Here is a 53,830-nt window from a genome sequence, read left to right as displayed (position 1 = left end):
CGTCGATCCGCGCGGCGTGGCGCGCGCGGCCTGGGCGCAGGTGAGCGGCGGCCCGATGCAGGGCGGCTCCACCATCACCCAGCAATTGGCCAAGTTCACCTTCCTGACGCCCGAGCGCAGCATGACCCGCAAGGCGCGCGAGGCGCTGATCGCCTTCTGGCTGGAAGCCTGGCTGAGCAAGGACGAGATTCTCGAACGGTACCTCTCCAACGCCTATTTCGGCGACAACATGTACGGCCTGCGCGCGGCCAGCCTGCATTACTTCTATCGCCAGCCGGAAAATCTGCGTCCCGAACAGGCGGCCATGCTGGCAGGCCTGCTGCAGGCGCCCAGCCGCCTTGCGCCGACGCGTAACCCGGACCTGGCCGCGCAGCGATACCAGCTGGTGAAGAACGCCATGGTCGCCGCCGGCTATATCTCGCAGGAGCGGGCCGATGCCATGCGCGTGCCGACGCTGGACGTGCGCACCCGCAACGACTTGCCCACCGGCACCTATTTTGCCGACTGGGCGCTGCCGGCCGCACGCGCGCAGAGCGAAGTCGGCTATTCGCGGCAGACCATCACGACCACGCTCGACAGCCGGCTGCAGAATGCTGCCCGCCGGGTGATCGAGCGCGCGCCCCTGGGTGACGCGCAGGTCGCGCTGGTGGCCATGCGCACCAATGGCGAAGTCGTCGCCATGATCGGTGGCAAGGACTATTCGGAAAGCCCCTTCAACCGTGCCACGCAGGCGCGCCGCCAGCCCGGCTCCACCTTCAAGCTGTTCGTCTACCTCGCCGCGCTGCGCAACGGCTGGAGCCCGGACGACGTGATCGACAATACCGAGTTCACCGAAGGCTCCTACCAGCCGAGCAATGCCAGCGGACGCTATTCGGACACTATCACGCTGCGCGATGCCTTCGCCCAGTCGAGCAATGTTGCCGCCGTGCGGCTGCTCAACGAGATCGGCTCCGAAGCGGTTATCGAGACCGCGCGCGAACTGGGCGTGACTTCGGAACTGCCCGAAGGCGATCCCAGCATGGCCTTGGGCACCTCTACCATGACCCTACTGGAACTGACCGCCGCCTATGCCGGGGTGGCCGCCAACAGCTTCCCGGTGGAACCGCATGCCTTCGCCCGCGAGGAAGAGGGCTGGTTCGACTGGCTGTGGAACGGGCAGGGCAGTCTCAACGGTTCCGACCACGAGGAAATGCAGCAGATGCTGCGCGCTGCGATCAATTCCGGCACCGGCCGCGCGGCGACGCTTTCCATCGCCAACTACGGCAAGACCGGCACCACGCAGGACAACCGCGATGCCTTGTTCGTCGGCTACGCGGGCGATCTGGTGGTGGGCGTGTGGATCGGCAACGACGACAATTCACCGCTCAACGGCATTTCCGGCGGTGGCCTGCCCGCGCGCATCTGGCGCGACTTCATGCAGGCTGCCCTGGGCGCCTCCGCTGCCCCGCCGCGCCCGACTCCCAGCCCCGACCCCAGCGGTCCGGTGCAGCCGATGGACGTGCCGGATCTGGAGGACATTCCGCTGGGCGAGGGCCGCCGCCTGATCATCCGCGATGGCGAGGCGACCTTCGTCACCGATATCGAGGGCGTGCCGGTGGAATTCGGCGTCCGCGACGGCGAGTTGTCGATGGAGGTCGACGAACAGGCCGTGCAGCAGCGGATCGAACAGGAAGTGCAGCGGCAGGCCCAGCAGGGTCAGTCTGGGCCGTAAAGCTCACGCGTTGGGCGTCACCAGGTATTTTTCACCGGTCGCCATCTGGGCATAGTCCATCATGGCATCCCTGGTGAGCATTTCCTCGAGACCGACCTTGGCCTTGTAGCTGCTGGCGAAGGTGGTGGTCAGCCCGCTCACCACCCGCTGGCGCATGCCGATCAGCGTCGGCATGTCGCAGCTGGCGAGGAAGGGCATCAATAGCCAGCCGGTGACGGTCCAGCCGAAGCCGTAGCTTGGCGTCAGGATCGTGGGCGAGAGGTCGAGCCGGCCGTAGATGTACATCTTCTTCGGCTGGTCGGAGCCATAGCGGCTGTACTCGGTCAGCTTGGCCGCGGCGACGCGCTCCATCGAGCGCAGGCAGCTGTCGGTGGTGGTGCCGCCGCCAATCGGATCGAAGCCGAGGAAAGCCTGCGTCTCGGCAATTGCCTGCACCAGCTGCTGCTCGAAATCCTTGTCGGAGGAATTGACCACGTGGCTCGCGCCCTGGCCCTTGAGCAGCTCGGCTTGCGAGTCCTTGCGGACGATGTTGACCAGCCCCAGGCCGTCTTCCTGGCAGATGCGGTTGAGCATCTGGCCGAGGTTGGAGGCGGCTGCCGCATGGATGATCGCCTCGTTCCCTTCGCGCTTGGCGGTTTCGACGAAACCCAGCGCGGTCATCGGGTTGACGAAGGAACTTGCGCCTTGTTCGCAGCTGTGTTCGCCCAGCGGGATGCACATCATGGCATCGGCCAGGGCATATTCGCTGTAGGCATTGCCCGGCACACAAGCGACGCGCTGGCCGACCAGCGCCTGCGCCATCTCGCCTGCGCCTGCCGCGATGACCGTGCCCGCGCCTTCGTTGCCGACCGTCTGCGGCTTGCCGTGCCGTCCGGCCTGCGCGGCGACCATTGGCGGCGCCACATTGGCGACCACCTTTCCCGGCGAATACTCCGCATTGTCGAGGTCCACGCCGGTTGTCATCAGGATCAGGTCGGACGGATTGATCGGCGCTGCTTCCATCTTCACCAGCACCTGGTTCCCAGCGGGCGCGGGGAAATCCTTCTCCTGCAGTTCCAGCACAAGCTTGCCGTCGGCAGTCAGTGTCGAGACGAGTTGGCGTCCGGTGGTGGTCATCCGTGTTCTCTCCCTATTCCTCGTCTTCGTAACGCGCTCCGACGAAATACAAACCCTCTGGCGGGGCATTCAGGCCCAGCGCGGCACGATCCTTTGCCGCCAGCGCCTCCGCCACCTGACCTACCTGCCATTGCCCCTGTCCGACCAGCGCCAGCGTGCCGACCATGGAGCGGACCTGGTGATGCAGGAAGCTTCGCGCCGCCGCGCGGACGATCACCGCGTCGCCTTCGCGGCTGACATCGAGCCGGTCGAGCGTCTTGACCGGGCTGGCGGCCTGGCAATGGGCGGAGCGGAAGGTGGTGAAGTCGTGCTGCCCCACCAGCGCCTGTGCCGCTTCGTGCATGGCGTCGTGATCCAGCGGACGGGCGATATGCCAGGCGCGACCCTTTTCCAGCGTCAGCGGCGCGCGGCGATTGCGGATGCGGTATTCGTAGCTGCGCCCGATGCAGGAGAAGCGCGCGTGCCAGTCGTCGGGCTTTTCCTCGCAGGCGATGATGGCCACCGGATCGGGCCGCAGGTGCGCGTTGAGCGCCTCCATCAGGCGGAACGGCGTGATGTCCTTCGCGATGTCCAGGTGGCTGCGCATGGCGAGAGCGTGGACCCCGCTGTCGGTACGCCCGGCACTGTGCAGCGTCACCTCTTCTCCCGTAACGGCGTGGGCGGCGTCCTCGATCGCCTGCTGCACGCTGGGGCCGTTGTCCTGCCGTTGCAGGCCGAAGAACGGGCCGCCGTCGAATTCGATGGTGAGGGCGAAACGGGTCATGCTGCCTTGCTGCCCACCTTCACTTCGTTGCCGCGCAGGAATTCATCGAGTGCCATCGCCGGCTTGCCCGCGCGTTGCAGCTTCACCGGGCGCAGGGCGCCTTCGCCGCACGCGATGGTCAGCCGGTCGTCCAGCACGGTGCCGGGCGCGCCGCTGGCGTCGACAATCTCGGCGCGCAGCAGCTTGATCCGCTCGCCGTCGAGTTCGAACCAGCTGCCGGGGAAGGGGGAGAAGGCGCGCACCTCGCGCTCCAGCACGGCGGCGGGCTTGGCGAAATCGAGCTTCGCCTCCGCCTTGGCGATCTTGGGAGCGTAGGTGGCGAGCGCCTCGTCCTGCGGCTGGGCCTGCAGCGTCTCGATCTGCGCCAGCGCCTCTACCATCAGCGATGCCCCGAGTTCGGCCAGCTCGTCATGCAATTCGCCGGTGGTCTTGTCGGCAATCGGCGTCGCGGCCTTCAGCAGCATCGGCCCGGTGTCGAGACCAAGCTCCATGCGCATGATGGTCACGCCGGTCTGCTCGTCGCCCGCCTGGATCGCCCGGTGGATCGGCGCCGCCCCGCGCCAGCGCGGCAGCAGCGAGCCGTGGACGTTGAGGCAGCCGCGCTTCGGCGCGTCGAGCACCGCTTGCGGCAGCAGCAGGCCATAGGCGGCGACGATCGCGGCATCGGCCTCCAGCGCGGCGAAGGCCTGCTGTTCCTCGTCACCTTTCAGGCTGACGGGATGGCGAACCGCGATTCCCAATTCCTCGGCGCGGGCATGGACGGGAGAGGGACGCTCCTTCTTCCCGCGCCCCGCGCGGCTGGGCGGCTGACTGTACACTGCCACCACGTCGTGACCCGCATCCACCAGCGCATTCAGCGTCGGTACCGCGAAATCCGGGGTTCCCATGAAAATGAGGCGCATCGCCAGCCTTCCTATTCCTCGCGCGCGGCCCTATCTGGCGGAACATGGCATCGCAAGAGATCGAGAACCTCGCCGCTGCATTGGCTCGCCTGCCGGGCCTTGGGCCGCGTTCCGCACGGCGGGCGGTGCTGTGGCTGGTGAAGCACCGCGAAACGGCGCTGAAGCAGGTTCTGGACGCCCTGGGTGCCGTTCAGGACAAGCTGGTCGAATGCGAGACCTGCGGCAATGTCGACACGCAGAACCCGTGCTCGGTCTGCGCCGATCCGCGCCGCGATGCCAAGTCCATCTGCGTGGTGGAAGACGTGGCGGATCTCTGGGCGCTCGACCGCGCGCGGCTGTTCACCGGCAAGTACCACGTGCTGGGCGGCCGGCTCTCGGCGCTCGACGGCGTGCGGCCCGAGGATCTTGCCATCGACAGCCTGCTGGGCCGCGTCGAGCAGGGCGGGGTGGACGAGGTCGTGCTCGCCATGAACGCCACGCTGGAAGGGCAGACCACCGCGCACTACATCGCTGAGCGGCTGGAGGATCACCCGGTCCGCATCACCCAGCTGGCCCACGGCCTGCCGGTGGGCGGCGAGCTGGACTACCTCGACGAGGGAACGCTGGCACAGGCATTGAGGGCACGGCGGCCGCTCGCCTGACATTGAAACCGGGCCGCAGAAAGACTAAATTACCGCAATGGCTATTCGTGAAATCCTGGAAGCGCCGGATCCCCGGCTCAAAGTCGTGTCCTCGCCTGTCGAGAAGTTCGACGACGACCTGAAGACCCTCGTCGATGACATGTTCGAGACGATGTACGCCGCGCATGGCATCGGCCTTGCCGCCATCCAGGTGGGCGAACCGCTGCGCCTGCTGGTGATCGACCTGCAGGAGGAAGACCCCGACGCGGAGCCGGTCGAATGCGACCATGACGGCACCAAGCACACGCACCAGCCGGTCATCAACGACCCGCGGGTGTTCGTGAACCCGGAAATCCTCGACCCGTCGGAAGAGACCAAGAGCTTCCAGGAAGGCTGCCTCTCGGTGCCGGACATCTTCGCCGATGTCGAACGCCCGGCCCAGTGCCGCGTGCGCTGGCAGGACCTGGAGGGCAATACCCACGAGGAAGAGATGACCGGCATGCTGGCCGTGTGCATCCAGCACGAGATGGACCACCTCAACGGCATCCTCTTCATCGACCACCTCAGCCGCCTGAAGCGCAACATGGCGCTGAAGAAGCTGCAGAAGGCGCGCGCCGCCTAATCTCGCAGGATCGTGAAAAGAAAAAGGGCCGCCCGATCTTGGATCGGGCGGCCCTTCGCATTTGGGCGAGCGCTTGGATGGAGGGGGAGCGCTCGTCCGGGGGTTCGGTTAGAACAGGCCTTCGATCTGGCCGTTTTCGTCGAGGTGGATGGCCTCGGCGCTCGGTACCTTGGGCAGGCCCGGCATGGTCATGATGTCGCCCGCGATGGCGACCACGAAGCCGGCACCGGCCGAGAGGCGAACCTCGCGGATGGCCACTTCATGGTTCTCCGGTGCGCCCAGCTTGGTCGGGTCGGTGGAGAAGCTGTACTGCGTCTTCGCCATGCAGACCGGGAAGCTGCCGTAGCCCATCTCTTCCCACTGCTTCAGCTGCTTCGCGGTACCGCCGTCGAAGTGCACTTCGGAGGCACGGTAGATCTCGGTGCAGATCCTGCGGATCTTGTCTTCCAGGCTCATGTCGCTGGGATAGAGCTGGTCGAAATCGGGGGCGCCGGCATCGGCCTTGGCCGCCACGATCTGGGCCAGTTCCTCTGCACCCGCGCCGCCTTCGGCCCAGTGCTTGCAGATCACGGCGTCGGCGCCGAATTCCTTGGCCATTTCCTGGATCACCGCGATTTCCTCGTCGGTGTCGAGGTAGAAGTGGTTGATGGCGATCGTCGGGGTGATGCCGAACTTCTTCACGTTCTCGATGTGGCGCTTCAGGTTCACCGAACCTGCGCGCACGGCGTCGGCATTGGGCTCGCCCAGGTTCTGCTTGGAGACGCCGCCGTTCATCTTTAGCGCGCGCACGGTGGCGACCAGCACCACGGCATCGGGCTTCAGGCCGGCGAGGCGGCACTTGATGTCGAGGAACTTTTCCGCGCCGAGGTCGGCCCCGAAGCCGGCTTCGGTCACGACGTAGTCGGCCATGCGCAGGGCGGTCTTGGTGGCGATCACCGAGTTACAGCCGTGGGCGATGTTGGCGAAGGGGCCGCCGTGCAGGAAGGCCGGACGGTTTTCCAGCGTCTGCACCAGGTTGGGCAGGATGGCGTCCTTCAGCAGCACGGTCATGGCGCTGTCGGCCTTCACGTCGCGGCAATAGACCGGCTCGCGCTTGCGGGTGTAGCCGATGATGATGTCGCCGAGGCGCTTCTGCAGGTCTTCCAGGTCGCTGGCGAGGCACAGGATGGCCATGATTTCCGAGGCCACGGTGATGTCGAAGCCGGTTTCGCGCGGGAAGCCGTTGGCAACGCCGCCCAGCGGGCCGACGATCTGGCGCAGCGCGCGGTCGTTCATGTCGATCACGCGCTTCCAGGTGACGCGGCGCACGTCGATGTCCAGCGGGTTGCCCCAGTAGATCGAGTTGTCGATCATCGCGCTCAGCAGGTTGTGCGCGCTGGTGATGGCGTGGAAGTCACCGGTGAAGTGCAGGTTGATCTCGTCCATCGGCATGACCTGCGACTTGCCGCCGCCGGCGCCGCCACCCTTCATGCCGAAGCACGGTCCCAGCGACGGTTCGCGCAGGCACAGCATGGTCTTCTTGCCGATGCGGTGCAGCGCGTCCGACAGACCGACCGAGGTTGTGGTCTTGCCTTCACCCGCCGGGGTGGGGTTGATCGCGGTGACGAGGATCAGCTTGCCGTTTTCGGCCTGCGGCAGGGCGGAAGTGTCGACCTTCGCCTTGTACTTGCCGTAGGGGATGAGCGCGTCATCGGGCACGCCGGCATTCTTGGCGACCTCGGTGATCGGAATAAGCGTGGCTTGGCGGGCGATTTCGATATCGGTCGGCATGACGTGATCCTCTCTGTGTCGCTGGGGCGATTTCTATTCCGCCCCTTATTTCACAATCGCGAAAATTTCGCAATTCTGAATTTGTAAGCATCGCATACGATTTTTCGGGTCGAGTCCACAAGGGCTTTTTGCTTGCGGTGGTGGACTGCCTGCGGCTGGCGCTTGTCGAACCATGGCACAGGCGTTAAGTTCACTTTTCGTTCTTCTACGTGCTTTTGAGGACCTTATGGACCCGATCATCCTTCTCGTCGGCCTGGTGGTGGCGATTCTCGCTGCCGCGCTCGGCTGGTTTGTCGGCACGCGGCCGGTTGCCGGACTGCAGGCAGAGCTGGCCGCGCGCGATGCCGAGCTGGAGAAGGGGCGAGCGAGCCTGGCCGAAATCGAGGGCAAGTTCGCCCAGGCGACGAAGGAGCTTGGCGACTCGCGCATCGAGATCGCCACGCTGCGCGCCAATGCGGAGAACTTCGACAAGCAGATCGAAGCGATGAAGGAAGCGCGCGAGGAACTGCTCACCCAGTTCAAGGCGACCGGAGCCGAGGTGCTGACCAAGGCGCAGGAGAAGTTCATCGCCGATGCGGCGGAGCGGCTGGGCCATGCGGAAAAGGCCAGCAAGGAAGCCGTGGCCAACCTGCTCAAGCCGGTCAGCGAGCGGTTGCAGAAATACGAGGACCAGGTCGGGGCGCTGGAACGGCAGCGCACCGATGCCTTCGCCAAGCTGCACCAGCAGATCGAGACCATGCGGCTGGGGCAGGAAGAGGTGCGGCGCGAGGCCCAGCGGCTGGGCAATTCGCTCACCAATGCGCCCAAGGCGCGGGGCCGCTGGGGCGAACGGGCACTGCAGAACCTGCTCGAGCAATGCGGGCTGGCCGAACACACCGATTTCCACCTCGAACACTCGCTCGAGACCGAAGAGGGGCGGCTGCGGCCCGACGCCATCGTCAACGTGCCGGGGCAGAAGAAGCTGGTGATCGACTCCAAGGTCTCGCTCAATGCCTACCAGGCCGCGTTCGAGGCGGAGGACGAGGAAGAGCGCAAGCGCCACCTGTCGCTGCACGCGAAATCCATGCGTGGCCACGTGCAGACGCTGGGCGCCAAGAGCTACCAGAGCCAGTTCGAGGAAGCGCCTGACTACGTGGTGATGTTCGTGCCCGGTGAGCATTTCGTTGCCGCCGCGCTGGAGGCCGATCCGGAGCTGTGGGACTTCGCCTTCGACAACAAGGTGCTGCTGGCAACGCCGACCAACCTCGTCGCCATCGCGCGGACGGTGGCACAGGTCTGGCGGCAGGACGCGCTGGCGCAGGAAGCGCAGGAAATCGGCCGGATGGGTGCCGAACTCTACGATCGCCTGCGCGTCGCCTCCGAGCACCTCAAGCGCATGGGTGGCGGCCTCGAAAGCGCGGTGAACAACTACAACAAGTTCGTCGGCAGCTTCGAGCGCAATGTCCTCTCGTCCGGTCGCCGCCTGGCGGAGAAGGGTATCGAGATCGGCAAGAAGGAGATCGAGCAGGTCGACCAGATCGAGAAGAGCCCGACCTACGGACTGTCCGATCTGGCGGAGCCGGCCGAGGCCCTGCTGATCGGGAATGACGAGAGCGAGGAGGCCTCGTAGTCCCGACGGTCGTCTTTGGATTGGCTGACGGCTGCCGCGCTGAGCGCATGGCCGTGATGTGGCCTGCCCGGCTGATCGCCGCTATCGTTGGAGACCAATGTCCCGGCTCTTGTCGCCAAGGAGAACAGCGGTGAGGTGGCTCGTCCTACTCTTGTACAGCGTCGTCGGGATCGTCAGCGTCGCGATGGGCTCGCTCTATATCCTCACTCCCCGCTTCATGCCCTATCATGCGGTGGCGATCGGCAGGGACTGGACCGTGCTGTCCGGCGAGGAGCAGGTGCTCTATCTGGCATTGCTCGACGTGGCCGGGGCCGGATGGGTAGCCTTGGGCGTGGCCGTGCTCTGGCTGGTCATGGTCCCGATAAGGCGCGGCGAACAGTGGGCACGGTTCATGGTGCCTTGCCTGCTGCTGATCTTCTATCTGCCAACGCTGCTGGCGACCATCTCCGTGCTCGACAACACTCCGGCATCTCCGCCGTGGTGGGGGAACGTGATCGCGCTTGCCGTGACCGTGATCGCCTTCGTCGTGGACCGGCCGTTCAGGCGCGCAGGCTGACGTCGCCGGGAGCTGGAGAAGGGCGGATAACCACTAACGCTCGAGTGTATCGAGCACCTCGTAGGCCAGCACCGCCGCCGCCACCGCCGCATTGAGGCTGTCCGCGCGCCCGCGCATGGGCATGGTTACGCGCAGGTCGCAGGCGGCCTCGTAGTCCTCGGGCAGGCCTTGCGATTCGTTACCCACCATCACGAAGCACGGCGCGGCATAGGGCGCGCCGCGATAGGGCACGGCATCGCGCAAGCTGGCAGCGACCAGCTGGCCTTCGCCTTGTCGGAGCCAGCCGATGAACTCGTCCCACGATGCCCGCGCCACGGACTGCGTGAACACCGCGCCCATGCTGGCGCGCACGGCTTCCACGCTGAACGGGTCGGCGCAATCGTCGATCAGGATCAGGCCGCCAGCGCCCACCGCATCGCCGGTGCGCAGCATGGTGCCGAGGTTGCCCGGATCGCGCAGCGCCTGCGCCACCAGCCAGATCTTCGCCGCGCTGCGGTCAAGGCTGGCCAGCGAGGTATCGAACTCGTCGAACACGCCGGCCACGGCCTGCGGATTGTCCTTGCCGGTGATCTTGCCGAGAATGTCGGGCGTGGTAACGATGATGTCGCCGCCCGCGGCATCCACGGCCGTTTCCAGCGCATCGATCAGCGGGTGCGGATCGCGTGCCGATGCCATCACCAGTGTCTTCGGCACATGGCCGCATTCGAGGGCGTCGGTCAGCAGGCGGAGGCCCTCGGCCAGGAACACGCCCTCGCGCTTGCGGTGCTTCTTGTCGCGCAGGCTCCGCAGGTATTTGACCGTGGGATTGGAAAAGCCGGTGATCTCGCGCCTGGACTCGCGCGGGTTGGGGGAAGGCATCAGTCTTCGCCGAACTTGCCTTCGACCAGCGCCACGAGCTCGCCAAGCTTGTCGTCGGCGGCCGGCCCGGCCACGCGCAGGGTTACGGTATCGCCCATCGCCGCGCCCAGCATCATCAACCCGAGGATGGAGCCGCCGGCGGCTTCCTGCCCGTCCTTGGCGACGCTGACCGTGTGACCGTCCATCTCCGCGACGGCAGCCACGAACTTGGCGCTGGCACGGGCGTGCAGGCCGCGCTTGTTGGGAATGACGACGTCCTTGCTCGCTTCACGCATGCAGCCGATCCCTCAGGCGTCCTGACCAAGGAATTCGGAAGCGAGCGTGATGTAGTTGCGCCCGGCCTCGCGCGCGGCCTGCGCGGCCTTCAGCAGCGACAGCTCCTTGCGCGCACCGGCGAGGCGAATCAGCATCGGCAAGTTGATCCCGGCGATCACTTCCGTGCGTCCGGGCTCCAGCAGCGAAATGGCAAGGTTCGACGGCGTGCCGCCGAACAGGTCCGTCAGCAGGATCGCGCCGGAGCCGGTATCCACCTTTTCGATCGCGTCGGCGATTTCCTGGCGACGCATTTCCATGTCGTCGCTCGGCCCGATGCAGATCGTGGCAATGGCATCCTGGTGCCCCACCACGTGTTCCATGGCGGATACGAATTCCTCGGCCAGCTGGCCGTGGGTGACGAGAATCAGTCCAATCATCGGGAAATGGGGGTCTTCTTGCTCTCGAAGCGTGTCTTGGGGGATGCGTTTGCGGTCACGGATGCTGTGTCCCTTCCACCAGGTCTTCCGCCCGCGATCCTAGGTTGCGGTGCAATACGGTGGGCGAAAAGCCACCTTCGCGCAAGGCCTGCGCGATTCTCTCGGCCGTGTAAACAGATCGATGCCTGCCGCCGGTGCAGCCGAAGGCGATGTTTACATAGGTCTTGCCCTGCTCGGCATAGTGGGGAAGCAGTTCCAGCAGCAGGGTGCGGATCTTCTCGAAAGTGGAATCGAACACGGTGCTGCGGGCGATGAAATCGCCAACCGCCGGGTCCAGCCCGGTCTGTTCGCGCAGGCCCTCCACCCAGTGCGGGTTGTCGAGATAGCGCATGTCGAACACCAGGTCGGCCGTGGGCGGTTTGCCGCGAGAGAAGCCGAAGCTGGAAACCGTGACCGTCATCTGCTGCGGCGCGTTCTGCCGGAACTGCTCGCGGATGGTCTGCTTGAGGTCATTGGTGGTGAAATCGGTGGTGTCGATCAGCACGTCCGCCCAGCGCCGCAGCGGGGCCAGCAGTTCGCGCTCCGCCGCGATGCCCGATGACGCGGGCAGGTCGCCGGCCAGGAAATGCCGCCGCCGCGTCTCGTTGAAGCGGCGCTCCAGCTCGTGCCCGGCGCAGTCGAGGAAGAGGGTGGTGATGGACAGGCCATTGTGCTCCACCCAGTGCTTCACCTGCTCGATGATCTCGGCCGGCACGAAGCCGCGCGTGCGGCAATCGAAGCCGAGGGCGAGCGAATGTCCGTCGGCATCGGCGCCAACCAGGCGATCGAGCAGGCGGATGGGGAAGTTGTCGATCGACTCCCAGCCAAGGTCTTCCAGCTCGCGCAGTGCCGTGGTCTTGCCCGCACCGAGCATCCCGGTGACGAGCAAAATCCGCTGCTGCGACTCTGGCGTTTCGTTGACCATGTCTGCGCCATCTGCGCGCTTGACCGGCAAATGTGAAGAGCGACTTCCGGCCAGTGCCTAATCGAGACCGTGCATTTCCAGCGCGGCTTCGGCGCGCAGGGGCAGGGCCGGCGTGTCGGGATAGAGGTCCACCTGCGGCACCTGGTGGCCCAGCAGGATTGCCATGCCGTGGCCCAACGGCAGGCGCTCGGCAGCGGTAGTGAGGTTGATGACGATGGCCACCGGCGCGCGCGTGGTCGGCACTTCCAGCAGGCCGACATTGCGGATCTCGATCAGGCCTTCGGTATTGGGCGGCGGGGTCGCCACCACCAGTTCGCCGACTTGCGACAGGGTGACACCGTCATCGCCGATCAGTTCGCCGCCGCGATCAAGCAGGGCCAGCGCCAGGCTGGACTTGCCGCTTCCCGGCGCGCCGGTGATTAGCAGGGCCCGCCCGCGCATGGCGACGCAGCTAACGTTGGGCATCACTTCGCTCATGCCGCAGGCAGCTCCAGCATCATGCACGCCCCGCCAAGAGCTTCGTTGTCGGCCACGGTAAGGCTGCCGTCATGCGCCTCGGCGATCGTGCGCCCGATGGCGAGGCCGAGGCCCGAGTGGTTGCCATATTCCTCCCCTTCCGGGCGATGCGAGTGGAAGCGCCTGAACACCTTCTCGCGTTCCCCTTCGGGAATGCCGGGGCCTTCGTCCGACACCATGGCGCGAATGCGGCCGTTGTCGCGGACGATGGTGATCAGGATGCGTCCTTTCTCGGGGGAGAAGGAGACGGCATTGTCGAGCAGGTTCTCCGCCACGCGCTCCAGCCGGATGGGCACCCCCATCACCGTGTCCCTGGTCGTCTGCCGCTGGATGGTGACGGTGCAGCCCTTGGTTTCGCCGCGCTCGATCTTGCGGGCCACGACGTTGGCGAACAGCGTGCCCAGTTCCACCGGCTCGAAGGTGGCGCGGCTGAGTTCGGCATCGATCCGGCTGGCTTCGGAAATCTCGGTCACCAGGCGATCGATGCGGCGCACGTCATGCGCCGCCACGTCCACCAGTTGGGCGCGCAGGTCGGGGTCTTCCACCTTGGGCAGGCTCTCGGTGGCGCTGCGCAGGGAGGCGAGGGGGTTCTTGATCTCGTGCGCCACGTCCGCCGCGAAGCTTTCCACGGCGTCGATGCGGTGGCGCAGCGTGGCGGTCATATCCGACACGGCGCGGGCAAGCTGGCCGATTTCATCGCCGCGCTCGTCCATGCGCGGCACTTCCACGTCGCGGTCGCGCCCAAGGCGCACACGCTGGGTGGCGTGCACCAGCTTGCGCAGCGGATCGATGATGGTGTTCGCCAGGTAGAGCGAGAGCACGGTCGACACGACGAGGGCCAGGAAGATGATGGTCATCAGGCTGGAGCGGGCTGCCCGCACCGCCGCAGTGATGTCCGCCGCATTGCGGGTGGTAAGCAGGCTGGCGCCATTCAGGCCGAGTGGCGCGGCGGCATTGATAACCGGCGTGCCATCCGGCGCGCGTCGCAATTCGATCTGGGTCAGCCCCTGCTGGCGGACCCGGGCGAGTTCGGGCCAGTTGTCGGCATGGGTATCGGTCGGCTCGGCATAGAGCGGAGGCGAGGGCGCCCCGACCGCGAAGTTCACCGCGCTGTCGGTCCACCTCGCCAGGTCCTCCATCAGCGGTTCGGCCACCGGGTCGTCGAAGGTGAAGGATGGCTCGTCCAGTTCGAAACTGTCGGCGATCAGCGCGCCTCCGGCGTCGTACATCCGCAGGCGCATGCGCTGTTCGCGGCCGATCTGGCTCAGCAGCGCCATCTGTCGCTCGCGGGTCGCGCCGGCCAGTGCCTCGGCGGTGATCTGCGCTTCGATCCGGGCCAGCTTGTAACGTTCGTCGAGCAGCTGGCGGCGATAGGAATCGAGGAAGAACAGGCTGCCCGCCAGCACCAGCAGCGGGATCAGGTTCACTGCCAGGATGCGCGCGGTCAGCGAACGTCCCAAGGGATATGCCAGGCGCCGCGCGGCCTTGCTTGCTCCGCCTGCCTTGTCAGCCATCGGAGAAGCTGTAGCCGGCGCCGTAGAGCGTCTCGATCGCGCTGAAATCGGGATCGACCGCGCGGAACTTCCGCCGCAGCCGCTTGATGTGCGAATCGACCGTGCGGTCGTCCACGAAGACATCGTCGGGGTAGGCGGCATCCATCAGCTGGTTGCGGCTCTTGATCACGCCGGGGCGCGCGGCAAGCGCTTCGAGGATGAGGAATTCGGTGACGGTCAGGCTCACCGGCTTGCCGTCCCAGGTTACCTGGTGGCGGGCCGGGTCCATCGCCAGCCGCCCGCGGGTGATGACTTCGGCCTGCCCGGCTTGCGGAGTGGGCGGCGTGTCGTCCGTTTCGGCATGGGGCGCGGCACGGCGCAGGATGGCGCGGATCCGCGCCAGCAGCAGCCGCTGGCTGAACGGTTTGGCGATGTAGTCGTCGGCGCCCATCGCCAGGCCCGCCTCTTCGTCCTCTTCCTGGTCCTTGCTGGTCAGGAAGATCACCGGCAAGGCGGACGTCTTGCGCAGTTCCTGCAGCAATTCCATGCCATCCATGCGCGGCATCTTGATGTCGAACACGGCCAGGTCCGGCGGGTTCTTGCGCAGCGCTTCCAGCGCCGCCTCGCCGTCGGAATAGACCCGCGTGGCATAGCCTTCCGCCTGCAGGGCAATCGACAGCGTCGTCAGGATGTTACGGTCGTCATCGACCAGCGCGATGGTGCGCTGCCCTTCCGCGGGGGCGGGGTTTTCCGTCGTCATGCTCTCGGGCGGTTGGTTCATGCCACTCCTCGGTCACGCCGGACCTAACCTGCCGCTGCGCGATAGACAACTTGCTGTTGGCGAGTGATCGTGGGGAAGCCGATGTCCGGCCATCCGGTCGCCGGGAGCGGCAAACTGTCGGGTAATGGCCCTTCTGCCAAATTGACGCCGCAATCGTGGGTCTCTATGCGGACCGCACAGAGCGCGCCTAAATGGTTGGCTCTTCCAAAAATCTGACCGTATTGAGGAGCATTACGTGTCCGTTCCGCTTTCCGTCTCCCTGTCCGCACAGGGCATAGAGACCAATGCCACCATTCATCCCAATCTCGGCACTGCCGCATTGGTCGAACACGCGCTGGACAACAAGGAAGGCGAACTCGCCGCCCGCGGTCCGCTGGTCGTCAAGACCGGCAAGCACACCGGCCGCAGCGCGAAGGACAAGTTCATCGTCCGCGACGCGGAGACCGAGAACACCGTATGGTGGGACAACAATGCCTCGATGACGCCGGAGCATTTCGCCGCGCTGAAGGAAGACTTCCTCGCAGCCGTCGCCCAGAAGGACACGCTCTACGTCGCCGACCTGTTCGGTGGTTCGCAGCCGGAGCACCGCGTCAACGTGCGCGTGATCAACGAGCTGGCCTGGCACAACCTGTTCATCCGCACGCTGCTCTGCCGTCCGACCAAGGACGAACTGCAGGGTTTTGCTCCCGAGTACACGATCATCGACCTGCCCAGCTTCCGGGCCGACCCGGAACGCCACGGTACCCGCAGCGAAACCGTGGTGGCGGTGAACCTGTCGGAAAAGCTGATCCTGATCGGCGGCACCAAGTATGCGGGCGAGATGAAGAAGAGCGTGTTCGGCATCCTCAACTACCTGCTGCCGACCAAGGGCGTGATGCCGATGCACTGTTCGGCCAATGTCGGTCCGGACGGCAAGACGGCAGTGTTCTTCGGCCTGTCGGGCACCGGCAAGACGACGCTTTCGGCCGACGCCAGCCGCACCCTTATCGGCGATGACGAGCATGGCTGGTCGGACACTGCGGTATTCAATTTCGAAGGCGGCTGCTACGCCAAGATGATCCGCCTGTCGGAAGAGGCAGAGCCGGAAATCTACGCCACCACCAAGATGTTCGGCACCGTGCTGGAAAACGTGGTGATGGACCCGGATACGCGCGAACTGGACTTCGACGACAATACGCTGGCCGAGAATTCGCGCGGCGCCTACCCGATCGAATACATTCCCAACACCTCGGAGAAGAACCTCGGCCCGGTGCCGTCGAACGTGGTGATGCTGACTGCCGATGCCTTCGGCGTGCTGCCCCCGATCGCGCGTCTCACGCCGGACCAGGCGATGTACCACTTCCTGTCGGGCTACACGGCGAAGGTGGCCGGCACCGAGATCGGCGTGACCGAGCCGGAAGCCACCTTCAGCACCTGCTTCGGCGCACCGTTCATGCCGCGTCACCCCAGCGTCTACGGCAACCTGCTGAAGGAACGCATCGCCGCTGGCGGCGTGCAGTGCTGGCTGCTCAACACCGGCTGGACCGGCGGCAAGTACGGCACCGGCAGCCGCATGCCGATCAAGGCCACCCGCGCGCTGCTCAACGCCGCGCTCGACGGTGACCTCGACAATGTCGAATACCGCAAGGACGCGAACTTCGGCTTCGACGTCCCGGTCAGCGTTCCGGCGCTGGCGGAAGCCGGCATCGACCAGTCGATCCTCGATCCGCGTTCGACCTGGGCAGACGCGGAAGAATACGATCGCACGGCGCAGAAGCTGGTCGACCTGTTCGTCAACAATTTCGAACCCTTCGCCGCCCACGTGGACGAAGGCGTTCGCAAGGCAGCCCCGCAGGCCGCCTGACACCTCCTGCACAGCTGGAGAGGAAGGCCCCGCCCGGCTAACGCCGGAGCGGGGCCTGTTCTTTTTCGGGCCAGTCGGTCCGCTCTTCGCCCCTATCGGCGCGATCTCCTGCGAAGGCTCAGAGAATGCCAATGCTCATGCAAGAGCATGATCATCCGTGCTAAGGATGAATTATCAGTTTGAGCCAGCACAAGGCGGAGAGGCGCGTCTTGCTGCTAGCGGACAAATGGGCCGAGACAGGTCCGACGACATGCCTTTACGGAAGGGACAGGACCAATGAGCATCTTCGACACCATCCTCAACGCGGCCCACAACCACCCCACGGTCCGCAACATGGCGGACAAGCTGGGTATCGACCAGGCTACCGCGGAACGCGCCATCGCGGCGCTGAGCGAAGGGCACCATGCTGATGGCGACACGGTGGAAGCCGCAGCGGCAACCTCCGGCCTCGACATCGGAATCCTCAACCAGGTGCTGGAACAGATTGGCGGCGAAGGTTCGCTGACCGGTTTCATGCAGATCCTCGACCAGGATCATGACGGCAACCCGCTGAACGATATCGCCGGCATGGCGGGCAAGCTGTTCGGCAAGGACTGAGCCGCAGGAGCCAATCCTGCGATAAGGTGCCGGGGCAGGCGGTAACCGGGTTGGCGCGCCGCTAGGCGACCATGCCCGAATAGGCCGCGCCGAACACGCCGAGGCCGAACAGCATCGCTGCTCCGCCCTTGGAGGCGAGGCGCTGCCAGCGGACCTGGCTGTCCGGGATCAACATCAGCAGCATCAGTCCCATGGCGCTGATGACAAGATAGGTAACCATTCGGGCTTGCTCCCGCTTGCGAAACGGCTGGTTTCCTAGGCGGGCGTGGTGAAAAGCTCCTGTGCGCTTATGCCTAATGGCGGGGCAACCATGTTTGTCCCTTGAAAGCCTATGGAAAGTTTTCGCTGCTACGGCCCGGCAGCATGACGGCACAGGACCCGCGTCTCGTACCTCCCGGCGAACATGACCATTCGGCGCGTGAAAGCACGTTCTGCCGGACTGCGCGCGACCTGGGGCTCGATCCGGACGATCGCTGGGTCGGCGGCTATGTCGATTACGAATGGGAGCACTTGCGGCCCGTGCTCGCCGCCTATCGCATCGAGCACGCCGGACGGACGGTGCTGGAGTTCGGCTGCAATTACGGCGCTTCCGGCATCGTGCTGGCCAGGCTGGGGGCGCAGGTGACGGGCGTCGACGTGTCGGCGGACAAGGTGCGGCTGGCGCAGGCGAACATCCTGTTGCACGCCATGGAGCAGTCGATGTCCGCCCAGCATGTGCCCGATACGCGCGAGCTGCCGTTCGAGGGTGAGCGGTTCGAATTCGTGATCGCCAACAGCGTGCTGGAATATGTCGCTCCGGAGCATCTGGATGCGGTTATGGCGGAAGTACACCGCGTGCTGCGTCCCGGAGGGCAGCTGCTGGTGCTGGGTACCGCCAGCCGGCTTTCCCCGCGCGAGGTGCACAGCGGTCGCTGGCTGGTAAACTACCTGCCGCGCGCCGTGGACCGGGTGGCCGGCAAGGACCTGCAACGCGGCCTGTCGCCGCGCCTGCTGGCGAGGACGCTGGAAGGCCGGTTCGAAGTCGTAGCGAAGGATCGCTGGCTCGCAGCGCGGCAGGCCGTGCACGGCAAGCTCTCCCTGCCGGTGCGCGCGGTCGGCAAGCTTGCCGAAGCGCTTGGCATGGCTCCGGGCTGGCTCAGCCCAAATATCGAACTGCTGCTGAAGCGGCTCTAGCCGTAGAGCGCGTTGGCGACCGCCTGTTCGACCATGCGCGTGCCGTTGAGCAGCGGCGTGCCGGGCAATACTTCCAAATTGTCCGGCTCAGCGGCGAGGCGCGGCGGTCGCGTCGCATAGGTGGCGGTCGTCACGCCCTTCATGGCGGCAACCTTCGCACAGACCTTCGCGAGCCGCTTGGTGACGATCCGGTTGATCCGTTCCCGCTTGCGGCACAGCAATTCGAAGCCGTGCGAGACCACGGTGAAACTGTCGTGCCCGTTGTCGCGCGCATGCCGCAGGGCGGCGATGATCTCGCGGTAGGATAGCGCGGTGATCTGCGCGTGCCGCAGGCCGCCGAAGGCATCGCCGATGCAGCCGATCGGCACCTCGATTACGCCATGTCGGCGCAGCGGCGCGCGGTCGGCGGCGGTCAGCCCGATCTCGCAGTCCCCGCCCATCAGGCCGGGCGGGTGGCTGGTGTCATAGCCGATGCCGACGGAGGCAAGGGCGCGCAGCGTATCGTCATTGGCGCCGTAGTTGCCCGCGCGGAAGGCGATCGGGGACGGAGCGCCCGCATCCATCAGCAATTGCCGGGCAAGGCCGAGCAGTTCGCATTGCTCGTCGTAGCCATAGTCCTTGATGTTCGGCCCCCGATAGGTGCCGAGAGGGTTCCTCTCGCCCGCGATGTCGAGCCATTCCGTATGCAGGTGCAGCTGCACGTCATGGCCGCGCTGCAGGATCGGCTCGACCACGTCGGCGACCGCGCCGGTTCCCCAGAGCAGCGCCGGCATCGGGTCGACGAAGAAGACGCCCTTCAGGCCATGCGCGTCGAACACGTCCATCTGGTGGAATATCCCGACCTCGCCATCGGGGGTGAGACCGCGAATGGTCCGGTCGAAGTTGGCGGCACGCGAATCCGGCCCGCGCTTCGCCGTAAAGCCGGACTCGTATTCGGTATCGATGGTCACATAAAGCGAAACCATGCGTGCCTGCCTGCCTCCATCGGGCGCAACCTGCCAAGCCGCGCAGCGCGGCTGGCTTGATGCGGGACAGATAGCAGGAGCGGGTTAAGCCCCGGTATTCGCGATGTAACGGTCGATATTTGCAGCCAGAACGTCCAGCGGGGCGTTGCCGCCATCGACCACGGCCTGGTTGAAGTCGCGCAGGTCGTAGGCCTCGCCCAATTCCGCCATGGCACGCTCGCGCTGGCGCAGGATTTCCAGCTTGCCGACCATGTAGCCGCAGGCCTGGCCCGGCCAGCTGCAATAGCGATCGATCTCGTTGGTGGTCTCCGCCATTCCCTTGCCCACGTTGAGGCTGAAATAGTCGATGGCGCGCTGCCGTTCCCAGCCCATGGCGTGCATGCCGGTGTCGACCACCAGTCGAACCGCGCGGTAGGCTTGGTCTTGCAGATAGCCGAGGCGCCATGCGGGATTGTCGTCGTAGGCGCCAAGCTCGTCCGCCAGTTGCTCCGAATAGAGCGCCCAGCCTTCGGAGAAGGCGTTGAAGGCCAGGATCGAGCGGATCAGCGGCAACTGGTTCGAATATTCGCCTTCCCACACGTGCCCGGGGATCGCCTCGTGATGGGTGAGGGTGGGCAGGTCGTACATCCGGTGCAGGTCGGTATCGCGCAGGTTGATCCAGAAGGTGCCGGGGCGCGAGCCGTCCACCGCGGGCGCGCCACCGTAGGCCGTGGGCGCACCCAGTTCCTCGTTCGGCGGAATGCGCTTCACGTCGATCGCCGGATCGACGACGCGGGCAAAGGCGCGGGGCATCTGTGCCCGGATCCAGTCGATGCGGCCTTCGATGAAGGTCATGATCTCGGCGCGGCCTTCATCGCCCGGAGCGAACTGGAAGCGCTCGTCCTCGGCCAGTTGCAGCATGCGCTGGCCCGGGTTGCCGCTGGTGTAGCCCAGCGAGGTCAGGATCGTGTCCATCCGGCCATGGATGTCGGCCAGCGTCTCCACGCCCAACTCGTGAATTTCCTGCGGGGTGAGCGAAGTCGTGGTGCTCGATTTCAGCGACCAGCGATACCAGTCCTCGCCGTGTGGCTGGGTGCCGATGCCGGGTGCGCTCCCCGCCATGCCGGCCTGCAGCCGCAGTTCTGCCAGCTGGGCTTCCAGCGCCGGAGCGACCTCCTGCGTGACGATGGCATTGGCACGCGTTTCCCAATCGCCCTCGATGCCTTCCGCGCCGGTGCGGCGGACCACCGATTCCACCAGTGCGCCGCCCTGTCGGGCGTCGGCAATCTGACGTTCCATCTGCTCGATCGTGCGGGTGAGTAGGAAGTCGGGCGGGATGACACCCATTTCGCGTTGCGCCTGCATCCGCTCCAGCTCTCCGCCCATGACGGCGGGCATGGCGGAAAGGCGGGAAAGGTAGGCCTCGGCATCGGCCGCATCGCGAATGGGGTGGTCGGAATCGAGGGCTCGCGGCAGGTCGATATAGGCGCCGACGTTCTGGATGACCGGATAGGGTGCCGTACGCCAGCTTCCCACCGGGATGTCGCCATAAGGCAGATCGAACCCCTCGATGGCGGTGGCGTAGGCACTCTCGACCACTTCGAAGCTGGTGCGCGTGGCGGGATCGAGCCCGTCCTTGTCGAAAGCGCGGGCGCGTTCGAGGTCGGCGCGCAGGGTGTCGGCCTTGGCGGCGATGCCTTCCAGCGAGGCGCTGCCCAGCTGGCTGCGCAGCGCGGCGTGCTCGCCCACGTCGACGCCCAGGGTGGTGGCCCGCGTCGGCTCGTGCTGCAGCAGGTTCCAGGCAATGTCGTCGAGCAGCGCCTCGCCGGCGGCCTGCGTTTCGGCGGGCGAGCTACCGCGACAGGCGGGGAGGAGGGCTGCGGTGGCGGCGGCGGTGCCCGTTGCCAGGAAGGCGCGACGGGACAGCATGAAGCGGGGCATGTCAGTCATGGCGGCGTTGGTTACCCACGTAACTGTCGCTCGGCAAGCGGGCTGGTGCGGCGAGGTTCACCACGCTAGGAAACGGCCATGTTCGACCTGATCCTTTCCATCATCGTGCTCGCCGCCATCGCCCTTGCCATCGGGGCCTACGTGATGTGGCGAAAGGGGATGAACCGGCAGGCCATGCTGATGGCCATCCTGTCGTTCATCATGATCGCCAATGTCGCGGTATGGGTGATTCCGATGGAGAGTGGCGAAAGCCCTGCCGACGTGGTCGCCGGGGAAGAGGCCGGGCAGGGCTGACCCGGCCTCCCTTCGGGATCAACGACGCGGCAGCTGCCAGGTAACATTGCCGCTGTAGGTGCCGACAACGTTTTCGCCGCGATTGTTCTTCGCCGCATCGAAGCGCGCCCGGCGCTGGATCAAGTTACAGGTGGCATCGTCCAGCACGCCATGGCCGCTGGACCGGGTGATCTCGCATTCGCTGACCCGTCCGTTGCTGCCGATAACCAGGCGATAGGTCGCGCTGCCTTCCAGCTCGCGCGTTATGCCACGACGGGGGTAGTCGGCATTGGTAATCCAGCCGGTTGGGCCGTTGCGCGGGATCGGCCCGACCGGGCTGTAGGCCGGCAACGTCGGGCCGGTATCGGGCACTTCGATCGGCGGGGTGGGGATGCGGATGACGACATCGGGCACGTCGTCGCGGACGGTTTCCACCTGCACCGGGCTGTCGCGCTCGATCTCGATCGGCGGGCGCGGAGCCTGCGGCGGGGTGTAGGGGACCGGGGCCGGTTCGACGACGTCCTCGACCGGGGGCGGGGGAGGCGGCGGATCGGGGTAGAACTCGGCGATGAATTCCCTGTCCTTGGTTTCGATCACGCCGGTGATCGTCAGGCCTGCGACCACGCCTGCACCGATTGCGGCGTGGATCGCAATCACTCCCGCGACGGCCCTGACGCGGGCGGCCGGACTGACTGTGGCATTGGCATAGGACATGGCCTTGGCTCCTCTTCGCTGCGACTGCGCTCGATGGCGAGTCATGTTATACTATAACATTACCGTGAGCGAAGCGTAAATGCAAGCGCGCGCCGGAACCGGGGCTCCGACGCGCGCTACAAGACCTTGTTTTCCAACGCGATCAGGTGATCGGGCAGCTCGGGTCGAGGCGGAAATCGAGGTAGTTGTCCACCGAGGCCATCAGTTCTTCCTGCTCGTTCTCGAAGAAGTGATTGGCGCGCGGAATCTCGTCGTGGTGGATGGTGATGTGCTTCTGCGTGCGCAGCTTGTCGACCAGCTTCTGCACGGCGGCAGGCTGCACGACGGTGTCCGCCGTCCCCTGGATGAAGATGCCCGATGCCGGGCAAGGGGCGAGGAAGCTGAAGTCGTACATGTTGGCCGGCGGCGCAATCGAGATGAAGCCGCGGATTTCCGGACGACGCATCAGCAGCTGCATGCCGATCAGCGCGCCGAAGGACACGCCGGCGACCCAGGTCGTCTGCGCTTCGGGATGAATCTGCTGCACCCAGTCGAGCGCGCTTGCGGCATCCGACAGTTCGCCGATGCCGTTGTCGAAGCTGCCCTGGCTCTTGCCGACGCCGCGGAAGTTGAAGCGCAGCGTGGCGAAACCACGGTTGACGAAGGTCTTGTACAGCTGCTGGACGATCCGGTCGTTCATGGTGCCGCCGCCCTGCGAATGCGGGTGCAGGATCATGGCGACGGGCGCGCGCGGACGCGGGCCGGGAGAGAAGCGACCTTCAAGACGGCCCTCGGGGCCGGGAAAGATGACGTGCGGCATGGGCGAATGTGCTCTGCTTAGATGTGGTTTGCCAGCGCGGGTGGCGCGGCGGAAGTCGGCGGCTATATAGGGATTATGCCGCGTTTCGCAATTATTCTCGGCCAATTGGCCTAGCATGAGCCGGATCTATCTGGACCACGCCGCGACCACCCCGCTGCGCCCTGAGGCGAAGGCGGCGATGGACGAGGGCTTCGCCATCTGGGCGAACCCCAGCTCGCCCCATGCCGAAGGCCGCAAGGCCAAGGCCGCGCTGGAAGATGCGCGTGAACGGGTGAAGACGTCTCTTGGCTGGGAAGGCGAGGTGATCTTCACCAGCGGCGCGAGCGAGGCAGCGCGCACCGCGTTGGAAAACACCGTCGCACCGCGCAAATGCGCTCTTCCCGTGGAACACGATGCGCTGATGGTCGATCAGCCGGGCATGTATGATGCCATCGTGCCCATGCCGCCCGGCGGCCTGATCGGCCGGAGCGCAATCTATGATGCGTTCGGCCCCCCGGATCCGCTTCCGCCGGGGCAGCAGGTCCGCGCATTGTTTGCCTGCCAGCACGTGAATTCGGAAACAGGCACCCGTTTCGGGGCGGATGGATTTGCAGTCCTGGCGCACTACCGGGATGCCATTGTCCTGTCGGACTGCTCACAAAGCGCGGGTAAGCTGCCGCTTCCAGACGGGATCGACATGGCCATTGTCTCCGCGCACAAGTTGGGCGGACCCATTGGCGTTGGCGCGCTACTGGTGCGCGACTACAAGTTGCTGAAGCCCTCCGGCGGGCACGAGCGAGGATATCGGCGCGGTACCGAAAATCTGCCCGATATCCTGGGTATGGCAGCTGCGCTGGAAAATCGCGATTGGTGCACCAACGAAGCCGAACGTGCGGCCTTCGCCGCGCGGTTGGGTGAGAACGTGCTCAAACTGGGGGAGAACCAGGTCGATTACATCCTGCCGCTGGCGCATCCGTCACTGAGCGCGCAGGCCCTGCTGATCCGGCTCGACGCCATGGGTTTCGCGGTTTCCGCCGGCAGCGCCTGTTCTTCGGGTACCTTGAAGAAGAGCCGCGTCCTGGATGCCTTTGGCGTGCCGGACGATGTCGCCAGTCGCACCATCCGCGTCTCGCTGGGGTGGAGCACTACCGTCGAGGAACTCGATGCCTTCGCGGACGCTTGGAAGGCGCTGACATGATCTACCTCGACTACCAGGCCACCACGCCGCTGGCGCCCGAGGCGCGCGATGTCATGATGCAGTGGCTCGACGGGCCGGACGGTACAGGCTTCGGCAATCCGCACAGCCCGCACCGCATGGGACGCATGGCTGCCGCAGCTGTCGAACTGGCGCGCGAGCAGGTGGCGGCGTTGTTCCCGCCCGGTGGGCAGGTGATCTTCACCAGCGGCGCGACCGAGGCGATCAACCTCGCCATGCGCGGCTGCCCGGGCGATGGTGCGATCAGCGTTTCGGCCATCGAGCACGCTGCCGTGCTTGATACGGCGCAGGCACTGGGTAACTGGCACGAGCTGAACGTCGCGGCGGACGGGCAATGCAACGCCAAGCAGGACATTCCGGCCAATACCAAGCTGGTCGCCGTGATGCAGGTGAACAACGAGATCGGGGTGATCCAGCCCACGGTCGAATTTCACCGCAAGGCGAAGGAGACGGGCGCGCTGTTCTTGTGCGACGCGGTGCAAGCCTACGGCAAAATCCCGGTCGCCGGTGCGGACATGATCGCCGTTTCGGCGCACAAGGTCCACGGACCGAAGGGCATCGGCGCGCTTTGGGTGCGCAATGGGGTGGAATTGGAAGCGGTGCAGACCGGCGGCGGCCAGGAGGCGGGCTTGCGCTCTGGCACGCTCAGCCCCGCGCTGTGCGCCGGCTTCGGCGCGGCGGCGCAGGTGGCGAAGGAACGCATGGAGGAAGACGCCGCCCATGTCGAAGCGCTGTGGAACCGCGCACGCGACATGTTCGACGGCTGGGAACTGAACGGCAGCGCCGAAGCGCGCTGGCACGGTAACCTCAACCTGCGCAAGGACGGTCTCGATGTCGCCCGCCTGATGAGCGACTGCCGCGACGTGATGTTCTCTGCCGGCTCCGCCTGTGCCAGCGGATCGGGCAGGCCCAGCCACGTGTTGCAGGCCATCGGTCTGACGGCGAAACAGGCGAAAAGCTCCATCCGCCTCGGCTTCGGGCGCTACACGACGATGGAAGAGCTTGAAGCTGCCGCCGAAAAGCTTACCTATGCTGCATCGCAACAAGGATAGCAGCCATCCGGGTCACCTTCATTACACGCAAGGGCGAAAGGGTTGAGGCGGAAGCCTCTGTCGGAGACCGCTTGCTTGAAATCGGCCAGGCCGCGGGCATGCCGCTGGAAGGCACCTGCGAAGGCCAGATGGCCTGTTCCACCTGCCACGTGATTATCGGCCGCGAATGGTTCGGCAAGCTGCCCGAGGCCAGCGAGGAGGAAGAGGACATGCTCGACCTCGCCGCAGACGTTCACGCCACCAGCCGCCTGTCCTGCCAGGTCCTGCTGACCGAGGACCTTGACGGGATGGAAGTGCAGATCCCCTCCGACAGCAACAACGCGCAGGGGTTCTGACGACGCCTCAGACGGGAATTGTCATTCCCCCGTCGCGGCCCCGCCGACGGTTCGGCCTGTCGTTGAGCATTTCCAGGATCATGTCGATCTCGTCCTGCTGGTTCTTCGGCACCATCGGGCGCATGATCTCGAAGGCTTTGACGATCTGGGCGCGCAGGAAGGCGACCTCTTCGGACAGCACGGGGCCATCGGGAGGTCCGGGTTCGCCAGTGCCGCCGCCTCCTCCTCCGTAGTCGCCCCACAGGTATTCCTCGATATTGTAGACCCGTTGTTCCAGTTCGTTCATCAGACAAATCCCCCCACGCCGAAAACCGACGCCCACAGTGCGCAGACCAGGCCGAGCCCATTGAATATCTCGCTCGCGGGACGGCTCTTCCATTCCGTTTGCGGTCTCGCGGCCAGCAAAAAGAACACGCCGGCAATGACTGCCAGCACCACCGACAGCAGGCGCGGATCGATCGGCAACCACTCGTAGTGGATGACAACCGCAAGGGCGGTCAGCAGCACGAAGACCACGATCGGGACGGCCCCATACTCGGAGTTCACCGCATCGGCTTTTTCCTTGTTACGTCGCTGATCCTCGAGGATGACATCCGCCTCCGGCATGGGCGCCGGTGGAGGTCGCTTCGGCGGCTGGCCAGGTTGCTCTTCCCGCTCCGTCATCTGCTCAAGCTATCAGCAATCTGCGCCCGTGCGTAGGTTGGTGGCAAATAAGTTGCGGAAAACAAATGAAAGCCCCGCCGCACCTTTGGTGCAGCGGGGCGGCGATTGCTCGTTGTCCCGAGGGGAGGAGAAGCCGGGGTTAGGCGGCTTCGCTCATCTCGTTCTGCATCTGCTTTTCCAGCGCTTCGATCAGGGCCTTGGAGAAGGCGGGAATGTCGTCCGGGTTGCGGCTGGTAATCAGGTTGCCGTCCACGGCCACTTCTCGGTCGACGACCTTGCCGCCGGCGTTCTGCAGGTCGGTGCGCAGGCTGGGCCAGCTGGTCACGCTCTGCCCGTCCACCACGCCGGCTTCCACCAGCATCCACGGGGCGTGACAGATGGCGGCGATCGGCTTGTCCGCCGCGTTGAAGTCGCGGACCAGCTGCACGGCCTTGTCGTTCATGCGCAGGATGTCCGGGTTGATCTGGCCCCCCGGCAGCACCAGCGCGTCGAATTCGGCGGCTTCCGCTTCGTCGACGGTCAGGTCGACCTTCACCGGGTCGCCCCATTCCTTGTTCGAGAAACCGCGGATTTCGCCGTCTTCGGGGCTGACGACGACCGTTTCGAAACCGGCCTCTTCAAGGTTGGCCTTGGGCTTTTCCAGTTCCGACTGTTCGAAACCGTCGGTGGCAAGAATCATGATGCGTTGAGCCATTTCGTTGCTCCTTTCGCTGTTTGGCATTTGCCCAATCAACGGGTGGGGAAATCGCCACGTTCCGTGCTGTCAGACGAGCCGTGACGGTGATAGGGCGAACTGCATGGCAACAGTCGAAGAACCTTCTGATTCCGGCGCGGGGATCATCCGCGAACCTTTCGAAAGCGCGCTGTCGGAGCGCTACCTCGTCTATGCGCTGTCGACGATCACGGCGCGTTCGCTGCCGGACCTGCGCGACGGGCTGAAGCCGGTCCACCGCCGCCTGCTGTGGACCATGCGCCAGCTGCGCCTTGGCCCGGACAGCACCTTCAAGAAGAGCGCCCGCGTCGTGGGCGACGTGATCGGCAAGTATCATCCGCACGGCGACGTGGCCGTCTACGATGCCATGGTGCGCCTCGCCCAGCCGTTCACGCTGCGCTATCCGCTGGTGGAGGGGCAGGGCAATTTCGGCAATATCGACGGCGATAACGCCGCCGCCTACCGCTACACCGAATGCCGCCTGACGCGCACCGCGATCCAGCTGATGGACGGGCTGGACGAAGGCACGGTCGAGTTCATCCCGACCTACAACAACGAGGAACAGGAACCGGTCATCATGCCCGGCCTGTTCCCGAACCTGCTGGCCAACGGCGCCAGCGGCATCGCCGTGGGCATGGCGACCAGCATCCCCAGCCACAACGTCGCCGAGGTGCTCGACGCCGCGGAGATGGTGCTGTTCAACAAGGACGTCACCCACGAAGAGCTGATGAGCGTATTCAAGGGGCCGGACTTCGCCACCGGTGGCCTGGTGGTCGACAGCGCGGAGGCCATCTCCAACGCCTACGAGACCGGACGCGGCTCCTTCCGCGTGCGTGGCCGCTTCCATGCGGCGGAGGCGGAGAACGAGGCTGATCGCGAAGCCGGCATCGAACGGCAGAAGGGTGGCGGCTACCAGCTGGTGATCTCCGAAATCCCCTACCAGGTGCCCAAGGGCAAGCTGATCGAACAGATTGCCGCGGCCATCAGCGACAAGAAGCTGCCGATCCTGGAAGACGTGCGCGACGAGAGCGACGAGCAGGTGCGCATCGTGCTGGTGCCGCGCAGCCGCAACGTCGATCCCGAACTGCTGAAGGAAAGCGTCTACAAGCTCACCGACCTGGAGACTCGCTTCAGCCTCAACCTCAACGTCCTCGATCACACGCGCACGCCGATGGTGATGGGGCTGAAGGAGCTGCTGGCGAACTGGGTAGCGCACCAGATCGACATCCTGCAGCGCCGCACCGCGCACCGGCTGGCCAAGATCGCCGACCGGCTGGAGCTACTCGAAGGCTACATCATCGCCTACCTAAACCTCGACCGGGTGATCGAGATCATCCGTACCGAGGACGAGCCCAAGCCGGTGATGATGGCGGAATTCAGCCTCACCGACCGTCAGGCCGAAGCCATCCTCAACATGCGCCTGCGCAGCTTGCGCAAGCTGGAAGAGATGCAGCTGCGGCAGGAGAAGGACGACCTGCTGAAGGAGCAGGACGAGCTGCAGAAGCTGCTCGACAGCCCGGCGCGCCAGCGCACCCGGCTGAAGCGCGACATGATCGCCCTGCGCAAGGAGTATGCCGAGGACACCGCCATCGGTGCCCGCCGCACGACGATTGCCGAAGCCGCGCCGACGGTGGAGTTCAATCCCGATGCCATGATCGAGAAGGAGCCGGTCACCGTCGTGCTGAGCCAGAAGGGCTGGGTGCGCGCAGCCAAGGGCCATGTCGACCTGGGCACCGACGGCTGCGGCGACTTCAAGTACAAGGAGGGCGATGGCCCGGCCTTCGCCGTCCACTGCCAGACCACCGACAAGATCCTGCTGGCAGCTGACGACGGGCGCTTCTTCACGCTGGGAGCGGACAAGCTGCCCGGCGCGCGCGGCTTCGGCGAACCGGTGCGCAACACGCTCGACATCGATGCGAGCGCGCAGATCGTGGCGCTGATCGTGCACGAGAAGGACAAGCAGGTGCTGCTAGGCTCCACCATCGGCAAGGGCTTCGTCGCGCTGACGGACGAGCTGCTGGCCGAGACCCGCAAGGGCCGCCAGGTGATGAACCTGAAGGGCGATGCCAAGGTTGCCGTCGCCCGCGAGATTGCTCCGGCACACGACCACGTCGCGGTGGTGGGCGAGAACCGCAAGCTGGTGGTCTTTGCGCTGGAGGAAATGCCGGTGATGACGCGCGGGCAGGGCGTGACGCTGCAACGCTATCGTGATGGCGGCCTGTCCGATGCCACCACCTTCACGCTGGAGGAAGGCCTCAGCTGGACGATGGGCGGCGAAACCGGTCGCACCCGCACCGAGACCGAGATCAACATGTGGAAGGTGGCGCGCGGCGCCGCCGGTCGCCTGCCGCCGACAGGTTTCCCGAAGGATAACCGGTTCTAATAGAAAAGGGCCGGCAGGATCGCTCCTGCCGGCCCTTTTCTTAATCCGAAAGGTTCCGGATCAGCCGCCGCTGACGGCAGCCATAATGGTTTCGAGGTCAGCCAGCGCCATCAGCGCGCCGTCGGCGTCGAGCGCGAAGAAATCGCGCGGCAAGGTGACCAGCTGCTCGTCTTCGGTCTTCACGACGACGTTCTCGCCGATGAATTCGTCAACCAGGCCCAGGGCCTGGGCGTCGGTGGTGATGACCGGGGCACCGATGACCAGCGCGGCATCGCGGGCAGCAGCAGCTTCGGCAGCGGCCTGGGCGGCAGCGGCTTCGGCTTCGGCTTCGGCCTGGGCCAGCTGGGCCGCCCACATTTCGTCGAGCTGGGCCTTGGTGATGTTCAGGGTCGGGCCCGCGTCGCTGGTGCCGAACGCGGCAGCAGGCAGCGAGACTTCGTGCATGCCGGTGTTGACCACGACAGTGGTGCCGTCGTTCGAGAGCACTTCACCGATGGGGGCATCGTCGTTGCCCATCACGATGGAGCCGACTTCCTGCGCCATGGCGGGCGCGGCGACGAGGGCTGCGGCGGCAGCGGCGGTAAGAGCAAAACGCTTCATGCAAAAAATCCTCTTCCATCCGGCCACAGCATGACGCGGCCGGGAGTTGAATTTTGTCCGACAGGGCCGGAAATGGTTCACGGGCGGCAAGCCAAAGGGCAGACACAGTGGCGCGCGGTGCACGCCGATCCCGTCGAAAACCTACCTAGCAGGCAGCTTCTGAACGCTACCTGCACCAGCCTTGCGGCGGATTTCAAGCAAATTTGTAAGTTTTACCTACTAATTTTGCCCTGCGAGTGCGTCGTCGAGCAGCTGCGCGACCCGGCCTGCGTCGGGGAAGCCTTCGTCAATCCAGCGCGCCTCGACCGCCTGCAGGATGCGCGCGACTTCCGGTCCGGCGGCCACGCCGCGGGCGACAATTTCCCCACCTTTCAATGGCAGGACAGGCACTTCCCAGCCATCGAGTGCTGCCGGATCTCGACCCGTCAGCAACAGCAGGTCGACCGCACTTTCGCGGCCAAGCCGATAGGCGAGGGCCTGCGGGTTGGCGAGATCGGGGTTTTTGTCGCGACCGGCGGCAGTCGCCAGCCGCCGGCGAATGGCGTTCGACATCCGCAAGCGGGAAGCCAGCGTCTCGGCAACCTTCGGCTCTGCCGGCAGCAGCGCGGCGAGGCGGCGAATGGCGCACGGTGGCACGCCCGCCGCGGCTTCCGCCGCGACCAGCGTTGCGAAGGCATCCAGTCCGGCGGTATCGACTTCAGGCAACACCACCGGCAGCACGCCGCGCGCGTGCATCCGGCGCACGGTATCGACCGGGTCCGGCAGGCCGAGCAGGTTCTGCAATTCCCAGCCCACGCGTTCGCGGCTGAGGCCCTTCAGGGTGGGCGCGAGGTCGGCGCAGGCCTGCTCGCCGTCTTCGTCCAGGGTCGAGCCGAAGCGCGCCTGGAAGCGATAGTAGCGCAGGATGCGCAGGTGATCCTCGCGGATGCGTTCACGGGCATCGCCGATGAACCGCACGCGGCCCGCGTCGAGGTCGTCCAGCCCGCCGAAGTAGTCCGAAATCTCCAGCGTGACCGGGTGCGCGTAGAGCGCATTGATGGTGAAATCGCGCCGCGCCGCGTCTTCCCGCCAGTCGCTGGAGAACTCGACCTCGGCCCGGCGCCCGTCGGTAGACACATCCTTGCGCAAGGTGGTGATCTCGACCGGGCCGTGCTCGCAGACCGCGGTGACCGTGCCGTGTTGCAGGCCGGTGGGAACCGAACGGATTCTTGCCGCCTTCAGCCGCCGGACAACTTCCTCCGGCTGGTGCGTCGTGGCGGCATCGATATCCTTCACGCCCATGCCCAGCTTGGTGTCGCGCACCGCGCCGCCGACCCAGCGCATGTGCTCCGCGCCCAGCGCGGCGACCAGCTCCGCGAGGTCCTCGCGCCGGGTCCATTCCGCAGGCGGCAGCTTAGCCATCGATAAGGTCTTTCCAGTCCAGACGGTGGGAGAGGTGGGCGATGATGCCGGCGGTAATGCCCCAGATCCGGCGACCCTGCCAGTCGATCTCGTAATAGGGGCGCTCGTTACCCAGGAATATGCCCACCTTGGCCTTATGGTTGCTGCGATCGAGCACGTGGCGCAGCGGTGCCTCGAACCAGTCGGCAACCTCGCGCGGGTCCGGGCGAATGGGCAAGTCTGCGGGCACCACGCCCAGCACGGGCGTCAGGCGGAAGCCGGTGCCGGTGATGAAGCTGGCCGCCTGGCCGACCACGCGCACCTTGGCAGGGTCGATGGCCAGTTCCTCCTCCGCCTCGCGCAGGGCTGCGGTGACGGCGTCCTCGCCGGGTTCCAGCTTGCCACCGGGGAAGGCGACCTGACCGGGGTGGTTGGCCATGGTTTCCGGCCGATGGGTCAGCAGCATGCCCGGATCGGTGCGCTCCGTGACGGGGATCAGCACGGCGGCGTCGCGCACGGGCTGGCGCGCGAACGCGCTGTCGTCGCGCAGGCCCGCAAGGCCGACGTGACTGGTCCGCTCGAAGCTTGCCGACAGGCGATCGAACAGCGCGCTCATGCGGCCGGTACCAGCGGGAAGGTCGCGCCCTGGCTGGTGACTTCCAGCCTGTCGCCTTGGGCAAGGGCATGGTCGGCAATTTGCAGCCAGGTGGAACGATCCAGCCGCGCTTCGCAGCCGTGGCGCACGGCGAGGTAGATGCGCGGCGCGTCGGGATCGCCCTCGGCGCGCAGGGGATGGTCGGGCCCGGCGATCACGAACTCGTCGGTGTTGAGACGGAAGGCGAGGGCACCATCGTCCACCCGCATGTCGACCGCGATGAAGGCGGCGTCCTCCACCTCGATGGTCTGCCGGTAATGCGGGGTGACGAGGTAGTGCTGGCCGTCCGCCGGATCGCGCCACAGCAGCGAGGCAAAGGCGCGAACCATGGCCGGGCGGGTGATCTCGCCGCCCTGGTAATACCAGCGGCCGTCGGCAGCAATGCGCATTTGGCTGTCGGTGGTGACCTCAGGCTGCCACGCGTCCACCGGCGGCAGCCTGCGGGCCGCGACCGCCTCGGCGATCTCCAGCAGGCTCATTCCGGCGATATCGGGCGGGATGTCATAGGCCATTGCGGCCTGTCAGATGGCAGCTTGCCTCACGCAATCCAAGGGCCGAGCGAACCCCGTTCGGGCAAAACCGCCGGATTGTCCGCGCGCACGAGCAGGCGATGCCGCTCGAACGGGCCGGGCAGCGCCCACTTCTGCGTGGGTGCGGCGGTAAAGCCGAAGCGGCCGTAATAGTCCGGATCGCCGATCAGCACCTGCGGCAGCGGGGCCTGCGGGTCGAGCGCGCTGAACACCGCCGCCATCAGCGCCTGGCCAAAGCCCTGGTCCTGCCGCTCGGGCACCACTGCGACGGGGCCGACCATCAGCAGCGGGTGGCGTCGGCCTTGGTCATCAGTAAGGGCGACCGGCCAGACCTGGATGGTGCCGACCAGCAGTTGCGCCTCGTCCACCACCGCGAAGCTGAGCGCAGGCAGCCAGTCGACGCCGTCGCGTACCGCATAGGCCGTGCGCGACTGACGATCCGGCCCGAAGGCACGGTCGAGCAGTTCCTCGACCAGCGCGGGGTCGACTTCCGCGAGGGGAATCAGGGTGGCGGCGGCAACAGTCATGGGCGCGCGCCGATAGGGCGGCGCGCGCCTCTGCGCAAATGTTTCCGCCGTTACCTTCGGCTTAGCCGGCTGGCGTCAGGCGCATCAGGCGGCCGTCGGCGCCATCCTCGATCACCCACAACGCCCCGTCGGGAGCCTGGGCGATGGCACGCAGCCGCTTGGGAAACTCGTAGCGCGCTTCCTCGCTGGCCGTATTGGCGGAGGCATTGGCGGCGATGCGGCTGATCGACATGGTGCCCAGGTTCGCCACCAGGGCATTGCCCTGCCAGTCGGCGAACATGGAACCGGTGTAGAAGATCATGCTGCCCGGTGCGATCACCGGGTTCCAGCTGATCGCGGGCTTGGAGAAGCCGTCGTCTGCCGTGTGATCGGGGATGTCGACGCCGCTGTAGTTGTCGCCGTTCGAACGCACCGGCCAGCCGTAGTTGGCACCGCGATCGACGCGGTTCAGTTCGTCGCCGCCGGCAGGGCCATGCTCGATGTCCCACAGCTGCCCGTTCGGATCGAAGGCCAGACCCAGCAGGTTGCGGTGACCGTAGGACCAGATCTGGTCGGCCGGGCTGCCCTGGTCGGCGAAGGGATTGCCCGCGGCCGGAGTGCCGTCGAGGTTGAGGCGGATCACTGCGCCGTAGTTGTTCGACAGGTCCTGCGCCGGGTCCTGCTCCATGCGGTCGCCGCTGGAAATGAACAGGTGCTGCCCGTCCGGCGAGAAGGCGATGCGGTGCGAATAGTGGCCGGGCCGCGCGCCGTCGCGGCTCTGCTGCCAGATCTCGGTCAGACCATCGATGCGGCAGCTATCCCCTTCGCACACCAGCGTTCCGCGACCCACGACCGCGCGGGTAGCCTGGCCCGGCGTGCCCTTGGCCCAGCTGAGGTAGATGTGGCGGCTCGTCTCGTAGTCGGGCGCGAAGGCGACCTCGCCGAAGCCGCCCTGTCCGCCATAGGCGACCTCGGGCGTTCCCGTGACCGTGCCGGTGTGTCCGGTTGCGGGGTCGTAGAACTTCATCGTGCCGGCCTTCTCGGTGATGAAGATGGTGCCGGTGCCCGGCTCGAAAGCCAGCGCCCAGGGTTCGGCGAAGGTGCCGTGGCTGGTGGCGGCAAAAGGCGAATTCTCCGCCAGTTCCACCGGGTCGCCGGCAGGGACCATCGCCTGCTCGGCGGTCGATGCGCTGGCGGTCGGCGCGCTATCCCCGGTTGCCGCGCTGTTGCAGCTTGCGAGCGCGATGGCGGGCAATATGCTGGCGATAAGGATCGTGTTGCGCATGTTGTCTGGAACTCCTTCACCCGAATTCTGTGCGTCTCTTGGCGCCGGCCCGCTGGTCGCCGGTGTCGACGAGGCGGGCCGTGGCCCCTTGGCAGGCCCCGTAGTGGCGGCAGCCGTGCTGCTATGCAAGCCTGCACCTAAGGGCATGGCAGACTCCAAGAAGATGACCGCCAGGGCGCGGGCCGAGGCGGAGCAGGTCATCCGCCAGCACTGCGCCTTCGGTATCGGTGTGGTCGAGGTGGAGGAGATCGACCGGCTCAACATCTTCGGCGCCACCATGCTGGCGATGAGCCTGGCGATGGAGCGCCTGTGCGAAGCGGTGCAGCACACCGATCTGGAGACCCTGATCGACGGCAACCTGACGCCGGAGGGGCGCTGCGATCGCTGGCGCTGGCCGGCGCGCGCCATCGTTGGCGGCGACGGCAAGGAGGCCGCCATCGGCGCCGCCAGCATCGTTGCCAAGGAATATCGCGACAGGCTGATGGCCGAGGCCGCGCTGGAGCACCCGCATTACGGGTGGGAGCGCAACAAGGGCTATGGCTCGAGAGAGCACATGGAGGCCCTGCGCATCCACGGTCCGACGCCGCTGCACCGCCGCAGCTTCGCGCCGGTCGCGCAGATGGAAATGGAGCTTTAGCCGAAGGCCTTCGCGCGCAGCATCTCCACATAGCCGCCGGCGAAATTCTCCAGCTCCACCGGGTCTGCCGGCAAACCGCCCTGTTCGTCCGAAGCGCCGCCAAGCTCGTCCCGGCTGTTGACGCGCGGGAAGGGTTCGGCGGGCACCGGAACGCCCAGGAATTCGCACAGCGGCTCCCAGCCTTCCTTGGGGTGGAACACCAGCAGCCGTTCGGCCGGAATCGTGTCGATGATTTCCTGGTTGTAGGCGCGATACCAGTCGGCCATCCATTCCGGATCGTCGATCTTGTCGCCGAACTGGCGCAGGTAGGTGCCCTGCAGCATCCGCATCAGCTCGCTGCCTTCCAGCGAAGCCAGCATCCGCGGCGAGTTGATCGTCTCGTTGCAGGATTCCACCCAGGTCTCGGCGTCGCGCACGGTGAGCACGATCTTCGATTCCGGGTAATACTCCGCCAGCTCGCGCCAGTAGACGCAGGCCGGATTGTCGGTGACCGACTGGTAGCCTTCGAAAATCGCGTCCCAGTCTGGCTTGCCGTCCACCACGTCCAGCCACAGCGGAATATTGCGGCGCGCGTTCCGGAAGACTTCGACCATGTGGTAGCAGGGGCCAAGCCCCAGGTGCTCCAGCGCAAATTTCATCGAGAATGTCGCCGTCCGCCCCGGACCGGCACCGATAACCTTCAACGCCATTTCAATACCCCCCACTTAGTGTTTCGACCCCCGTCTGCCGCCTTCTGCCACGAGTGAGTCCTTCGCGCCACACCCCATCATGTCGAGTCTTCTGAATCGTCAGCGACTCAATATCTTGTGCCGGACTCTTTTCGTTCCGCCTGAGCAAAATCGGGGCGTGACGCAATTGCCGCTTGACCCGCGGACTCCGAGGACTCAGACCCTGTGGATAAGTTTAGGGGAAAGCTGTTCATGGGTGAGCTCACCAAAGTCCGCGCCGCGCCGCGCGTCCGTGCGAAGAAGGCTCCGGCCGTCAACAAGGCCGACCTGCCGCTGGGGCAGATCCTGGCGGGCGACTGCGTGGAAGAGATGCGCAAGCTGCCCGATGCATCGATCGACCTGATCTTTGCCGACCCGCCCTACAACCTGCAGCTGGGCGGCGACCTGAACCGTCCGGACGGCAGCCATGTCGATGCCGTGACCGACGACTGGGACCGTTTCGACAGCTTCGCGCTCTATGACGAATTCACCCGCGACTGGCTGGCCGAGGCCAAGCGCATCCTGAAGCCCGACGGCGCGCTGTGGGTGATCGGCAGCTACCACAACATCTACCGCGTCGGCGCGATCCTGCAGGACCTGGGCTTCTGGATCCTCAACGACATCGTCTGGCGCAAGACCAATCCTATGCCCAATTTCCGCGGCACGCGCTTCACTAACGCGCACGAGACGCTGCTGTGGGCGAGCCAGGGCGAGAAGGCCAAGTACCAGTTCAACTACCGCGCGATGAAGACGCTCAACGACGAGATCCAGATGCGCAGCGACTGGACCTTCCCGATCTGCTCGGGCGGGGAGCGACTGAAGGACGAAGCCGGGCACAAGGCGCACCCGACGCAGAAGCCCGAGGCGCTGCTTTACCGCGTGCTGCTGGCCACGACGGAGAAGGGCGACGTCGTGCTCGACCCGTTCTTCGGCACCGGCACCACCGGCGCCGTGGCCAAGCGTCTTGGCCGCGAATGGATCGGCTGCGAGCGCGAGGCGAATTACCGCAAGGTGGCCAAGGCACGCATCGAGAAGGAACTGCCGCTCGACGAAAGCTCGCTGGCCACGATGCAGAGCCGCAAGAGCCAGCCGCGCGTCGCCTTCGGCGCGGTGGTGGAAGCCGGGCTCCTCAAACCAGGCACGGAAATCTTCGACAAGAAGCGCCGCTGGAAGGCCACTGTCCGCGCCGATGGCAGCATCGAATGCGGCAAGGAAACCGGCTCCATCCATGGTGTGGGCAAGGCCCTGCAGGATGCCCCCAGCTGCAATGGCTGGACCTTCTGGCATTACGAGGATGGCGGCGACGTGAAGCCGATCGACGCCGTGCGCAGCCTCTACCTGCTCGCCGCCGAGGATTGAGGCTGTCCTACCGGGGGCAAATCCGGCATGTTCCGGCCCATGCGCATGACCGTGCAAATTCGCCTCCGATCCAGCTCGGCCGGGGAGGGCGCGATTTTGTCGCCAGGACAGTGTTCCATGTGTTCCACATTAGCGCAAAGCTGTTGAAAGATATGTGATGCCCGACCAGATCTACATCCAGCCGCTGACCACGGTTTCCGGACCGCAGGCCGTCGATGGACAGGCTATCCGGCTGGCCGGCGGGATGGTCTACGCCCGCGAATTCGCCGTCATCCTGCGCCGCGATGGCGCGGTGGTGGAGCGGCTGATCGCCACTGCCGCCAATATCGACGACGTGCTCGCCACCATGCCCGACGATGCCGCGGCAGAAGGTGAGCGGCAGTGGTCGAACCTGCGCATGGCCCACCCGCCGCTGGAGCTTGGCGCGCGCACCATCCGGCTCGACCAGCCACAGGTAATGGGCATCCTCAACGTCACACCCGATAGCTTCTCCGACGGCGGCCAGTTCATGGACGATGCCGAGGCCATGCGCTCGCAGGCGGCGAAGATGCACGAGGCCGGTGCGGCGATCATCGACATCGGCGGCGAGAGCACGCGACCGGGGGCGAAAGAGGTTTGGGAAGGCGAGGAGATCAAGCGCGTCCAGCCCGCCATCGAACATTGCGTGGGCATGGGCGCGGCGGTCAGCGTGGACACGCGCCGCCCGGCGGTGATGGAGGCCGCGTTGCAGGCAGGCGCGCATGTGATCAACGACGTGTCCGCCCTGCGCTACGATCCGCGCAGCGTGGAGTTCGCCGCTTCTAGCGGTGCGCCGGTAATCCTGATGCACGCGCCCGGCACGGGAGAGGACCTGCACGCCGACCCGGACTATTCCAGCGTGGTCTTCGACGTGTTCGATTTCCTGCGCGACGTGCGCGACAAGGCCATCGAGGCCGGCATCGACCGCAAGAAGATCGTGCTCGATCCCGGTATCGGCTTCGGCAAGTCGCTGGCCGACAACCTCGCGCTGCTCAACGCACTGCCGTTGTTCCACGCGCTCGGCCAGCCGCTGCTGCTGGGTGCCAGCCGCAAGCGCATGATCGGCGCGCTGTCGAACGAGGCCCCGGCGCACGAACGCCTCGGTGGCTCGCTTGCCATTGCCCAGCTGGGCATGGATGCGGGCGTGCAACTGCTGCGCGTGCACGATGTCGCCGAGACGGTGCAGGCGCGGAACGTATGGCGCGGCCTGCGCGACGCGGCGCTGACCGACTTTGCGGGGCTGGTGGACTAGGCGGCGTTGTCGATGCCGAGGTCGCTCAGCTTGCGGTAGAGCGTGCTGCGACCGATGCCGAGGCGGCGCGCCACTTCGGTCATGCGCCCGCGATAGTGACCGATGGCGAGGCGGATCACGTCGGCCTCGATCTCTTCCAGCGGGCGCAGGTTGCCGTCGGGCGTGTAGAGCATGACGCCGGCACTATCGCGGATCGGGCCGTTCTTGGTCGGCTCCGTATCACCGACGATTTCGCGCAATTGCGGGAAGTCCTCGGCGGTCAACGCGTCGCCATCGCAGAACACGGCGGCGCGGAACAGCACGGCTTGCAGCTGGCGGACATTGCCCGGCCAGTCGAAGGCGCCCAGCAGGCGCAGCGCGTCGGAGGTGATGCCCAGCGGCCGGAGGCCCGGCTGCTGGCCGATCTGGTGGAGGAAATAACGCGTCAGCGCACCGATGTCGCGATTGCGTTCGCGCAGCGGCGGCAGTTCGATGCTGGTGCGCGAAATGAGTTCAAGAAGTTCGGCGCGGAAATGGCCGGCAGAAACCAGGTCTGCCAGCGGCAGGTTGCTGGCGCAGATCACCCGGACGTCGATCTTGAAGCCGTACTGCGCACCCAGCGGCTTCACGCTGCCGCTGGCGAGCACGTCGATCAGCCGGTCCTGCACGTCGAGTGACAGGCGGTCGATCTCGTCCAGCACGAGGGTGCCACCATCGCACTGCTGCAAGGCGCCCGCCTGCTGGTCGAAGGCGCCTGGGAAAGCGCCCTTCTCATGGCCGAACAGGACGGATTCGAGGCTGCTGGCCGAGACTCCCGCGATGTTGACCATGCGGAAGGCTGTCTTTGCGCGCGGCGATGCGGCGTGCATCGCGCGGATCAGCATCTCCTTGCCCGTGCCGCTTTCGCCTTCGATCAGCACGTGCCCATGGCCACGCGCCGCCTTGGCCGCCTTGGCCAGCGCATCGCGGAACGGAGGCGCGGTGCCCACCATGGCATCGAAATCGAGGTCGGAGGGCATTTTCTCGGACAGCGGGCTGAGCTCGTCCTGCGGGGACTCGCGCGTCGTGGCATTGCGCAGCGCCTGCATCAGGCGATCGGGCGCAACCGGCTTCACGAGATAGTCGGTGGCCCCGGCGCGCATCGCCTCCACGGCAAGCTGCGGGCTGGTGCTGGTGGTCAGCATCAGGATCGGCAGCGCGGGGCGGCGTTCCTTCAGTTCGGCAATCAGTTCGCAGGCACGGTCGCCCGGAACCGCCTGGTCGAGGATGATCGCGGACAATTGCATGCCCTGGCGCGTGCCCAGCGTGGCAATCGCCTTCTCGCTGTCGTCGACCGACAGCGTGCGCCAGCCCTCGCGGCCGGCGAGCGCACCGACAAGTCGGCCCTGGGCCGGTTCCTTGTCGATAAGCATCAGCAGCCGTTGTTCGGGCTCAACCATGTGCGATTTCCCCTGGATCCGGTTGATTCCGGACTCTCGAACCTCCCGGCTAGCAGCATGGGGTAAAGAGGCCATTAAGGCTCTCATTCGCCGGAACTGCGTGGGTGGCCCTTGAGCGCGGCGCAAAGCGGCGATAGGACAACGGACAACCAAACAAACCCTCTAGTGAAGGCAATTCGATACCATGAGCGATCCGCAGGACATGAAAGCGCATACCGGCACTTACGCCAGCTTCATCGGGATGCTGAAGTGGTCAATCCCGGTCATTGCCGTGATTGTCGCCATCGTCCTCGCCCTCATTTCCTGAGGCGACGGTCGGGGGGATGAAAATTGCGGTCCTGAAAGAGCGCGCTGCGGGTGAAACCCGCGTCGCTGCGACACCGGAAACCGTCAAGAAGCTGATCGCGCTGGGCGCGACTTTGGCGATTGAAGAGGGTGCCGGCGTTGCTGCGGCCATCCCCGACGATGACTACAAGGCTGCCGGGGCCGAGGTGACGAGCGCCGAGAAAGTCGTCGCCAATGCCGACATGGTGATGGCCGTGCAGGCGCCCGATGTCGCCGCACTGACCGGCGCGAAGCCGGGCGCATGGGTTGCCGCCGTGTTCGATCCCTTCGGCCAGCGGGAGCGCGTCGACGCCTACGCCAAGGCCGGGTTCGAGGCGCTGGCGATGGAATTCATGCCGCGCATCACCCGTGCGCAGAGCATGGACGTGCTTTCCAGTCAGTCCAACCTGGCCGGCTACAAGGCGGTGATCGCCTCGGCCGACCAATATGGCCGCGCCTTGCCGATGATGATGACGGCGGCGGGCACCGTATCCGCTGCCAAGGTTTTCGTGATGGGCGTGGGCGTTGCCGGTTTGCAGGCCATCGCCACCGCCAAGCGCCTTGGCGCGCAGGTTTCCGCCACCGACGTCCGCCCCGAGACTGCCGAGCAGATCAAGAGCCTGGGCGGCAAGCCGGTGTTCGCCGAAGGGCTGGAGGCTTCGGGCGAGGGCGGTTACGCCGCCGAACTGACCGACGAGCAGAAGGCCGCGCAGGCGGAGATGGTTTCCGCCCATATCGCCAAACAGGATATCGTCATCACCACCGCCCTGATCCCGGGCCGCGCCGCGCCGCGTCTCGTTTCCGACGCGCAGATCGCTACGATGAAGCCAGGCAGCGTGATCTTCGACCTGGCCGTGGCGCAAGGCGGTAACGTGGAAGGCTCCGTGGCCGACCAGGTGGTGGAGAAGCACGGCGTTTCCATCATGGGTTTCTCCAATACGCCGGCCCATCTTGCTGCCGATGCCAGCGCGCTGTTCAGTCGCAACTTGTTCAATTTCCTCAATGCCTTCTGGGATGCCGAAGCGGGCAAGCCGGTGCTCGACGAGGAGATCGGCGATGCCATCCGGCTGACCAAGGGCGGCAAAGTGGTGAATGCGAGGCTGAACGGGTGAAGGCTCTGGGCCTCATCCCGCTGGCGCTGATCGCGGCGCCGCTTTCCGCACAGGATGCAGCTTCGGCTATGGCCGGTGAATGGCTCGTCGACCTGCGGCTATCCCTCGAAGACGATGAATACACCCAGGTGATGGTGCTGGATGTTGCCGAGGACGGCGGCGTTACCGGCACCTTCTACCAGGCCGAGATCGAGGATGGCCATGCCGGCACGGCGCAGGAGCGCACCTGCGTGTCCTTCCGCACCTCCGACGGCAGCGGAAACTATCACCACAGCGCCTGCCTGGTGGATGGCAAGATGATCGGCCAGACCTGGGCGGAGGGGCGCGAATTCGTCCTTCCCTGGACAGCGGAGCGTCCCTGACATGGACTTCATATCAATCCTCTCGATTTTCGTGCTGGCGTGCTTCGTCGGCTACTACGTCGTGTGGTCGGTCACCCCGGCGCTGCACACGCCGCTGATGGCGGTGACCAACGCCATTTCCTCGGTGATCATCGTCGGCGGCCTGATCGCCGCAGCCGAAGCCGGCAGCGACGTGGCCAAGTGGCTAGGGTTGGGCGCGGTGGTGCTGGCCAGCGTCAACATCTTCGGCGGCTTCGCCGTCACCGAGCGGATGCTCGCCATGTACAAGAAGAAGGATAAGTGATGCCCCTGTCCTTCCTCGCTGCAGGCGCAGACGGCGCCGCCATCCATCCCTGGGTCGCGCTGGCCTACCTCGTTTCCGGCGTGTTCTTCATCCTTGCGCTGCGCGGGCTTTCCAGCCCGGCCAGCAGCCGCGCGGGCAATCGCAACGGCATGATCGGTATGGCGATTGCCGTGGTGACGACGCTCGTCACCCATGACATCGCCAATATCGTCGAGATCGGGATCGCCATCTTCCTGGGCGGCGTGGTGGGCATCACCATCGCGCGGCGCATCGCCATGACGCAGATGCCGGAGCTGGTCGCCGCCTTCCACTCGCTGGTGGGCCTTGCCGCCGTGCTGGTAGGCTGGGCGGCCTACCTCAACCCCGGGGCCTTCGGCTTGCTGGTTGGCGACGGAATTGCACCGGTCAGCAAGATCGAGATGGGCCTCGGCATCGCCATCGGTGCGATCACCTTTTCCGGCTCGGTAATCGCCTTCGCCAAGCTTTCCGGCAAGATGAGCGGCTCGCCCATCCTGCTGCCGATGCGGCACGTCATCAATCTCGGCACGCTGGCGGCGATCATTGTATTGACTGCCCTGTTCGCCATGGCCGGGCCGGGCGAGACCATGCCGCTGATCGTGGCGGTGACGGTGCTGGCCTTCATCATCGGCTTCCTGCTGATCATTCCCATCGGCGGGGCGGACATGCCGGTGGTGGTGTCGATGCTGAACTCCTATTCGGGCTGGGCAGCAGCGGCGATGGGCTTCACCCTGGGCAATACCGCGATGATCATCACCGGCGCGTTGGTCGGCTCGTCGGGTGCCATCCTCAGCTACATCATGTGCCGGGCGATGAACCGCAGCTTCATCAGCGTGATCGCGGGCGGCTTTGGCGCGGACGACAGTGCCGGCGGCGGCGAAGCGCGCGAGCAGCGCCCCTACAAGCAGGGCAGCGCGGCCGATGCCGCCTTCATGCTGGAACAGGCAGAGAAGGTCATCATCATCCCCGGCTACGGCATGGCCGTGGCCCAGGCGCAGCACGCGCTGCGGGAAATGGCCGACCTGCTTAAGGAGAAGGGCGTGGAGGTGAAATATGCCATCCACCCCGTCGCCGGACGCATGCCGGGCCACATGAACGTGCTGCTGGCCGAGGCCAATGTCCCCTATGACGAGGTGTTCGAGCTGGAGGACATCAACAGCGAATTCGCCCAAGCGGACGTTGCCTTCATCATCGGTGCGAACGACGTAGTGAACCCGGCCGCGAAGACGGACAAGAGCTCGCCCATTTACGGCATGCCGGTGTTCGACGTGGACAAGGCCAAGCAGGTCTTCTTTATCAAGCGCTCCATGGGCGGCGTCGGCTACGCCGGTGTCGACAACGACGTGTTCTACATGGACCAGACCATGATGCTGCTGTCCGACGCGAAGAAGATGGTCGAGGAAATCGTCAAGGCGCTGGACTGACGCAGAGGGCTGCGTTGCACCACTCCTTGCCGGGTTAACCCTGTCCGTAGACAGGTTGCGCCCGAAACGAGTGGATTACGCGACGAGTCGATTTGACACCCCCCACCAGTAAGACATGATGCCCATGCCCGATGGGGGTCGCATTTGTGGGAGTGGGACTTATGAAATTCGTGAAGGCGCTTGCGCTTGCAGGCGTGGCAGCAACCGTTGCCGTCAGCGCACCGGCCATGTCGCAACGTGGCTTCAGCGGTGCCGAGCAGACCGCCGGACCGATTGCTGGCCAGTACATCTGCGTGTTCGACAGCAACGTCGTGCGCCGCGGACAGGTCGTGGCCGCTGCCAACCGGGCCGCGAATGCGGAGGGCGGGCAGGTGCTGTTTACCTATCGCAACTCGATCCATGGCTTTGCTGTGCGGGCTTCGGCCAACGGCATCGAGAATATGCAACGCGCCAATCCGTGGATTTCCTATTGCGTGCAGGACGAGGTCGTTACCTTGGCGCCGCCTCCGGGCAAGGGACCTGGCGGCGGTGGCGGGGGTGGCACGTCCGACCCGCAGGAAACGCCCTGGGGCATCACCCGCGTGGGCGGCTTCGTCGATGGCACCAACCTTGGTCGCACCGCCTGGGTGCTCGACAGCGGGATCGACCTCGATCACCCGGACCTGAACGTCGATACCGCGCGCAGCGTGGATTTCACCGGCAGCCGCAAGGGCGCAGAGGATGAAAACGGCCACGGCACCCATGTCGCCGGCACGATCGCGGCCATCGACAACGATTTCGGCGTGGTCGGCGTTGCCGCCGGTGCCCCGGTCGTGGCCGTGCGCGTGCTCAATCGTCGCGGGAGCGGTTCCTATTCCGGCATCATCGCCGGGGTGGACCATGTTGCTGCAAATGCCTCGGCTGGCGATGTCGCCAACATGAGCCTTGGCGGCGGTGCCAACCAGGCTCTGAACGATGCCGTGGAAGCCGCCGCGCAAGGCGGTATCCACATGGTGCTGGCAGCAGGTAACGATGGGTCGGATTCGACCAACTATTCGCCCGCCAGCGCCAGTGGCAACCGCGTCTACACGATCAGCGCCATCGACCAGAACGACAACCTCACCAGCTGGTCGAACTATGGCGCCCCGGTCGACTGGGCGGAGCCAGGCCTCGGCATTGCCTCCACCTGGAAGGATGGCGGTTACGACACCATCAGCGGCACCTCCATGGCCGCACCGCATGCGGCTGGCATCCTGCTGGCCACGGGCGGCACGCTGCATGTCGATGGCTATGCCGGTAACGACAGTGACGGCCAGCCGGACCCGATCGGCACCCGCTGATCCAGCCTGCAATTGTCCGGCCCTCGGAACCAGTCGTGACCATGGCTGGTTTCGGGGGGTGTGACGCACTAGGGTAGGCGCGCCACAGAACATGAGGGCAGGACGACTTTGCGCAAACTGGGTCTTATCGGCGGACTGAGCTGGGTTTCGACCCGCGCCTATTTCGAACGCATCAATCGCTACGTCCGGAAGCATCACGATCCGCGGGCCCTGGCACCGATGGTGATCGAAAGCCTCGACTTCACCGGCATCCCCTGGCCCGAATCTAACGATGACTGGGGCAAGGTCACCACCATGCTGACCGAAAGCGCGAACCGCCTCTCCGACGCCGGCGCCGAGATGATCGTGATCGGGGCCAACGTCCTGCACAAGGTCTACCGCGACGTGGAAGCGGAGGTGGATCGACCGTTCCTGCACATCGCCGAATGCGTTGGCGAGAAAATGAAGGAAGACGGCGTCCACACCGCCGCGTTGGTGGGCGTGCGCAGCGTGATGACCGAGAGTTTCTACCGCCGCCGGCTGGTGGCCCACGACATCGACCTGTTGCCGCCGCGCATGAGCGATGTCGACGCACTCGAACGGATCATCACGCAGGAACTGATGATGGGCAAGGCGACGCGCGATGCGGAGCGCACGCTGAAGTCGATGTTCACCGATTTCGAACGCGATGGCGCGAAAGCCGTGGTCATGGCCAATACCGAACTGGAGCAGGTGGTGGACGTCGATGCCAACATCCTGCCCGTCTACGATTGCACCGCCATCCATGCCGAGGCCGCGGCCCGGTGGATAATCGGCGACCAGTAGCCCGATTTTCACGGCGTTCGCGCGCTGTTCACGTTGTCACGAGGCTGCGCGGCTTCTAGCGCATCTGCCATGTCCCGCGCGCATTACGCTGCCGATCCCGCCAAGACCCGTGGCCGCGAATTCGCGCATCAGGGCCAAGGTGCGCGCGGTCCGCGCAGTGCGTTCCAGCGCGACCGGGACCGGATCATCCATTCGATCGCCTTCCGCCGGCTCGCCGGCAAGACGCAGGTGTTCGTGGCGCCCGATGGCGACCACTATCGTGTCCGCCTGACCCACAGCCTGGAGGTGGCGCAAATCGGGCGCGTGATCGCCCGCGAACTGGGATTGGACGAAGACCTGACCGAGGCGCTGTGCCTGTCGCACGACCTTGGCCATCCCCCGTTCGGCCATCCGGGCGAGGATGCCCTGAACGATGCACTGGCCACGCGCGGCGGCTTCGATCACAACGCCCACGCGCTGCGCACGGTCATGCGGCTGGACAATCCCTATTGCGACGTGCGTGGCCTGAACCTCAGCTGGGAAACGTTGGAAGGGCTGGCCAAGCACAATGGTCCGGTAACGCAGCCGGGCTGGGCGCTGGCGGAGCTGGACGAGGCATTCCCGCTGGACCTGACCCGCTGGCCTTCGCTGGAAGCCCAGGTGGCGGCGCTGGCCGACGATATCGCCTATGACAACCACGATATCGACGATGGCCTGCGCGCCGGCTACCTCGAGCTCGACCAGTTGCTGGAACTCGACTTCATCGCCGATCTCTGGCGCGAAGTGCAAAGCACCTTTCCTCATGCCAGCCGGGCCAAGCAGTTGCGCGAACTGGTTCGCACGCAGATCGGCCTGATGGTGAACGACCTCATCGCCACCACCAGCACCAACCTGGCCGGCATCGGCTCGGTGGAAGAGGTGCGCAGTGCGGGCCGGGCGCTGGCGGCATTCTCGCCCGAGATGGCGCAGCGCGAGCGCACCCTGAAGCGGTTCATGTACGCCAACCTCTACCACCACGACGCGCAGAAGCGCACGGCGGAGCGGGCGCGCGTGGTGATCGCCAAGCTGTTTGCCGCCTACGACCAGGATCCCTCGCTGATGACCTCCGGTTGGACCGAGCGCCTGCCGCCGGAGGAGCCGGAGCGCTCGCGCCATATCTCCGACTTCATCGCCGGGATGACGGACCAGTACGCCATGGCCCAGTACGCCGGCATCTTCGGCGAGCGGCCCAACGGTCTGTCCAATGTCTGAGCCGCGGCGCATCCTGCTGGTGGGCGCGACGGGACTGGTCGGCCGCACCATCATTGCCCAGTCGCCGCACCTTCAGGGGATCGTGCTGCAAGGGCTGGCACGGCGGGAAATTCCCTTCCCTCGCGGTACGCGGATGGAACTGGTGCTGGCCGAGAGCGAGGAATGGCCCGGCATCATCACCCAGCTGGTGCCCGACGCGATCATCAGCGCGCTGGGTACCACGCATCGCAAGGCCGGCAGCAAGGAGGCCTTCCGCGCCGTCGATCATGACCTGGTGCTGGAGGTTGCGCGCGCAGCGAAATCGGCGGGCGTGAAGAACTTCGTGCAGATTTCCTCGGTCGGCGCGGACCCCTATTCGAAGAACTCCTACCTGCGCGTCAAAGGAGAGACAGAGCGCGACCTGAAGGCACTGAAGCTGCACCGGCTCGACATTTTCCGCCCCGGATTGCTGCGCGGCAAGCGCGAGAACGACCTGCGCCCGGCGGAAAAGGTCGGCCAGCTCCTCGCGCCGGTGGCGGACCTGTTCCTGCAAGGCAACAAGGCCAAGTACCGCTCGGTCCGCGCCATCGACCTTGCCCATGCCGCGCTGCATGCGGCGACAAACAAGGCTGGCGGGCAGTTCGTGCACGAGCATGAATCGCTGATGCGCCTGGCGCGCGAATTCGAGCGCCAGCAGCCACCGACCGGCGGCAAGGGATAGCCGGCAGCGGGGGCGGGGCATGACACGCATCATCGAGAAGGCCACCGCGTTGTTTGCCATCTGGACCGTGCTCGGCGTGGGCTGGGCGTGGCTGGTTCCCGAACACTTTACCTGGGTCACGCGCGGCGAAGCCTTCGGCCAGCCGCTGATCAGCGTACTGCTGGGCGTCATCATGCTGGGCATGGGGTTGACCTTGCGGTTGGAGGATTTCGCCCGCGTGCTGACCATGCCGCGCGGCGTGGCGGCGGGCGTGGCGCTGCAATTCACCGTCATGCCACTGGCAGGCGTAACCCTGGCGCTGGCGAGCGGGCTGGAGACCGGCCTCGCGGTGGGACTGATCCTGGTTTCCTGCTGCCCCGGCGGTACCGCCAGTAATGTCGTCGCCTATCTTGCCCGCGCCAACCTCGCGCTGTCGGTGACGATGACCATGGCATCCACCCTGGTGGCCATCGTCCTCACGCCGCTGCTGACCGGCTGGCTGGGCGGCGTGTTCATCGAGATCGACCGCTGGGCGCTGTTCCGCTCGATGGTCGCCATCGTGCTGGTGCCGGTGATCGCCGGCGTCGTCATGGGGCGCTTGCTGCCGGAGACCACGCGGCGGATCGCCACGGTTTCGCCACTGGTGTCGGTCATCGTCGTGGTGCTGATCGTCGGCGGCATCGTGGGCGCATCGAAGGACCTGATAGAGGCGCACTTCGGCATTCTGCTGCTCGCCATATTCGCATTGCACGCCATCGGCTTCGCGCTTGGCTATGTGCTGCCATGGGTGATGGGCTTCGCCGTGCCGGAGCGCCGCACGCTGAGCATCGAGGTCGGCATGCAGAATTCCGGCCTTGGCGCCAGCCTGGCTTCTGCGCCCAGCTTCGCCAGCCAGTTCGCCAACCCGATGCAGGCTGCTCTAGCCCCCGTGCCAAGTGCCATATCCTCAGTCTATCACGTGGTGATAGGATCGATCCTGGCGGGCATCTGGGCGCGCAAGAACGAAGGAATAGACCATGTGGGATAGCCTGTTCGGCCTGGCCAATATCTGGGCCATGGCGGCGTGGGCCGTGCTGATCCTGCTGCCGCGAACACCGCTGGCGCAGAGCGCGATCTTCTATGCCGGCATCGGCCTGCTGTGCCTCGCCTATGCGGCGCTGCTGGGTCTGATCCTGACCGGCTCCGTCGATCCGGGCGCGACCGGGGAGGGCGGGGCAACCTCCTTCACGACAATCGAGGGTGTGCGCGCCATCTTCCAGTCGGACAGCGGCGTGACCATCGGCTGGATCCACTACCTCGCCTTCGACCTGTTCGTGGGCCTGTGGATCGCCAAGGATGGAGACCAGAAGGGCATTTCGCGGCTGGTGCAGGCCCCGATCCTGCTGTTGTCGCTGGTAGCCGGTCCCGCCGGCCTGTTGGTCTGGATGATCGTGCGCGAAAAAAGCGCGCGCAAAGGTGCGAGGATTCGGCGATGAGCAAGCAATACGCCCCGGCCACGCAGCGCAATCGCGAGGCTATCGGCGACGTGCTGGAAAGGGAGTTTCCCGAAAGCGGCCTGGTGCTGGAGATCGCCAGCGGCACGGGCGAGCATGCCATCTATCTCACCCGGCGCTTTCCTAGGCTGACATGGCAGCCGACCGATCCGAGTCCGGAGGCGCTGGAATCGATAGCCGCCTGGCGGGATGAGGAAGGGGGCGACAACCTACTGGCGCCGCTGCAGCTCGATGCCAGCGCAGGCGAATGGCCGGTGGAACGGGCCGACGCGATCTTCTGCTCCAACATGACGCATATCAGCCCCACCGCCGCGACCGAGGGGCTGATGGCCGCCGCCGGGCGCTTGCTGGCTGCGGGTGCACCGCTGGCGATCTATGGGCCGTTCCTGGAAGCGGATGTCGAGACGACCGCATCGAACCTTGATTTCGATGCCAGTCTCAAGTCCCGCGACCCGGCATGGGGCCTGCGCGATGCGGCCTGGGTGGATGGCCTCGCCGCCGCCAACGGGCTGGAGCGCACTGCCCGCCATGCCATGCCCGCGAACAACCTCACCCTGGTCTATCGCAAGACGTAAGGCGCCCGCCGGATCGCTCCAGCGGGCGCCCTGCGAGCCCTTTCCGGGCCGGTCTCGTCTAACCTCAGATGACTTCGTCGACGTCGTCGGCGACCGATTGCAGGTCTTCCCCGGCGCCGCGCACGGTGTTGCACGCGGCCGCGCTCAGCGTCAGCAAGCCGGCGGTCACGGCGATAATGATCTTGCGAGCCATGTCTTGTTCCTTTCAATGGCGACCCATCAGCGATGAGCTTACAGCCAAAATCCGATTTTGACACTCAGGTTCCGGTGGTCTGTCGCTGGTCCACAAATGCACGTTTTGCGACCACGCGCTCGCGCCAGGTGATGATCAGCCCCGCCAGCACGACGAGTGGAGCACCGATCCAGGTGGTTGCGGCGGGCAGGGTCGAGAAGAACAGCCAGCCGTAGATCGCCGCCCAGACGATGCTGGAATAGTCCATCACGATGACGCTGGAGACCTTGCCGAAGCGCAGTGCCATGGTCACCAGCACCTGGCCCCAGGTTCCGGACAGGCCGATGCCGAGCAGCAGCAGCCACTGGTGAGCGCTCAACGGCTCGTGCACCCAGAGCATGAAGGGCAGGGTGACGATCACCGAGGCGACGCTGAACCAGAACACGATCACCATCGGTGCCTCGGTGCTGGACAGGTCGCGGATCTGGATGGCGATGAGGGCGATCATGAAGGCGCCGCCCAGCGCCACGGCAGCGCCGAACAGGGGCAGGTGGCCACCGCCCGGCTGGGCGATCACGAGAATGCCGATGAAGCCCGCCGCCACGGCCGACCAGCGCCACACGCCTACTTTCTCGCGCAGCAGTACGATCGACAGCAGCACGGCGAACATCGGGGCGGTGAAGGAGAGCGTCGTCGCCTCGGCCAGCGGCAGCAGGATGACGCCGCCGAAATTCAGCACCATGCCCACAATGCCATAGGCGGCGCGCACCCCGTGCGCTTTCGGACGCGTCGTGGCCAGTTGCATCAGGCCGCCAGTCAGCATGGCCCAGCCGACCAGGATGGGCAGGGAGACGAGTTGTCGCCAGAACAGCAGTTCGGCGAGGTGGACGCCCGTATCCGAAGCCAGCTTGATCAGTGCCGCCATCAGCGCAAAGCCGGCGATACCCGCCAGCCGCATCAGCAGGGCCAGCAGGGGCCTGTCGGTGTTGCGTTCATCCACGCGGGCGGAAATAGACCCAATTGAGCGGCGTGCAACTATTGTTGGCGCGGGATGCTGGTCCCATATCCCGCCCAGCATGCGATTGCCCGACTGGATCCTCTTCGCCAGCGATGCAACGGTCTACGGCCTGTGGGGCGGTGGTTTCCTGCTGCTGTCCGCGTTCTCGGCGTGGGGCGAACGCCGCCGCGCAAAGCGACAGGACGTGGACGATGTCGGCATCATGCCCTGGCGCGACATCGGCGCGCTGTCGGGCTTCATCGGCCTCGCGCTGATGAGCTTTGCCGCCGTCGGCTGGCTCGCCGGTGGGTGAGGGAAGTAGGTCCGGATCCGCAGCGGGTGCTCACGCGGATGCGTGAGCGAAAAGAAGACTAGAGGCAGGCCTCGAGATAGGCCTGGTCGAAGCCGAACTGGCGGGCCTTTTCCAGCGTGTAGGGACGCAGGCCGCTCGAGCGGAATTCGCCGAGGATCTTGCCGTCTTCGCTCTCGTCCAGGTATTCGAACGCGAACAGTTCCTGCGTCACGATCACGTCACCTTCCATGCCGATCACCTCGGTGACGTTGGTGGTGCGACGCGAACCGTCGCGAAGACGCTTCACCTGTACGATCAGGTCGACCGATTCCGCGATCTGGCGCGAAATGGCTTCCTTCGGGATCTTGATGTCGCCCATCAGGATCATGTTTTCCATACGGCCCAGGCACTCGCGCGGCGAGTTGGCGTGCAGCGTACACATGGAGCCATCGTGGCCGGTGTTCATGGCGGCGAGGAGGTCGAAACACTCCGCGCCACGAATTTCGCCCAGGATGATCCGGTCGGGACGCATACGCAGGGCGTTCTTCACGAGGTCACCGATGGTGATGGCGCCCTGGCCTTCAAGGTTCGGCGGACGGGTTTCCAGCGGCAGCCAGTGCGGCTGCTGCAGGCGAAGTTCGGCGGCGTCCTCGATGGTCAGCACGCGCTCGCCCGGGTCGATCATTTTCGACAGGGCGTTGAGCATGGTCGTCTTACCCGAACCGGTACCGCCCGAGATGACGATGTTCATGCGGCAGGCACCGGCAATCTTCAGCGCGGTGCACATCTTGTCGCTCATCGAACCGAAGCCCTTGAGCATGTCTAGGGTGATCGGCTTCTCGGAGAATTTACGAATCGAGATCGCGGTGCCGCGCAGCGACAGCGGCGGAACGATCACGTTCACACGCGAGCCGTCCTTCAAGCGGGCGTCAGCCAGCGGGGTGGTCTGGTCGACGCGGCGGCCGACCTGGTTCACGATACGCTGGGCAATCTGGAACAGGTGGCTTTCATCGCGGAACTTGATCGGCGCGATGACCAGCTTGCCCTTCTTTTCGATGTAGGTCTGGTCAGGGCCGTTGACCATGATGTCCGACACGTCGGGGTCGTTCAGCAGCTCTTCCAGCGGGCCGAAACCGAGCAGCTCGTCGATCAGCACCTTTTCCAGCGCGAACTGTTCACGGCGGTTCAGCGTGACCTTCAGCTCGGCCAGCACTTCCATGATGATCGGGCGGAATTCCTCGGACAGCTCTTCCTTGCTCAGCGTGGCCGCTGCCTCGGGATCGACGCGTTCGAGCAGGCGGGGAAGCACCTGTTCCTTGATCTTGTGGACGCTGGCTTCGAAGCCGCCCAGCTCGCTGCTGTTGTCGTGGACCGCGTTGGAACGGTCCGCGAGGCGGCTCATCGCATCGCTGGCCTTGGCGTTCGCACCGCCGGCGCCTTCGACGGCGGATCCTTCGGGCGGGACCGGCGGGAACTGCTCGCCGCCTGCTGCACCACCCGGAGGCGGCGCGGCGGATTCGTCGGCTGCCGGCTTCGGTGAACCGCCGCCGCCACGCATGGGCTTGGCGACGCCAAAGCTCGGACGGGCACCCTTGGACATGCCGCCTGCGCCGTTCTTGCGTCCGAATGCGCTCATTCTCGCAAACCCCCTAAAGTTCGTTCCCATCGCCGTATTGCGAAAATATCGGCGGATTTCCTACGGAAGGCTTCTTGCGAATTTAGGTGAAGAACTGGTTAAGTTTGTACGGCACAGCGTGAATTTCTCGCCGCAAAAGAAGGTAAACGGGTTGGTGACGACAAGCGGCAAAGCGGCGATGCGCGTGGTGCTGCTGGGGACTTACGACCTCGGCAAGCCGCGCACGCGGCTACTGCGCGAGAGCCTGCGCCAGATCGATCCCGCGCTGCGCATGCTGCATTTCCCGGTGTGGGAAGGGGTGGAGGACAAGTCCGTCATGCGCGGGCCAGGCGCGCGGTTGGAGGTGGGGCTGCGGCTGCTGCTCGCCTATCCGGTGCTGGCGCTGCGTTACCTCTTCGCCGGGCCGCACGACGTGGTGGTGATCGGTTACATGGGGCTGTTCGACATGCTGCTCCTGGCTCCACTGGCAAAGCTGCGCGGCAAACCGGTGGTGTGGGACGCCTTTCTCTCGATTTACGACACCTACGCCCGCGATCGCGCCATGGGTGCGGAACAGGGGCTCAAGGCCCGCGCGCTGCGCTGGATGGAACGCCAGGCTTGTCGGATCGCCGACAAGGTGGTGCTGGATACCAAGGCCCACGCAGCGCTGATGGGAGACTTGCACCAGGTTCCCGCCGGCAAGCTGGATGCGGTCCTGGTCGGCGCGGAGAGAGAGGCATTCGCCGTGCCGGCCGCGGTTGGTGCACCATCCCCCGACGCACCGATCAAGGTACTGTTCTACGGTCAGTTCATCCCGCTGCACGGCATCGACACCATTATCGATGCGGCGCTGCAGCCGCGCGGTGCTGCCTATCACTGGACGATCATCGGGCAGGGGCAGGAAGCCGGACGGATCGATGCACGGCTAGCGGAAGCGGATGCGCCGCATGTTGAGCGGATCAACTGGGTCGACTACACCCGGCTGGGTGGGGAGATGGACAAGGCCGACATCTGCCTCGGCATCTTTGGCACCAGTGACAAGGCTTCACGCGTGATCCCGAACAAGGTCTACCAGGCATTCGCCGTCGGCAAGCCATTGATTACGAGGGATTCCAACGCAATGCGAGAGCTGGTGGAGGACGCGGACGAGGGGATCTATCTGATCCCGCCCAACGATC

At 65.6% G+C, this 53,830-nt stretch carries 60 protein-coding genes (2 of these 60 running past the window's edge); 30 read left to right on the top strand and 30 right to left on the bottom strand.

Annotation, left to right across the window (positions count from 1 at the left end; translation table 11 throughout):
- Positions 1 to 1,711, top strand: the 3' portion of a protein-coding gene (locus OZN62_RS04420) for a transglycosylase domain-containing protein (RefSeq protein WP_269101532.1). It extends 467 nt beyond the left edge of the window; 1,711 of the gene's 2,178 nt are visible here — the last part of the coding sequence; the start codon falls outside the window, past its left edge; its stop codon occupies positions 1,709 to 1,711.
- A gap of 3 nt (positions 1,712 to 1,714) precedes the next feature.
- Here the strand turns inward: OZN62_RS04420 and OZN62_RS04415 are convergent, their stop codons facing one another.
- Genes OZN62_RS04415 through fmt form a run of 3 tightly spaced genes read right to left on the bottom strand, consistent with a single transcriptional unit; the run spans position 1,715 to position 4,492 of the window.
- Positions 1,715 to 2,827, bottom strand: coding sequence for a zinc-binding dehydrogenase (locus OZN62_RS04415; protein WP_269101530.1), 1,113 nt, complete (start codon positions 2,825 to 2,827; stop codon positions 1,715 to 1,717).
- Between the two features lie 13 nt (positions 2,828 to 2,840).
- Positions 2,841 to 3,590: a tRNA pseudouridine(38-40) synthase TruA gene (truA, locus tag OZN62_RS04410; RefSeq protein ID WP_269101529.1), complete on the bottom strand. Its 750-nt coding sequence runs from the start codon at positions 3,588 to 3,590 to the stop codon at positions 2,841 to 2,843.
- Positions 3,587 to 4,492, bottom strand: a complete 906-nt coding sequence (gene fmt, locus OZN62_RS04405; RefSeq protein WP_269101528.1) for a methionyl-tRNA formyltransferase — start codon at positions 4,490 to 4,492, stop codon at positions 3,587 to 3,589. The genes truA and fmt overlap by 4 nt, the downstream gene beginning before the upstream one ends.
- A gap of 44 nt (positions 4,493 to 4,536) precedes the next feature.
- Between fmt and recR the strand changes: the two genes are divergently transcribed.
- The gene (gene recR, locus OZN62_RS04400) at positions 4,537 to 5,133 is read left to right on the top strand and encodes a recombination mediator RecR (RefSeq protein WP_269101527.1); all 597 of its coding nucleotides are present in this window, start codon (positions 4,537 to 4,539) and stop codon (positions 5,131 to 5,133) included.
- 37 nt (positions 5,134 to 5,170) lie between these two features.
- On the top strand, positions 5,171 to 5,734 hold the full coding sequence (locus OZN62_RS04395; protein ID WP_269101526.1) for a peptide deformylase: 564 nt from the start codon (positions 5,171 to 5,173) through the stop codon (positions 5,732 to 5,734).
- A 108-nt stretch (positions 5,735 to 5,842) separates the two neighbouring features.
- Here OZN62_RS04395 and OZN62_RS04390 read toward each other — a convergent pair whose 3' ends face one another.
- Positions 5,843 to 7,504 carry a formate--tetrahydrofolate ligase gene (locus OZN62_RS04390; protein ID WP_269101525.1) on the bottom strand — a complete coding sequence of 554 codons (1,662 nt, stop codon included), beginning with the start codon at positions 7,502 to 7,504 and terminating at the stop codon, positions 5,843 to 5,845.
- A 226-nt stretch (positions 7,505 to 7,730) separates the two neighbouring features.
- On the opposite strand from OZN62_RS04390, the gene rmuC reads away from it, so the two are divergent.
- On the top strand, positions 7,731 to 9,113 hold the full coding sequence (gene rmuC, locus OZN62_RS04385) for a DNA recombination protein RmuC (RefSeq protein ID WP_269101524.1): 1,383 nt from the start codon (positions 7,731 to 7,733) through the stop codon (positions 9,111 to 9,113).
- A 130-nt stretch (positions 9,114 to 9,243) separates the two neighbouring features.
- Positions 9,244 to 9,669: a hypothetical protein gene (locus tag OZN62_RS04380; protein ID WP_269101523.1), complete on the top strand. Its 426-nt coding sequence runs from the start codon at positions 9,244 to 9,246 to the stop codon at positions 9,667 to 9,669.
- Between the two features lie 33 nt (positions 9,670 to 9,702).
- Here OZN62_RS04380 and OZN62_RS04375 read toward each other — a convergent pair whose 3' ends face one another.
- The 7 genes from OZN62_RS04375 to OZN62_RS04345 are packed head-to-tail and all read right to left on the bottom strand — an operon-like array spanning position 9,703 to position 14,973.
- The gene (locus tag OZN62_RS04375; RefSeq protein ID WP_269101522.1) at positions 9,703 to 10,527 is read right to left on the bottom strand and encodes a TrmH family RNA methyltransferase; all 825 of its coding nucleotides are present in this window, start codon (positions 10,525 to 10,527) and stop codon (positions 9,703 to 9,705) included.
- On the bottom strand, positions 10,527 to 10,802 hold the full coding sequence (locus OZN62_RS04370) for an HPr family phosphocarrier protein (protein ID WP_269101521.1): 276 nt from the start codon (positions 10,800 to 10,802) through the stop codon (positions 10,527 to 10,529). Before OZN62_RS04370 ends, OZN62_RS04375 begins: the two co-directional genes overlap by 1 nt.
- Before the next feature lie 12 nt (positions 10,803 to 10,814).
- Positions 10,815 to 11,219: a PTS sugar transporter subunit IIA gene (locus tag OZN62_RS04365; RefSeq protein WP_269101520.1), complete on the bottom strand. Its 405-nt coding sequence runs from the start codon at positions 11,217 to 11,219 to the stop codon at positions 10,815 to 10,817.
- A 55-nt stretch (positions 11,220 to 11,274) separates the two neighbouring features.
- Positions 11,275 to 12,183, bottom strand: coding sequence for an RNase adapter RapZ (rapZ, locus tag OZN62_RS04360; protein ID WP_269101519.1), 909 nt, complete (start codon positions 12,181 to 12,183; stop codon positions 11,275 to 11,277).
- 57 nt (positions 12,184 to 12,240) lie between these two features.
- On the bottom strand, positions 12,241 to 12,660 hold the full coding sequence (locus tag OZN62_RS04355) for an HPr kinase/phosphorylase (RefSeq protein WP_269101518.1): 420 nt from the start codon (positions 12,658 to 12,660) through the stop codon (positions 12,241 to 12,243).
- The gene (locus OZN62_RS04350; RefSeq protein ID WP_269101517.1) at positions 12,657 to 14,213 is read right to left on the bottom strand and encodes a stimulus-sensing domain-containing protein; all 1,557 of its coding nucleotides are present in this window, start codon (positions 14,211 to 14,213) and stop codon (positions 12,657 to 12,659) included. The genes OZN62_RS04355 and OZN62_RS04350 overlap by 4 nt, the downstream gene beginning before the upstream one ends.
- Positions 14,206 to 14,973, bottom strand: a complete 768-nt coding sequence (locus OZN62_RS04345; RefSeq protein WP_330848765.1) for a response regulator transcription factor — start codon at positions 14,971 to 14,973, stop codon at positions 14,206 to 14,208. Before OZN62_RS04345 ends, OZN62_RS04350 begins: the two co-directional genes overlap by 8 nt.
- A 235-nt stretch (positions 14,974 to 15,208) precedes the next feature.
- On the opposite strand from OZN62_RS04345, the gene OZN62_RS04340 reads away from it, so the two are divergent.
- Positions 15,209 to 16,816, top strand: a complete 1,608-nt coding sequence (locus tag OZN62_RS04340) for a phosphoenolpyruvate carboxykinase (RefSeq protein WP_269101515.1) — start codon at positions 15,209 to 15,211, stop codon at positions 16,814 to 16,816.
- 276 nt (positions 16,817 to 17,092) lie between these two features.
- Positions 17,093 to 17,413: a hypothetical protein gene (locus OZN62_RS04335; protein WP_269101513.1), complete on the top strand. Its 321-nt coding sequence runs from the start codon at positions 17,093 to 17,095 to the stop codon at positions 17,411 to 17,413.
- Between the two features lie 61 nt (positions 17,414 to 17,474).
- Here OZN62_RS04335 and OZN62_RS04330 read toward each other — a convergent pair whose 3' ends face one another.
- Complete coding sequence (locus tag OZN62_RS04330) at positions 17,475 to 17,633, bottom strand: hypothetical protein (RefSeq protein WP_269101511.1); 159 nt, start codon at positions 17,631 to 17,633, stop codon at positions 17,475 to 17,477.
- Between the two features lie 143 nt (positions 17,634 to 17,776).
- On the opposite strand from OZN62_RS04330, the gene OZN62_RS04325 reads away from it, so the two are divergent.
- Positions 17,777 to 18,586, top strand: coding sequence for a class I SAM-dependent methyltransferase (locus OZN62_RS04325; protein ID WP_269101510.1), 810 nt, complete (start codon positions 17,777 to 17,779; stop codon positions 18,584 to 18,586).
- Here the strand turns inward: OZN62_RS04325 and OZN62_RS04320 are convergent.
- Positions 18,583 to 19,551 (bottom strand): polysaccharide deacetylase family protein, encoded by a 969-nt coding sequence (locus OZN62_RS04320; protein WP_269101509.1) that lies wholly within the window; start codon positions 19,549 to 19,551, stop codon positions 18,583 to 18,585. The genes OZN62_RS04325 and OZN62_RS04320 overlap by 4 nt on opposite strands.
- 84 nt (positions 19,552 to 19,635) lie before the next feature.
- Complete coding sequence (locus OZN62_RS04315; protein ID WP_269101508.1) at positions 19,636 to 21,480, bottom strand: DUF885 domain-containing protein; 1,845 nt, start codon at positions 21,478 to 21,480, stop codon at positions 19,636 to 19,638.
- 78 nt (positions 21,481 to 21,558) lie between these two features.
- Between OZN62_RS04315 and OZN62_RS04310 the strand changes: the two genes are divergently transcribed.
- A complete protein-coding gene (locus OZN62_RS04310) occupies positions 21,559 to 21,774 on the top strand; it encodes a hypothetical protein (RefSeq protein ID WP_269101507.1) in 216 nt (71 codons plus the stop codon).
- An 18-nt stretch (positions 21,775 to 21,792) separates the two neighbouring features.
- Here OZN62_RS04310 and OZN62_RS04305 read toward each other — a convergent pair whose 3' ends face one another.
- Together OZN62_RS04305 and OZN62_RS04300 are read right to left on the bottom strand one after the other, a co-directional pair.
- Positions 21,793 to 22,512 (bottom strand): energy transducer TonB, encoded by a 720-nt coding sequence (locus OZN62_RS04305; protein WP_269101506.1) that lies wholly within the window; start codon positions 22,510 to 22,512, stop codon positions 21,793 to 21,795.
- A gap of 97 nt (positions 22,513 to 22,609) precedes the next feature.
- Positions 22,610 to 23,266 carry an alpha/beta hydrolase gene (locus tag OZN62_RS04300; RefSeq protein WP_269101505.1) on the bottom strand — a complete coding sequence of 219 codons (657 nt, stop codon included), beginning with the start codon at positions 23,264 to 23,266 and terminating at the stop codon, positions 22,610 to 22,612.
- A 115-nt stretch (positions 23,267 to 23,381) separates the two neighbouring features.
- Here OZN62_RS04300 and OZN62_RS04295 point away from each other — a divergent pair, with 115 nt between their 5' ends.
- Genes OZN62_RS04295 through OZN62_RS04285 form a run of 3 tightly spaced genes read left to right on the top strand, consistent with a single transcriptional unit; the run spans position 23,382 to position 25,848 of the window.
- Complete coding sequence (locus OZN62_RS04295; protein WP_269101504.1) at positions 23,382 to 24,443, top strand: cysteine desulfurase family protein; 1,062 nt, start codon at positions 23,382 to 23,384, stop codon at positions 24,441 to 24,443.
- The gene (locus tag OZN62_RS04290; protein ID WP_269101503.1) at positions 24,440 to 25,513 is read left to right on the top strand and encodes a cysteine desulfurase family protein; all 1,074 of its coding nucleotides are present in this window, start codon (positions 24,440 to 24,442) and stop codon (positions 25,511 to 25,513) included. The genes OZN62_RS04295 and OZN62_RS04290 overlap by 4 nt, the downstream gene beginning before the upstream one ends.
- Positions 25,514 to 25,518: 5 nt before the next feature.
- Positions 25,519 to 25,848, top strand: coding sequence for a 2Fe-2S iron-sulfur cluster-binding protein (locus tag OZN62_RS04285; RefSeq protein WP_269102104.1), 330 nt, complete (start codon positions 25,519 to 25,521; stop codon positions 25,846 to 25,848).
- 7 nt (positions 25,849 to 25,855) lie between these two features.
- On the opposite strand, the gene OZN62_RS04280 is transcribed toward OZN62_RS04285, so the two are convergent.
- The 3 genes from OZN62_RS04280 to OZN62_RS04270 form a co-directional block, all read right to left on the bottom strand.
- Positions 25,856 to 26,134: a hypothetical protein gene (locus OZN62_RS04280; protein WP_269101502.1), complete on the bottom strand. Its 279-nt coding sequence runs from the start codon at positions 26,132 to 26,134 to the stop codon at positions 25,856 to 25,858.
- The gene (locus OZN62_RS04275; RefSeq protein WP_269101501.1) at positions 26,134 to 26,454 is read right to left on the bottom strand and encodes a hypothetical protein; all 321 of its coding nucleotides are present in this window, start codon (positions 26,452 to 26,454) and stop codon (positions 26,134 to 26,136) included. Before OZN62_RS04275 ends, OZN62_RS04280 begins: the two co-directional genes overlap by 1 nt.
- Before the next feature lie 196 nt (positions 26,455 to 26,650).
- Positions 26,651 to 27,205 (bottom strand): type 1 glutamine amidotransferase domain-containing protein, encoded by a 555-nt coding sequence (locus OZN62_RS04270; RefSeq protein ID WP_269101500.1) that lies wholly within the window; start codon positions 27,203 to 27,205, stop codon positions 26,651 to 26,653.
- 103 nt (positions 27,206 to 27,308) lie between these two features.
- Here OZN62_RS04270 and parC point away from each other — a divergent pair, with 103 nt between their 5' ends.
- Positions 27,309 to 29,606, top strand: coding sequence for a DNA topoisomerase IV subunit A (gene parC, locus OZN62_RS04265; RefSeq protein WP_269101499.1), 2,298 nt, complete (start codon positions 27,309 to 27,311; stop codon positions 29,604 to 29,606).
- A 60-nt stretch (positions 29,607 to 29,666) separates the two neighbouring features.
- Here parC and OZN62_RS04260 read toward each other — a convergent pair whose 3' ends face one another.
- The 6 genes from OZN62_RS04260 to OZN62_RS04235 form a co-directional block, all read right to left on the bottom strand.
- On the bottom strand, positions 29,667 to 30,206 hold the full coding sequence (locus tag OZN62_RS04260) for a hypothetical protein (RefSeq protein ID WP_269101498.1): 540 nt from the start codon (positions 30,204 to 30,206) through the stop codon (positions 29,667 to 29,669).
- 219 nt (positions 30,207 to 30,425) lie between these two features.
- A complete protein-coding gene (locus OZN62_RS04255) occupies positions 30,426 to 31,607 on the bottom strand; it encodes a CCA tRNA nucleotidyltransferase (protein ID WP_269101497.1) in 1,182 nt (393 codons plus the stop codon).
- Positions 31,600 to 32,202: a CoA pyrophosphatase gene (locus OZN62_RS04250; RefSeq protein WP_269101496.1), complete on the bottom strand. Its 603-nt coding sequence runs from the start codon at positions 32,200 to 32,202 to the stop codon at positions 31,600 to 31,602. Before OZN62_RS04250 ends, OZN62_RS04255 begins: the two co-directional genes overlap by 8 nt.
- A complete protein-coding gene (locus tag OZN62_RS04245; RefSeq protein ID WP_269101495.1) occupies positions 32,199 to 32,753 on the bottom strand; it encodes a DUF1285 domain-containing protein in 555 nt (184 codons plus the stop codon). The genes OZN62_RS04250 and OZN62_RS04245 overlap by 4 nt, the downstream gene beginning before the upstream one ends.
- A gap of 26 nt (positions 32,754 to 32,779) precedes the next feature.
- Entirely contained in the window at positions 32,780 to 33,298 is a 519-nt protein-coding gene (locus tag OZN62_RS04240; RefSeq protein WP_269101494.1) for a GNAT family N-acetyltransferase, read from the bottom strand.
- 61 nt (positions 33,299 to 33,359) lie between these two features.
- Complete coding sequence (locus OZN62_RS04235; protein WP_269101493.1) at positions 33,360 to 34,562, bottom strand: PQQ-dependent sugar dehydrogenase; 1,203 nt, start codon at positions 34,560 to 34,562, stop codon at positions 33,360 to 33,362.
- On the opposite strand from OZN62_RS04235, the gene OZN62_RS04230 reads away from it, so the two are divergent.
- Positions 34,561 to 35,199: a ribonuclease HII gene (locus OZN62_RS04230; RefSeq protein WP_269101492.1), complete on the top strand. Its 639-nt coding sequence runs from the start codon at positions 34,561 to 34,563 to the stop codon at positions 35,197 to 35,199. The two genes, OZN62_RS04235 and OZN62_RS04230, sit on opposite strands and share 2 nt — an antisense overlap.
- Here OZN62_RS04230 and OZN62_RS04225 read toward each other — a convergent pair.
- Positions 35,196 to 35,888, bottom strand: coding sequence for a sulfotransferase family protein (locus OZN62_RS04225; RefSeq protein WP_269101491.1), 693 nt, complete (start codon positions 35,886 to 35,888; stop codon positions 35,196 to 35,198). The genes OZN62_RS04230 and OZN62_RS04225 overlap by 4 nt on opposite strands.
- Positions 35,889 to 36,119: 231 nt before the next feature.
- Between OZN62_RS04225 and OZN62_RS04220 the strand changes: the two genes are divergently transcribed.
- Positions 36,120 to 37,265, top strand: coding sequence for a site-specific DNA-methyltransferase (locus OZN62_RS04220; RefSeq protein WP_330848764.1), 1,146 nt, complete (start codon positions 36,120 to 36,122; stop codon positions 37,263 to 37,265).
- A 157-nt stretch (positions 37,266 to 37,422) separates the two neighbouring features.
- Positions 37,423 to 38,535 carry a dihydropteroate synthase gene (folP, locus tag OZN62_RS04215; protein ID WP_269101490.1) on the top strand — a complete coding sequence of 371 codons (1,113 nt, stop codon included), beginning with the start codon at positions 37,423 to 37,425 and terminating at the stop codon, positions 38,533 to 38,535.
- Here the strand turns inward: folP and OZN62_RS04210 are convergent.
- On the bottom strand, positions 38,532 to 39,953 hold the full coding sequence (locus OZN62_RS04210) for a sigma-54-dependent transcriptional regulator (RefSeq protein ID WP_269101489.1): 1,422 nt from the start codon (positions 39,951 to 39,953) through the stop codon (positions 38,532 to 38,534). The genes folP and OZN62_RS04210 overlap by 4 nt on opposite strands.
- A gap of 184 nt (positions 39,954 to 40,137) precedes the next feature.
- On the opposite strand from OZN62_RS04210, the gene OZN62_RS04205 reads away from it, so the two are divergent.
- From OZN62_RS04205 to OZN62_RS04150, 12 genes are all read left to right on the top strand, one after another.
- Entirely contained in the window at positions 40,138 to 40,260 is a 123-nt protein-coding gene (locus OZN62_RS04205; protein WP_269101488.1) for an aa3-type cytochrome c oxidase subunit IV, read from the top strand.
- A gap of 16 nt (positions 40,261 to 40,276) precedes the next feature.
- The gene (locus OZN62_RS04200) at positions 40,277 to 41,389 is read left to right on the top strand and encodes an NAD(P) transhydrogenase subunit alpha (protein WP_269101487.1); all 1,113 of its coding nucleotides are present in this window, start codon (positions 40,277 to 40,279) and stop codon (positions 41,387 to 41,389) included.
- A complete protein-coding gene (locus OZN62_RS04195) occupies positions 41,386 to 41,751 on the top strand; it encodes a hypothetical protein (protein ID WP_269101486.1) in 366 nt (121 codons plus the stop codon). The genes OZN62_RS04200 and OZN62_RS04195 overlap by 4 nt, the downstream gene beginning before the upstream one ends.
- A 1-nt stretch (position 41,752) precedes the next feature.
- A complete protein-coding gene (locus tag OZN62_RS04190; protein ID WP_269101485.1) occupies positions 41,753 to 42,034 on the top strand; it encodes an NAD(P) transhydrogenase subunit alpha in 282 nt (93 codons plus the stop codon).
- Positions 42,034 to 43,476, top strand: a complete 1,443-nt coding sequence (locus OZN62_RS04185; RefSeq protein ID WP_269101484.1) for an NAD(P)(+) transhydrogenase (Re/Si-specific) subunit beta — start codon at positions 42,034 to 42,036, stop codon at positions 43,474 to 43,476. Before OZN62_RS04190 ends, OZN62_RS04185 begins: the two co-directional genes overlap by 1 nt.
- A 161-nt stretch (positions 43,477 to 43,637) precedes the next feature.
- Positions 43,638 to 44,795, top strand: a complete 1,158-nt coding sequence (locus tag OZN62_RS04180) for a S8 family serine peptidase (RefSeq protein ID WP_269101483.1) — start codon at positions 43,638 to 43,640, stop codon at positions 44,793 to 44,795.
- A 108-nt stretch (positions 44,796 to 44,903) separates the two neighbouring features.
- Positions 44,904 to 45,599: an aspartate/glutamate racemase family protein gene (locus OZN62_RS04175; RefSeq protein ID WP_269101482.1), complete on the top strand. Its 696-nt coding sequence runs from the start codon at positions 44,904 to 44,906 to the stop codon at positions 45,597 to 45,599.
- Between the two features lie 69 nt (positions 45,600 to 45,668).
- Entirely contained in the window at positions 45,669 to 46,829 is a 1,161-nt protein-coding gene (locus tag OZN62_RS04170; protein ID WP_269101481.1) for a deoxyguanosinetriphosphate triphosphohydrolase, read from the top strand.
- A complete protein-coding gene (locus tag OZN62_RS04165) occupies positions 46,822 to 47,529 on the top strand; it encodes an NAD-dependent epimerase/dehydratase family protein (protein ID WP_269101480.1) in 708 nt (235 codons plus the stop codon). The genes OZN62_RS04170 and OZN62_RS04165 overlap by 8 nt, the downstream gene beginning before the upstream one ends.
- Before the next feature lie 19 nt (positions 47,530 to 47,548).
- Positions 47,549 to 48,535 carry a bile acid:sodium symporter family protein gene (locus OZN62_RS04160; RefSeq protein ID WP_269101479.1) on the top strand — a complete coding sequence of 329 codons (987 nt, stop codon included), beginning with the start codon at positions 47,549 to 47,551 and terminating at the stop codon, positions 48,533 to 48,535.
- Complete coding sequence (locus OZN62_RS04155) at positions 48,525 to 48,983, top strand: ABA4-like family protein (RefSeq protein ID WP_269101478.1); 459 nt, start codon at positions 48,525 to 48,527, stop codon at positions 48,981 to 48,983. Before OZN62_RS04160 ends, OZN62_RS04155 begins: the two co-directional genes overlap by 11 nt.
- Complete coding sequence (locus tag OZN62_RS04150) at positions 48,980 to 49,576, top strand: DUF938 domain-containing protein (protein WP_269101477.1); 597 nt, start codon at positions 48,980 to 48,982, stop codon at positions 49,574 to 49,576. Before OZN62_RS04155 ends, OZN62_RS04150 begins: the two co-directional genes overlap by 4 nt.
- Before the next feature lie 64 nt (positions 49,577 to 49,640).
- On the opposite strand, the gene OZN62_RS04145 is transcribed toward OZN62_RS04150, so the two are convergent.
- Together OZN62_RS04145 and OZN62_RS04140 are read right to left on the bottom strand one after the other, a co-directional pair.
- Entirely contained in the window at positions 49,641 to 49,769 is a 129-nt protein-coding gene (locus OZN62_RS04145) for a hypothetical protein (RefSeq protein WP_269101476.1), read from the bottom strand.
- A gap of 64 nt (positions 49,770 to 49,833) precedes the next feature.
- Entirely contained in the window at positions 49,834 to 50,748 is a 915-nt protein-coding gene (locus OZN62_RS04140; RefSeq protein ID WP_269101475.1) for a DMT family transporter, read from the bottom strand.
- 76 nt (positions 50,749 to 50,824) lie between these two features.
- On the opposite strand from OZN62_RS04140, the gene OZN62_RS04135 reads away from it, so the two are divergent.
- Positions 50,825 to 51,058 (top strand): hypothetical protein, encoded by a 234-nt coding sequence (locus OZN62_RS04135; RefSeq protein WP_269101474.1) that lies wholly within the window; start codon positions 50,825 to 50,827, stop codon positions 51,056 to 51,058.
- A gap of 58 nt (positions 51,059 to 51,116) precedes the next feature.
- Here OZN62_RS04135 and OZN62_RS04130 read toward each other — a convergent pair whose 3' ends face one another.
- Positions 51,117 to 52,673, bottom strand: a complete 1,557-nt coding sequence (locus OZN62_RS04130) for a CpaF family protein (protein WP_269101473.1) — start codon at positions 52,671 to 52,673, stop codon at positions 51,117 to 51,119.
- Positions 52,674 to 52,827: 154 nt separating this feature from the next.
- Here OZN62_RS04130 and OZN62_RS04125 point away from each other — a divergent pair, with 154 nt between their 5' ends.
- A protein-coding gene (locus OZN62_RS04125) for a glycosyltransferase (protein ID WP_269101472.1) crosses the window boundary here: on the top strand, positions 52,828 to 53,830 show its 5' portion. Its footprint extends 152 nt past the window's final position; 1,003 of the gene's 1,155 nt are visible here — the first part of the coding sequence; the start codon lies at positions 52,828 to 52,830; its stop codon lies off the right edge, out of view.

Origin of the sequence: Aurantiacibacter sp. MUD11, from assembly GCF_026967575.1 — a bacterium.
Classification (GTDB): domain Bacteria; phylum Pseudomonadota; class Alphaproteobacteria; order Sphingomonadales; family Sphingomonadaceae; genus Alteraurantiacibacter.
The sequence above is the reverse complement of the archived record's forward strand: the minus strand, read 5'-3'. Positions and strand labels throughout refer to the sequence as shown.

Excerpts from the sequence above, each read along its gene's own strand:
- OZN62_RS04415 (WP_269101530.1), bottom strand. The coding sequence starts at position 2,827 with ATGACCACCACCGGACGCCAACTCGTCTCGACACTGACTGCCGACGGC.
- truA (WP_269101529.1), bottom strand. The coding sequence starts at position 3,590 with ATGACCCGTTTCGCCCTCACCATCGAATTCGACGGCGGCCCGTTCTTC.
- fmt (WP_269101528.1), bottom strand. The coding sequence starts at position 4,492 with ATGCGCCTCATTTTCATGGGAACCCCGGATTTCGCGGTACCGACGCTG.
- recR (WP_269101527.1), top strand. The coding sequence starts at position 4,537 with ATGGCATCGCAAGAGATCGAGAACCTCGCCGCTGCATTGGCTCGCCTG.
- OZN62_RS04395 (WP_269101526.1), top strand. The coding sequence starts at position 5,171 with ATGGCTATTCGTGAAATCCTGGAAGCGCCGGATCCCCGGCTCAAAGTC.
- OZN62_RS04390 (WP_269101525.1), bottom strand. The coding sequence starts at position 7,504 with ATGCCGACCGATATCGAAATCGCCCGCCAAGCCACGCTTATTCCGATC.
- rmuC (WP_269101524.1), top strand. The coding sequence starts at position 7,731 with ATGGACCCGATCATCCTTCTCGTCGGCCTGGTGGTGGCGATTCTCGCT.
- OZN62_RS04375 (WP_269101522.1), bottom strand. The coding sequence starts at position 10,527 with ATGCCTTCCCCCAACCCGCGCGAGTCCAGGCGCGAGATCACCGGCTTT.
- OZN62_RS04370 (WP_269101521.1), bottom strand. The coding sequence starts at position 10,802 with ATGCGTGAAGCGAGCAAGGACGTCGTCATTCCCAACAAGCGCGGCCTG.
- OZN62_RS04365 (WP_269101520.1), bottom strand. The coding sequence starts at position 11,219 with ATGATTGGACTGATTCTCGTCACCCACGGCCAGCTGGCCGAGGAATTC.
- rapZ (WP_269101519.1), bottom strand. The coding sequence starts at position 12,183 with ATGGTCAACGAAACGCCAGAGTCGCAGCAGCGGATTTTGCTCGTCACC.
- OZN62_RS04355 (WP_269101518.1), bottom strand. The coding sequence starts at position 12,660 with ATGAGCGAAGTGATGCCCAACGTTAGCTGCGTCGCCATGCGCGGGCGG.
- OZN62_RS04350 (WP_269101517.1), bottom strand. The coding sequence starts at position 14,213 with ATGGCTGACAAGGCAGGCGGAGCAAGCAAGGCCGCGCGGCGCCTGGCA.
- OZN62_RS04345 (WP_330848765.1), bottom strand. The coding sequence starts at position 14,973 with ATGAACCAACCGCCCGAGAGCATGACGACGGAAAACCCCGCCCCCGCG.
- OZN62_RS04335 (WP_269101513.1), top strand. The coding sequence starts at position 17,093 with ATGAGCATCTTCGACACCATCCTCAACGCGGCCCACAACCACCCCACG.
- OZN62_RS04330 (WP_269101511.1), bottom strand. The coding sequence starts at position 17,633 with ATGGTTACCTATCTTGTCATCAGCGCCATGGGACTGATGCTGCTGATG.
- OZN62_RS04325 (WP_269101510.1), top strand. The coding sequence starts at position 17,777 with ATGACGGCACAGGACCCGCGTCTCGTACCTCCCGGCGAACATGACCAT.
- OZN62_RS04320 (WP_269101509.1), bottom strand. The coding sequence starts at position 19,551 with ATGGTTTCGCTTTATGTGACCATCGATACCGAATACGAGTCCGGCTTT.
- OZN62_RS04315 (WP_269101508.1), bottom strand. The coding sequence starts at position 21,480 with ATGACTGACATGCCCCGCTTCATGCTGTCCCGTCGCGCCTTCCTGGCA.
- OZN62_RS04310 (WP_269101507.1), top strand. The coding sequence starts at position 21,559 with ATGTTCGACCTGATCCTTTCCATCATCGTGCTCGCCGCCATCGCCCTT.
- OZN62_RS04305 (WP_269101506.1), bottom strand. The coding sequence starts at position 22,512 with ATGACTCGCCATCGAGCGCAGTCGCAGCGAAGAGGAGCCAAGGCCATG.
- OZN62_RS04300 (WP_269101505.1), bottom strand. The coding sequence starts at position 23,266 with ATGCCGCACGTCATCTTTCCCGGCCCCGAGGGCCGTCTTGAAGGTCGC.
- OZN62_RS04295 (WP_269101504.1), top strand. The coding sequence starts at position 23,382 with ATGAGCCGGATCTATCTGGACCACGCCGCGACCACCCCGCTGCGCCCT.
- OZN62_RS04290 (WP_269101503.1), top strand. The coding sequence starts at position 24,440 with ATGATCTACCTCGACTACCAGGCCACCACGCCGCTGGCGCCCGAGGCG.
- OZN62_RS04280 (WP_269101502.1), bottom strand. The coding sequence starts at position 26,134 with ATGAACGAACTGGAACAACGGGTCTACAATATCGAGGAATACCTGTGG.
- OZN62_RS04275 (WP_269101501.1), bottom strand. The coding sequence starts at position 26,454 with ATGCCGGAGGCGGATGTCATCCTCGAGGATCAGCGACGTAACAAGGAA.
- OZN62_RS04270 (WP_269101500.1), bottom strand. The coding sequence starts at position 27,205 with ATGGCTCAACGCATCATGATTCTTGCCACCGACGGTTTCGAACAGTCG.
- parC (WP_269101499.1), top strand. The coding sequence starts at position 27,309 with ATGGCAACAGTCGAAGAACCTTCTGATTCCGGCGCGGGGATCATCCGC.
- OZN62_RS04260 (WP_269101498.1), bottom strand. The coding sequence starts at position 30,206 with ATGAAGCGTTTTGCTCTTACCGCCGCTGCCGCCGCAGCCCTCGTCGCC.
- OZN62_RS04255 (WP_269101497.1), bottom strand. The coding sequence starts at position 31,607 with ATGGCTAAGCTGCCGCCTGCGGAATGGACCCGGCGCGAGGACCTCGCG.
- OZN62_RS04250 (WP_269101496.1), bottom strand. The coding sequence starts at position 32,202 with ATGAGCGCGCTGTTCGATCGCCTGTCGGCAAGCTTCGAGCGGACCAGT.
- OZN62_RS04245 (WP_269101495.1), bottom strand. The coding sequence starts at position 32,753 with ATGGCCTATGACATCCCGCCCGATATCGCCGGAATGAGCCTGCTGGAG.
- OZN62_RS04240 (WP_269101494.1), bottom strand. The coding sequence starts at position 33,298 with ATGACTGTTGCCGCCGCCACCCTGATTCCCCTCGCGGAAGTCGACCCC.
- OZN62_RS04230 (WP_269101492.1), top strand. The coding sequence starts at position 34,561 with ATGTTGTCTGGAACTCCTTCACCCGAATTCTGTGCGTCTCTTGGCGCC.
- OZN62_RS04235 (WP_269101493.1), bottom strand. The coding sequence starts at position 34,562 with ATGCGCAACACGATCCTTATCGCCAGCATATTGCCCGCCATCGCGCTC.
- OZN62_RS04225 (WP_269101491.1), bottom strand. The coding sequence starts at position 35,888 with ATGGCGTTGAAGGTTATCGGTGCCGGTCCGGGGCGGACGGCGACATTC.
- OZN62_RS04220 (WP_330848764.1), top strand. The coding sequence starts at position 36,120 with ATGGGTGAGCTCACCAAAGTCCGCGCCGCGCCGCGCGTCCGTGCGAAG.
- folP (WP_269101490.1), top strand. The coding sequence starts at position 37,423 with ATGCCCGACCAGATCTACATCCAGCCGCTGACCACGGTTTCCGGACCG.
- OZN62_RS04210 (WP_269101489.1), bottom strand. The coding sequence starts at position 39,953 with ATGGTTGAGCCCGAACAACGGCTGCTGATGCTTATCGACAAGGAACCG.
- OZN62_RS04205 (WP_269101488.1), top strand. The coding sequence starts at position 40,138 with ATGAGCGATCCGCAGGACATGAAAGCGCATACCGGCACTTACGCCAGC.
- OZN62_RS04200 (WP_269101487.1), top strand. The coding sequence starts at position 40,277 with ATGAAAATTGCGGTCCTGAAAGAGCGCGCTGCGGGTGAAACCCGCGTC.
- OZN62_RS04190 (WP_269101485.1), top strand. The coding sequence starts at position 41,753 with ATGGACTTCATATCAATCCTCTCGATTTTCGTGCTGGCGTGCTTCGTC.
- OZN62_RS04185 (WP_269101484.1), top strand. The coding sequence starts at position 42,034 with ATGCCCCTGTCCTTCCTCGCTGCAGGCGCAGACGGCGCCGCCATCCAT.
- OZN62_RS04180 (WP_269101483.1), top strand. The coding sequence starts at position 43,638 with ATGAAATTCGTGAAGGCGCTTGCGCTTGCAGGCGTGGCAGCAACCGTT.
- OZN62_RS04170 (WP_269101481.1), top strand. The coding sequence starts at position 45,669 with ATGTCCCGCGCGCATTACGCTGCCGATCCCGCCAAGACCCGTGGCCGC.
- OZN62_RS04165 (WP_269101480.1), top strand. The coding sequence starts at position 46,822 with ATGTCTGAGCCGCGGCGCATCCTGCTGGTGGGCGCGACGGGACTGGTC.
- OZN62_RS04160 (WP_269101479.1), top strand. The coding sequence starts at position 47,549 with ATGACACGCATCATCGAGAAGGCCACCGCGTTGTTTGCCATCTGGACC.
- OZN62_RS04155 (WP_269101478.1), top strand. The coding sequence starts at position 48,525 with ATGTGGGATAGCCTGTTCGGCCTGGCCAATATCTGGGCCATGGCGGCG.
- OZN62_RS04150 (WP_269101477.1), top strand. The coding sequence starts at position 48,980 with ATGAGCAAGCAATACGCCCCGGCCACGCAGCGCAATCGCGAGGCTATC.
- OZN62_RS04145 (WP_269101476.1), bottom strand. The coding sequence starts at position 49,769 with ATGGCTCGCAAGATCATTATCGCCGTGACCGCCGGCTTGCTGACGCTG.
- OZN62_RS04135 (WP_269101474.1), top strand. The coding sequence starts at position 50,825 with ATGCGATTGCCCGACTGGATCCTCTTCGCCAGCGATGCAACGGTCTAC.
- OZN62_RS04130 (WP_269101473.1), bottom strand. The coding sequence starts at position 52,673 with ATGAGCGCATTCGGACGCAAGAACGGCGCAGGCGGCATGTCCAAGGGT.